The organism is Azospirillum melinis, assembly GCF_013340935.1.
Classification (GTDB): domain Bacteria; phylum Pseudomonadota; class Alphaproteobacteria; order Azospirillales; family Azospirillaceae; genus Azospirillum; species Azospirillum melinis.
Map to the genome: position 1 here is coordinate 54,664 of NZ_WHOS01000014.1, position 57,671 is coordinate 112,334.

Consider the following 57,671-nt stretch of genomic DNA (forward strand, 5'->3'; position numbering starts at 1 on the left):
CCGGCAAGGCGGTGGTCAGCCGCGCCAACCACCATGTGACCTACCCGGCACGCGTCCAGCTGGTGGCGGCGATGAACCCCTGCCGCTGCGGCCATCTCGACGACGCCTCGCTCGCCTGCGCCCGCGCGCCGAAATGCGCCGCCGACTATCAGTCGAAGATCAGCGGCCCGCTGTTCGACCGCATCGACCTGCACATTATGAATTGCAGCTAAATTTCAGACTATTCAGGTAACTATCAGACTGGTTCAGCTAAGCTTCAGACTCGACGTTCCGCGCTCTCTACCCCCACTGGCTGGTGGCGCGATCATCTGCAGTGGTGGGATGGAGGATAATCGTAGCGTATTGGTGCGCACGCTGAGGCGGCGCGCTACTTTGCCGCTCGGGCGGCTCGCGCGACCCCTGGACGGCCAAGGACATCCTGGGCCGGTCCGGCGTCGGAAACCCACCGCGTGATCACGATCGCATGGAATGACCGTCCAGAAAGGGAGCTGACTATGAGCGTCTGCGATCTGCAACCGTTGAACTTCTTCCGAGGTTCATTAACCGCCGCCCGTAGGTCTCTGCTTCAGAGCTTGGCCGACGCCGGCGGCTCGCTGGCTGGGGCAGCTCTGTCTACCCGTGAACGGTCCACAGCGTTCGGTATGACTGACGCGGCGGCAAAGCTGATCGAATGGAATTTACCGCCAAACGGGGGGCGCGACCGAATTGTGGCCGAGTGGACCCTGTCCATCACGGACGCTGGCCGCACCGCCATGCGAGACATACCCCAGGATCTCGACAGCAGGCACGTCGCTGCCTTGCGCCATCTTGATCTGCGCACTTGGCGTAACTGGCAGGATGCTCCTGCTCCAGCCGATGCGCAGGCGTACGAGGATTTGGTGGTCCTCAAGCTGGTCAAGGTCGATGCAGCAGGAGTGCTCTGCCGCCTGACCACGCATGGGGCCGCGGCGGTAGAGGGGTTTAAGATGCTCCGCGACATGTCGATCGAGGAATGGCGCGGTAGTCTCGATTGAAGAAGCGGATCAGCAATCCATCTGCAGATACGGCGGCTCTACGGACGTATAGTCAACGTATCTACCGAGGAGAAAGCCATGCGCACTGAGATCGCCCGCTGGGGCGACAGCCTCGCCCTCCGTCTCCCGAGGCCGATCGCCGATCAGGCCGGGATTGCCGAGGGGACCCCCGTTGAGATCGACATCGAGGGCGACCAACTCGTCATCCGGCCGGCGTTGCCGCGCTACTCGCTGGACGAACTGCTCGCCGGCATCACGCCGGACAACTTGCCCTATGAAGCTTTCGACGATGCGCCGCGTGGGCGGGAGCTGCTGTGATGCTGCCTGACCGCGACGATCTGGTCTGGATCGACTACCCCGCAGGCGGGGCACGAACAGGCCGGCCACCAGCCGGCGCTTGTGCTTTCCCCGCGCCCCTATCACCAGCGGGCGCCGTTCACCGTGGTCTATCCGCTCATTAACAAGGCCAAGGGCTATCCGTTCGAGGTGCCGCTGCCCGAAGAGATGCTGATCGGTGGTGTCGCGCTTGCCGATCAGGTGAAGAGCCTCGACCGGCGGGTCCACCAACTCGATCCTGCCGGTGCCGTGCCAGCACCGGTGCTTCAGCAGGTCCTCGCCAAGTTGGCGCCCCTGCTAGCGCTGCGCCTTTGACCATCTAGAAAGGGAGCGTCGTCGGTGCCAATTGCCAGCAGGATTGCTCGCGACCCGGCCGGTCGGCCCAGCTGCGCGAATGCCCGGCCCGCCGACTACCGCCTGCAGATTTTGGGTGTCGACTTGGGCGATCAGCAGCGGGATTATCAATGGCCTGGCTGGTCGAGCACTGTGCAAATTCTCCAAGCGGTCACTCCGGCCGATCTTGTCGCAGTATATGGCATCATGGTCAAAGTCTGGGTTTCGGTACCTGCCGCAGCTCCCAGTCGCCTCCTGCTACCGCCGACACTTTCAACCCGATATCTCCTCGCCCGGATGGGAACCGAGCCGGCGGCGGCCGTCCGGCTGCACTCAGGCGACGACGTTCTTCATCTGGAGAAGCTGTCCGTCCTGCCGCGATTCCGTGGCTCCGGCTTGACCCGTAGGTTGTTCGAGGCGGCCGTCGCGATTGCCCGTGTTCACGGAGTTTCAGCTGTTACAGCTGAGGTCTATGCTCGACATCACTGGGCGTGGCAACGGTGGGGCGCTCGGATTTCTGGCGCACCCGGCTGGATCGATGGAGTTCCGGCAGTGCCCTTGCGGTTCGATATTCGAAACTGACATCTTGGCCCGACCGAAGCCGAGACCACTTTGAGGCCCCGATGCATCAGTCTCCTGTCTGGACTGTTCGTCACGTAGTGACCCGACTCCACGGGTGCGATCTCGCTGTGACGTGGCGGTCGGACGGTTGGGGATGGGTGGTGACCGTCGCCGGTGAGCAAGTCGCCAGCGGGAGAGCACGCAGCCAAGCGAGCGCCCAGGATGCTGCCGTGCAGGCAGCACGACGACACGCGGATGATGGTGGCAAGGTGCAGCTCCCGCTGTTTTGAGATGGACGCCGATCGGCAGCAGGATCAGCACCGGCCCGGCCGCCGCGGTGGTGGTGCTGGGCGAGCGCCCGGCGCTGCCCTCCGCCAGCAGGCCCTGCGCGGCGGCAGCGCCGATCAGCAGCAGGACCGGCACCGGTTCAGCCCGTCAGTCGCCGCGGTGGTGGAAATGGCCGCGCACCCGGCGCCCGGCGCTCTATCTGCAGTCTCGGCACGCCTACGGCACTCATCACCAATCGGGCTTGACGCAGTCCATATCTGGACTACATAATCCTCATATGGACTAGAGGAGGCTTCGCCATGCCAGGCCGCGCCCACCGCATCACCGCTCCTATCGCAGCAGGACCGTCTCTCCTCCTACCGGACCGTTTTGCCCCGGCCAAGCGTCGGCAACTCAGTGCGCCGGCCCTGCGGACCTTTCTGGCCATCGCTGATCGTTGGGGATGGGCGGAGGCCGAGCGCCTGCTGGTGCTGGGGTCGCCTGGGCGCTCGACCTACTTCGGCTGGGTCGCCAAAGCGCGCGACGGCCATGAGCTGACCCTGCCGGTCGATGTGCTGCTGCGCATCTCCGCTATCCTCGGCATCCACAAGGCGCTGATGATCCTGTTCGGCTCAGAGATGGCTGGCCTGGACTGGCTGACCGGGCCGCACGATGGTCCGTCGTTCGGCGGTCAGCCGCCGATGGCGCTGGTCACCAACGGCACGATGGACGGTCCCATGCTGGTGCGCCGCTACCTCGATGCCGCGCGGGGAGGCGTGTTCGGACCACCCGGTTCGATGGACGAGACGAGCACTCCCTACAGCGACGACGACATCGTGATCGTGTGACACCGTGACGACCACCATTTCCATACCGCATCCGACGCACCGCCTGATCCCGTCGCAGTTCCCGCCGATCCCAGCTTTTGACAGCGTGACGCGCCCGGACGATCTGGAGGCTGTCATGGAGTTGGAAGGTTGGACCAACGACCGCCTCGTCCAGGAGCGCGTCGCGCGGCTGCCCCGAGAGCAGTGGGTCTACGGCGTCCCGAACGCCTCCGTGGTGATGGCCGCCTTCCTGCACGCTGCACCCGCCGGCGGGCGTTTCAACAGCGGCGAACTCGGCGCGTGGTACGGGGCATGGGCGCTCAAGACGGCCATCGCCGAAGTGGCCCATCACCTCAAGCGAGAAGCCGTCCACCGCCGGCTTCCGGAGATGCGGCTGACCTACCGCCTCTATACCGCCCGTCTCGCCGGCGATTTCGTCGACATCCGCAACCAGAGCGCTGCGCGACCCGAGCTGTATGCAGCGGGTGATTACCACGCGTCCCAGGTGTTCGGCGAGGAGGTGCGCAGGGCAGGGCAGGTGAACGGCATCGCCTACGACAGCCTGCGCCACAGCGGGGGTGTCAACACCGTGGCCTATCAGCCGCGCCAGATCCTGGAGGTGACCCAAGCCGATCACTTCGACGTCACGGCCCCCGCCGACGGTGCTGTGGTAGCGCGCCGAAAGGCTTTTTGAGGTAGGTCCTTCTTGGTTTATGGAGCGCAACAATCCCTGATTGGCAAATCTATCAAAGGAGGAATTCGAACGTGGCTATGTTCTTCATCAGGACGTCGGGGTGGCTGAAGATCTTCGCTAGGATCATCGGCTTTGCTGGTGCTGCAGCGAGGATCGTCTCCGCTTATGCGGAGGGCCAGGATCTGGTGAACCTCTGGAACGGCCGTGCTGCCATTGTCACTGCGGTTGCGGTCTTCCTGCAGGCTGCTTCGTCGTTGATCGATGCCAAGTATCCGCCTCTTGCCAGCTGGGGCTGAACGAGACTTGCCGCTAACTGTCTGGAAAGGGAGCCTCCGATGCTCAGCCCCATCGAACGAACGGTTGACGTTTCCGGGATGCGATGCACGCAGTGCGAGGCGCCCGCCGGCATGCTGACGGCAATGAGAGAACTGTGGCAGCTAAGCCCGCCTGGACCCGCAACATCCTCGTGCACCCCGCGTTCTCGCGTCTACGCGATATCTGTCAGGCCGCTGATCCGACGGCTATCACCCGTCCAAGGTCCCGAAGTGACCGACAGCCAACGCCCGGCAGATGCCGAGCCTCTGGAGGCTCTTGATCCGGCCGTGGCAGCTGCGCTGGGGCAGTAGGGCAAGGCGAAGTGAGTGGCCCAGACTGGTCGACCGCCGCACCGGCGCTGAGATGTCCAGGCAGGCATTGACCTGCCGCTGTCTATCAATGGAGAACCTGCAGGAAGCGCTTGAGAGGTCAGCGGAGCCAGAGCATTCAGCGCGCCGCGCTTGAAGCAGTTCTGCGGATTATCGATGAACGGATGGCCGTGTGCCGGAAGACCGAAATCGACTGGGAAGCCCGCTACCCGGATGACCAGATCGGAGCGGCGACAGAACGGGCGGCGCGCCGCGAATTTGACTTGGTCTCTGATCAGTTGCGTGCCTTTTGTCCGGCATAGGAGAGGCTACGGAACATTCGGCCGCGGATATACCATTGACATATACGGCGTCGGGATATACGGTCTGGATATCCTGAAGAATGCGAGGGCACCGTGGCGGTTCGCACGACCTTGTTCCAGTCCAACCGGACCCAGGCGGTTCGCCTTCCGAAGGATGTCGCCTTTCCCGGAGATGTGCGTGAAGTGCTGATCATCCGCGAAGGCGACCGGCGCGTCATCGTCCCCGCCGACCGTGCCTGGGACGACTTCTTCGACTCTCCCGGAATCACCTTTCCGGATCGCGACCAGCCGGCTATGCAGGAGCGCGAGGCGCTGTGATGCTGCGCTACATGCTGGATACCAATCTCTGCATCCGCGTGCTGCGTGACCGTCCCCCCGGTCTGCGTGGGCGCTTCAGCGCGGAAGCTGGCGCTCTCTGCATCTCCACCGTCACTCTGGCCGAGTTGCTGCATGGTACCGCCAGGTCGGCGCGGCCGGCGGAGCAGCGCCATGAGGTCGAGCGCTTGGTTGGTCGACTGGAGGTGCTTCCGTTCGACGAGGACGCGACCGGGCACTACGGCGAGATCCGTGCGGATCTTGAGCGACGTGGAACCATCATTGGGCCTTACGATTTGATGATCGCCGCGCATGCCCGCAGCCGAGGCTTGATCGTCGTAACCGAAAATCTGGGCGAATTCCGGCGTGTTGATGGGCTTCGGTCGGAAGATTGGCTCACCGACGCCTAATCCAGAAATAGAGGGAAGGTGCATCGTATACGGCGACCCGCCGGATCTCCGGCAGAGCGGCGTCGTACGCAGCGCGAGCAAGTACCAGACGTTTCGTGGATTACACGAAACCATCGATTTTTGTGCGATTTTGGGGCGTAATGGACAGTCGGCAGAGCAACGCCTTGCCTGCCTTCAGCCGCAACACCGATCCACAGGTCGACCAATGCCGAGAACCGTACACGACGTTCTTCTGTCCATGTGGCAAGTGCAAATGCACAAGCACCCGGCCGAAACGCTGCGAGTTCCGCTTTTGCAGGTCGAGGATATTTTGAGCCACGGCGAACGCATCTTCTATGATGAATTGCTGTATACCGCAAAAGTTGAAAGAACTACGATAAAAAAAGTGCGTGTCCCACCAGTTTTCTTCGAGATGGTTGGAAAAACAAGGGAAACAATCACGTATCGGGACCTTGTCGTTGAGCTGGACACCGCACTTACTGACAAGATTGCTATCGAATTCAATCCGTACATGGCAAGGTATTGACAAGGGCGACGATGTAGCGCCGACGTTCCACCATGACCGAGGCCGATGTCCCCAGCGGCTGGAGGCCGAAAGTCGCCGGCGAACCGAAGGTATGCGTGCGATGCTGCAGGAATCAGGGCGCTCCGGCTTGGTGCAGGAGCTGGACCGGCAGCGACGTGAAAGCCGGTTGGGGGTCACTGGGGCGCAGGTACTCCAAAGGGCGGCACTGTCGATGAGCGTTGATCCTAGAGAGGCAGAGGCGCTGTCTTAGGCGCTTGGATGGGCTGTCCTTTGTCCAGCTGCGACGTACCGTCCGTTGACAGCACGAACCTCTCCCTTCTTGCAAAGCTTGGAAAGACAGGAGCTTACCGCTCCCAAAGTGGTCTCTGGGCGGAGTGTTACAATTCGCTCGAACAGCTCTCGGGTGGCGGCGCCTTGCTCTCCCACTGATTGCAGCCTCTGTCTGATGGTGTCACTCAAGCTCGGTTGCGGGATCTTGTTTGGCGAGAGCTGCACAGTGTGCAGCAGGGACACAAGGTCGCCAGGTGCATGTTCGACGGCCCACCAGATTCCGTTCTGCCCGACAACCTTTCCCTGCTGCTTCTTCTGTGACAGAGAACTGCTGACCCAGCCATTCTTCAGCTCGAGCCCGGCTGCGGCGCACGCGTCAGCCAGAGTCTTGGCGCTTGCGCCCGTATGACCGAAGCCTCTCAGGACGTCGAGCATCGCCTCTACCTTCGGACTTGGCGGAGCGGACGGAGGAGAAGCCGGTGCTGAAAACGCGCTCTTTGCCGATGGTGATACACTCTGCGACCGCAAGATTGACGTGATTTCTTCCCCATCGGGACGCATGCCGGCTGCCGCCCGTTCTACGATCTCTTCAAGCACGGATGCTTGGTTTTCGACCGAGGAGCGGTCCGCCGCGAGTGATACGAGGCGTTGCCGGCATGTCTCGATCTGACGTTCCAAGTCGGCGATTTCCCGGCCGATTTCCTCCAGCCGATTGCGTCGTTCGGCTAGGGCGGCTCGTACACCCTGTTCCCATGGATTCATACAGCGCCCCCGATGCGCTCACTGGTCTTTGCGACAGAGAAAAAAACCCTCTTGCGCCGGCAGGTTAAATAATTCTGACTGGAGCAGAGAGAGCAGAGCGTCACGGAATATATGCTAGGCGACGGACGGAGGGAAAGATGGAATAGGCTAGGCAACGCAAAAAGGGCGACCGCTGGAACGGTCGCCCTTTTCAGAAATTGAGTATGCTCTTGCGCAGTCCTCAACACGAGAGACATGAGGATTGCGCAAGGGTGTGGGCTTGTCAAGCGCTGATTACTTCAGTGCTCGAGAGAGCTATTGCCATGCACTCATCTGGTCGTCCCCCCGACATTTCGCTTGAACACGCCGGGCGTATTCTGTGCGCCGTCCTTTCCGGAGAATGGCCCGTGAAGGATGTTGCCGTAAGTTTGATGTTAGTCGCACCACGGTGTGGAAAATTAAGAAACCGCGCCCAGGGAGCCGGTTTTGGGGCCTAAGTCCCAAAGAGTTCGACCGCAAAAATCCCATGGCAGGCCTCTCCAGAAGGAGGCGATCGTAGCGGCATGTGTTCCCACCAGTCGAGAAAGGCTACCTTTATGAAAGCGTGCTACGTGTTGTGGTTGGTGAACGTAGAGAAGACCAGCCAGACAGAAGCGAGTATTCAGGTTGGTTTGAATTCCGGAACGGTCAATCACATCGTGCGCGGACGGCGTTTCCGGCATGCTTACCCGATCTGTCCACCGCATCGCCGGGATTGACTTCGGTACGGCTGCGGATCGGCTTCGCCTTGCCGAAGGCGATCCGCAGCGTTCACGCTACGTCTTCACGTCGATCGACGTGTCGATGAGAACGACATCGGCGCCCTGGGGCATCTCCAGGGCGCTGGTATTCAGTCGTCGTCCGCAGTCGGACGTAGCGGCGTTGTGGCGTGATCGTTCCGGCGAGGACCCGGTCATCCATGGGCGTGCCGGGTCCCCTGGAAACGCTGCTTATAAACCGATGGCGAACGGCTGTCGCACCCGGTTGGACCACTCATCGCCGGTCGTACAAGGACGTGCGATCCAAACTCCGAATGTCGAGATGCATACCCTCATCCAGGGTTTGGAACAAGCGGTTCCAAGCGGAACTGGCATCGCCACTGGCGGCGGGCGTCCCATATGGCTCCAGCCGTGCTACGGGCTGCCCGCGCTCGGTGATGATCACCGTCCGGCCGCTGGCGGCCTGCTTGAGGATCGTAGAGAATTGCCTCCTGGCGTCGGCTGCGGATATGAGACGCGGCATGTCACTGCTCAGTATCGGACGGCGATGGATCGGCGACTTGAACGATTGGAGCGATGCCCCGCAGTCGCCTGACGGCTTCCAGAGCTGCTGGAAGGTGGCTGATTGTTCGATCGTAAAGTGCGAGCATATCGATTTGCTCATCCGCTGATATGCTGTCAATGCTTTCCATGGCGAGTGCCTTCTGGCGCTTGCCCAAAGGCAGGAGGTCGATGACTGCCCGGAGGCGTTTCTGGCGATCTGTGCCCTGGCGATCTGTGTCCTGCATGACCCACCCCGCTGTACCGGTCGTTCCGCACCCTGCATACCGCACCTGACGGTGGGGATGGTACGCCGGCCGACCGGGTCATGGAAGGCCCCCTTGACCGTCGCCCGGGTCAGGCCGCTGACTGCCGTGGCGGCTCGCTCCGGCGGGCCGGGAAGGGGCAGGAGGGGGGAGCGGTGCCAAAGCGTGCATCATGACAGGTCAAGGGGTTGCGGCGGTTTGACAGTGAATCGTTCGTAACCCGTCTACTGCTCCAGCAGTCGATCAATAGACGAAGTCAGCGAGATGTTCGGGGCCGCCACCCCTCTCCCGCTGTCATTTGGCAAATCGCAGGCGTGAAATGAGAGCGACTCCTGTGAAAAGCCTGAGGTATAAGCCGCGGGCGAAGGGCATCCCCTCGAGAGCACCGGGAGAACTCTTCTTAGTGCTGACTTGCCCCCACGGTCCGTTTCCTCGGCGGCATCGGCCATGGTCCCCAGGGTGACCGATCGGTTTGGTGTCTTTTCGCGCGGCCTCAGCCAAGTGCCGGCGCAAGCGGCAGGAGCAGGGCCTTCCGACCAGACCGGTTCCCGTCCGGAGCGGCGTTGTAAACAAAGTGGCGTGCCCTGAAACGCTCGTTTTCTTGCATCTCCAAAAACTTTACAATAGGGCACCGTCTTCATCTTGGCTTGTAATTCCCCATGACGCTTATCGGCTACGCCCGCGTCTCGACAGACGATCAGACCACCGCCGCTCAGCTGGATGCGCTGCATGCTGCCGGTTGTGCTGCCATCTTCGAGGAGAAGGCCTCCGGCGCTTCGCGCGCCCGGCCGGAGCTGGCGCGGACCCTCGCCCGTCTGGCTCGGGGTGACACACTGGTCATCTGGAAGCTCGACCGGCTCGGCCGCTCGCTGTCGCACCTGCTGGAGGTGATTGAGGATCTGCGCAGCCGCGGCTGCCATTTCCGCTGTCTCACCAGCCCGATCGACACCGCAAGCCCACACGGCACGCTGGTGCTGCAGATGCTGGGCGCCGTTGCGGAGTACGAGCGCTCGCTGATCAGCGAGCGCACGCGGGCCGGGCTGAAGGCGGCCAAGGCACGGGGCCGCGTCGGCGGCAATCCCAAGCTGAAGCAGGGCGACACGGCGACGGCGCGGCGCTTGGCCGAGCGGCAACGTCAGCTCTATCTGATGGAGCTGACACGCACAGCGGAGGAATGGCTGCCCACCGTGCGGCGGCTGCGGCCGGTTCGCTCCTGGGCGGCGGTAACACGCGCGGTAAATGCAAAGCTTCCACTTGGCCGGCATTGGACCGCCGAGCGGCTGCGCCGTGCCGTCCGTGCCTTCGTCGAGGAAGGGCTGGCCGAGCGGGCACTGCTCGACAAAACGACTTCAGTGCGCGGTGACGACCGGCTGATGGTACTGGTCGCCGGCATCGCCCGGGCGAACCCGACGCTGTCGCTGCGGGCGATCGGGGCCCAGCTTGAGGCGATGCGGGAGACTACGCCAAGGGGCGGACGCAGCTGGGCAGCGGCATCGGTCAAGAACCTGCTGGATCGTGCTCGCGCCCAGGGGCTGCTCTCCAATGCGCCGGTCATCGCTTCAAAATCGGCATCGTAGACCTGGGGCGGTGTGGGAAAGTCGCGAAACGAGTATCTATTGCGTGGGTCGATACACCCACACCGCGGCTGGCTCCCGGCCGCTCGCCCTCACACCAAGCAAGAGGCTCTTCAGCTCGCGAATCCACAGTGATGTCCGCGCAGCTGACACCGTCGGAGTGCGGCTGATTTCCCGGTAACCGTCGCCCTTCCGCTGGAGGACATCGAGCACGCCTTTGCCACAACTGATGTAAAGGCGTTCGTGCGCGATCTGACGACGGCAATCGCTCTGCTGCTGGTGCGCAGCTTGATACCGCAAGCATGCGGCCGAGGTGGAGCGCTATACCGTACGCGAGGCCGCTCCGACGATAATGGCCGGAGGCTGGAGGACCCATGCTGGCAGAGGCTCCTTGCCCGCCGTGTCGACCTCATCGGGGAGGAGGAGGAACCGATGACGATCCAGTGGGCCGGTCCGCTCCAGGCGCCGAAGGCAACTCTGAAGGATGACGGATGGTATGAGCGAGAGGGATGGACAGTGCCCAGCACACTGGCGTGGCTCATAAGGGCGGGTCGATGATCAGGATATTGGGCTCAACCCTCAAGCAGGAACCCACGTCTACCCGACCATCGGCGATAGCGTCGTTGAGCAACACCTGGGCGTCGGCGAGCGTCAGTGCCTCGCCCTGATAGAAGGCTTGGCCGTCGGCATGCTGAATAACAGAGTATGTCTGCATCATTATTTCCGGACTTCGGGCACCAAGTGGTGGCCATGGAACTCGTTCTCGCCACAAATCAGTGAATCGTTACCAGCGACAACCGGCAAGGCCTTCACTCATCTATGAGAGCAGAGCGCATCGAACGGACTACGGATGCCGAAGCCCAACAGTCCGGCGGGGCCATAGCGGCCGCAAGGATGCTGTTGGCAGCTTGTCTGGCTTGACCATCCCACTGGACGGGTCGCTTGGTTTGGTCGACGACGAGGCGGTCAGTTCGTCGATCACGAAGCGGTGTAGAGCAGGCCGGTGCTCGCCCGACCACCAGAACTCCGGACCGGCTTGTCGATGTTGGTTCATGTCACTCCTCCTGCTTTCAGGCTATATGCGCCGGCTTTCACCCACTCAATCTCGATGGCGAACACGGCCTGTTAAGGGGTAAGAAGCGGGACGGGCCTCTCGATGTGCCCGCCCCGCCGATCCATCATCGCCTACTTATTTGACAGCGCCCTTGATGTCCTCGTACTGGCCCTTCTGCCATTTCTCCAAGCCTTGCATCTGGTCCTTGGACATGTCGACAGCCAGCTTGTCGCCCTTCATGTGCAGCTTGTTCATCGGCAGCACGACGTCCTTGTCGCTGACGTCCACGACGTGATCGACGTCGAGCACCGCGAAGGTGTCGTTGCCCTTACGGACGACGCCTTCGACCTTGGCAAGCTCCTTACCGTCGCTGCCATACACCTCTTTATTCTTCAACTGGTCGGCGCTCATCTTCGCGATTGCCGGATCCACCGCACCGGCCGATGAGGTGGCCGACGGGGCGGTGGTGGTGGTGGTTGCCGTTGTGCTCTGGGCAAAGGCTGGGGCACTGGACAGAAGAGCAATAAGTCCGCACGCGGTCATGAGGGTTTTCATCTTGGGACCTCCCGAAAAAACGTGTTTCTCGAGTAATGAACACGGTCTAGGGAAAAGCCTTCCATGCATTATCCTTTTTCGCCATTTCAAATCGATCGCAATCTGCAATTGTTTTGCAGTCTCGCTATGGCGCTCGCCTCAAAAGCAAGACTTAAGCTTGGGCGCTAAATGAGGTGTTCCCTTGCGCGGCATGGTTTGGTGAACTGGAGTCTTCGAAAAGGAAGGTCATGGGCTCAACATCCCGCGCTAGCCGAAAATAACATGCTGAAATCGTATTCATCACTCCAATTATACTGCTTTTCTTATTCTCCTCTCCTCATCAACAAAGCACAGATCTCCTGCTACCCACGATCACGCCATTGCCGACACGGAGGCTGCGGTGGGGACCTCCAGCAAGAAGAGCGTGCCGTTGTCGGTGGTGAAATGGCAGCGGGATCCGATCTGCTGGCACAGCGCCCTGATCAGCGTCATTCTCAGAGATCCCTTGCACACGGTGTGCGGCAATCCCGAACCACTGTCGCGCACCCGGATGCGCACGCCGGTTGGATCGCAGTGCAGCGAGATGACCAACCCGCCGCCGGTTCCGGGGGGAAGTCGTGCTTCAGGGCGTTGATCACCACCTTTGCCAAGGTCAGCGCTCGGGATTGCCTGGTCCAGATCACGGTGCAGTCGGCAAGCTCCAGGCGGGTCGTGATGGCGCGCTCGGCGGTTCCATGGCTGAGCGCCAATCGGTCGACCAGTCGGCGCAGGTGATCGCTCAGCCGAACCTCGGCGACCTCTCTGGTCGTATAATCAACACATCATTGGCACGGCAACATGCGGGGACCATGAATGTATCATGGTGCCCTCTTACGCCATCAGAGCACAAGAGTTGCACAAATATCTCTCGGCACAAAGCGTTTCTATTCACAATTATCAACGGATAACTATATGTTTATTTTAGTTTTCAGTTTATCTATTTTATAGAAGCAATGTGATAATTGCTTAAATATCCAAGAATTTTATAGAGAAAAAATTATTATGCATATTGTTTTTTTGCAATATCTTGATCATATTTTTCCGATTTGACATCGATGACTGGTTGAATACCATTGCGCTTGGCCCAGATAGCGGCTTGTGTGCGGTTGGCTGCATTGATTTTTCTCAGAACACGCTTGAGGATCACTTTGATGTGAGCTTCAGTCGTTTTCAGGCTAAGAGCGATTTCCTTGTTGGAACGCCCATTCATCAGATGGGTCAAGATCCCCATGTCCTGATTGGTCAATCCTTCGGGAGAAGCCGAATCATCCGCAGCCAACCCTGCTCGAGGTCGCCTTAGCAGCAGCTGGGCCAAATCCGTCGGGAAGACCCGCTCACCGGTCAGGACAAGTTCCAGCGATTGCACCAGTGCCGCAGGAGAGATGTCCTTCACCAAATACCCACGCGCCCCGGCGTTGAGCACCTTCCCAAGGCGACGCGGGCACAGGCGGGCATCGAGCGTGACGACATGAGTGGCCGGTGCAGCTTGGGGAGCTGCCAACAGTCTGCTGAGATCGTCCTCAGCGGTGGCCGATATGTCCATGAGCACAATGTCCGGAGGGGAACCAAAACTGACGATCCAGTCTCGCGCTTCTGCAGGATCAGTGCACTCACCGACGACGACGAATGAGGTATCCTGGAAGAGAAGACGCAGAATATGGCGGTGCAATTGGCTGGAATCGACAAGGAGGATGGTGGCGCCGACACTCGTCATTTTGGATAATCCTTATGTCAGTGGCAAGGACGGGCGCAAAAACAGCAAGCACAATGCGAACAATGCTGCGCTGGGAAAAAAACAAAATCGCCTTCCATTTTATTCCGTCGGAACGAGTTTGGGCATTAGCGCCATAACATTGGAGGGTGCTCCGATTTACCCAGAACAACCATAAGGCAATATGTTTGATTTTGATTTTCTACTTTCCATGTCCTGTGATGTGTCTTCACCACGGCACAACGCATTCGCACATGCTTCAGCTTGCGTTTTGCCCGTGATATTTTTGTGGCTGGGCTTGTCACCCGCGCCGTGAGCATGACTGCAGGTGAGCGCGGTGTTTGGGGGCATCTGAGATGCCGCCCTGCGAAGAAATGTGTCGGTAACGATCAGTGGGATTGTCTCGGCGGGTGCCGCAGCCAACCGCGTCGGTCACGGGCGTTGCGATTGCGCTCTGGGCTTCACCCGTGACGGCCGCTCGGTTTCCTGCAGGATACGCAGCATCTCAGCCAACTGATCAGGGCTGAACGGCTTGTGGAGGATCCTGCAGCCGTTCCTGGCCACCTCATCGGCCCGCTCCTCTGAGGTGTCGCCGGTCAGAATGAGGGCGGGGATGCCGACGTTGCAGAACGCCCTGATGTCACGGACCGCATCCAGGCCAGTCTGCTCGTCCTTCAGCCGGTAATCGGACAGGATCAGGTCGGGGCAACGTCGCTTGGCCGAGATGCATGCCAGGGCCTCGTTCGCGCTGGACGCCGTGCCGACCTGATAGCCCCAGGTCTCCAACAGCGCGCGCATGCCGTCCAGGATCACGGCATCATCCTCGATCACAATCGCAAATCCACGTCCCGCATGCTCAGAGGCCAGCATGAGCGGGCGATGCGGCTTGTATGCTCTCCGATCCCCGACGATTGGCACCTCAATGGCGAACAGGGAGCCATGTCCCGACCGCGATCGAACATCCACGCGGTGTTTGAGCAAATGTGCCAGCCGCTGGACGATTGCCAAACCAAGGCCGAGCCCTCGGGAGCCTCCGTGGTCGCCATCGCTGATCTGGACGAACTCTTGGAACACATCGTCCAGCCGATCCGGCGGGATGCCTAAGCCGGTATCCCACACCTCGATACGGAGACACTCGCCGCGCCTGCGGCATCCGAGCAACACCGCCCGAAGGGGTGTACTTGAGCGCATTTTCCAGCAGGTTGCCAAGGATTCGCCCGAGCAGCAGGGCGTCGCTGCACACCCAGACTTGGGACCCGACGGTGTGGAAGCGAAGCCCCTTCGCCGCCATGCGAGGCTCGTACTCAGCCTCCAGGCGCTGCAACAGGGTCGTCACCGGAAACTCGGTGAGTTGCACGTTGACGACGTTGGCGTCGAGCTTGGAGATATCCAGCAGGCCATCGAGCAGGCTTCTCAGAGTGTCGAGCGCCTGTCCCATCACATCGACCATCGGGCGCGCCGGATGCCCGTCCAGACGGGCGGTCAGGGTATGCAGTAGCAGGACAAGCCTAAGCCGACCAGAAGCAGCGCATGGCGCTGTTCATCCGCACCACCGGCCTTGGGCGCGCGACGGTGAAGATCGGGATCGTCAACCTCGCTTACAATTTCCGGCGCCTCAAAAAAGAAATAATGCAATCCATACGGAGAAATGAAAATACCGTTCCGCATAACCACAGGTTGAATTAATAGAGAATTAAATAATCCGCTACAAGCTGCCAACAGGATATCGCATTTCATCACAATTTCTGTCTGTTTGCATCATGCGGAATTTTGCAATAGCTCGAGCTCCGCAGTAAACTGCCGCACTTCTGTTAAATCATCTTGGCTGCCAATGACGTCTTGGAAATAGAAATTTAACCAATCAATAGCATTTTAGGAAAATCCGTATATTTTGGAGTCCAACCGATGCACCTCCAATCTCTGCTCGGTGGTGTAACACGTACAAAACATCCATATCGGCGACCAGAAGAAAACTAAGCAGCTCTCCGTCGGTATTCAAGCGAGGCATCAAGATCATGTTTGCTGTGTTGTCTCAGTCGATGACGTTCAACGAGGGCAAGGCAGCGAATGCCGCCAAATCTGTTGGCGCTGCAATATTGCTCTCTACGCTCATTACTGGATGTGCCATCGCTCCGAAGCCGTTGACATCTTCGGAAATGAGCGCTGTCGTATCAACGGATCGGGCTGCTATCGAGAAAAGTACTGTTGCGATATCCGGTTCGATCACGCTTGAAGAAGCGGTTGCGCGTGCCCTCAAGCAGAACCTCGATTACCGCACGAGATTGATGGAACAGAGCTTGGCCGCCGGGCAACTGGATGCCAGCAAGTATGACATGCTGCCGCGCCTCCTGACGTCCGCCGGCTACACCTGGCGCGACAAAGAGAATATCCGGGATTCGATCGACTCCGTGACCGGCGCGCCATCGCTGGCAAATCCGTCGATCTCAACGGATAGAACGCGAGCGACTGCCGATATCGGCTTGTCCTGGAGCATCCTCGATTTCGGCGTCAGCTACTACAACGCCAATCAGAACGCCGACCGTCTGCTGGTCGCCAACGAGCGCCGCCGCAAGGCCATGCACCTGCTGATCCAGAATGTGCGCACCACCTATTGGCGCGCACTGGCGGCTCAGCGCCTTCGCAACGAAGTGCAATCGACGATCCAAGAGGCCGAACGGGCACTGACCGACTCACGGAAGATGTCGGCCGACCGTATTCGCAGCCCGGCCGAGCCTCTGCGCTATCAACGCAATCTGCTGGAGAATCTGCGTCTTCTTGAGAACGTCGATCGTGAGTTGGCGGTGGCGGAGATCGAGCTTGCCACTCTGATCGGGGCCAAGCCAGGGTCGCGGATCCGTTTGGTCGAACCGGACTCTTTCGCTTTCAAGGCGCTGTCCTCCAACGTCGAGAAGATGGAGGAGGTTGCGCTTCTCAACAACGCCGACTTGCGTGAGCAGGTCTACAGTACCCGCATCGCCGCAGTGGAAACCCGTAAAGCTCTGCTAAAGCTCTTGCCGAACCTGTCATTCGACTATGGCTACAAGTATGACGGTGACAAATACCTGATCAATCAGGTTTGGCAAGAGGCGGGCAGCCGCGTCGCCTTTAACTTGTTCAATCTTCTGTCAGGTCCGGCACAAATCCGTGCTGCCGAGATGAATGTCACTGCCAATGAGGCCAAACGCATGGCGCTCCAGATGGCCGTGCTGTCTCAGCTGCATCTCGCCCGGTATTATTATGACGATGCACTGAAGCAATACAACCGTGCCATTGCGATCTCCGACGTCGACAACAAGCTGGCTGAACTGGCCCGAAGCCAGGAACAGAGTGAGATGGGCGGATCGCTGGAGCGTGTGTCGGCGAATGTGACGGCGATCTTGAGCTCGCTGCGCCTCTATCATTCGGTCGCCAAAGTCAATGAGGCGATCAGCCGGATCCAGGCATCTCTCGGCCAGGAACCGGATATTGGTGCTTTGGACGATATCACCTTGGACGATCTGAAGCAGAAGCTTCATGTCCTCCTTCAGGACCAGGTGTGACTATGGCAAGGCATCAGAGGGCTGGCCGCGCCGGCTGGAATGGCACGGTGGTGACGAGGGCGGCAGTCGCTGCGGCCATAATCGGCGCCGTGACGCTGGCTGTGCCGGCTGCAGCACAATCGCTGCCCGGCGCTGGGTTCAACCCACTTGAAATGCGCGCCCAGTTGACGCCACAGCGCTATGCCACGCTGTCGGCGGAGATCGCGGCCAAGATCAATCGTGTCGCGCTGCGTGACGGCCAATCGTTCCGTGTCGGTGACGTCCTTCTGGAGTTCGACTGCGCCCTGCAGGCAGCACAGCTCGACAAGGCTCGGGCGCAGCAGGCAGGTGCGGAGAATATGCTCAATGGACAGAGACGGCTGGCCAAGCTGAACGCGGTTGGAATGGTCGAGCTCCACAACAGCGAGGCTGAGGTCACCAAAGCCAAGGCCGACGTCACCTACCTTCGTACGACGATGGAGAAGTGCAAGCTCACGGCCCCGTACAATGGCCGCATCGTCGAACACAAAGCCCGCGAACAGCAGTTCGTGCAGCCAGCTCAGCCTCTCATCGAAATCATCGACGACAGCATCCTCGAGCTTGAATTCATCGTGCCCTCGCAGTGGTTGAGTTGGTTCAAGCCTGGGCACAGCTTCAAGGTACGGATCGACGACACCAGGAATGAGTATCCGGTGAAGCTGGTGCGAACCGCCGCAAGGGTCGATCCCGTCAGCCAATCGGTGAAAGCTGTTGCGGTGGTCGACGGCAAGTACCCGGAGCTGCTCGCCGGCATGAGTGGCCAAATTCTCATTACGCCACCTGCACAACAATAATCAACTGGGACTTCAGGTTCGGGAAAGAGGAAGAAAAGCCATCATGAAGACGCCGCCCTTCGTGCATCGCCGCGCCCTTCGTCGCAACGGCCCGAGCGCGCGGCGCCTTGAGCCCCGCATGATGTTTGACGGAGCTGCCGTCGTAGATGCGACGGCGGCCGTCAATGACAGCCCGACAGCCGAACACACCGAAGCCGCAGCCGCGCCGGTGCCGGTGGTCGACACTCAAACCGCGACCAGTCAGGCGACGCAGCCGGCGCAGACGCCCACTGAGACAGCGCCGAGCGAAGCCAGCACGCAGACGTCGACTGCCAGCGGGGCGGCGCCGACAAGCGATACCGGCAACACCCAACCCAGTGGGATCCAACCCGGTGAGGCAGAGGGGAACAGCTCGACAACCGTGGCTCCCGCCACAGGCCAGCAGTCGGCGACCTCGTCGGACACCACTATTCACCAGACCGCCGAGCCGGATGCGAGCAGCCAGTCCGAAACGACGCGTCAGGAGGCCGTTCTTGCGAACGCCACCGACGTGGCGTCGGCTGATGCAGCGCATCTGTCAGCGGTTGAAGAGCAGGCCAAGCAGGCGATCGCGTCATTTCTTGGCTCGGCTGACGGGCTCGACAAGTTGGCCGCGCTCTTCCCCGGCGCGCAAACCACACCAAGTGCGGACTGGATGGCTCGTGCGGAAGCCCTACGCGGCCAAGTGCTCAATGGCAGCTTCAACTTGACGGTTCAGTTCGTCGATGGTGCTGCCATGGGCAATTATTTTGCGGCGTTCACAGCCAGCGGTCCGAACGGGACCCCAACCATTCTCGTCAACCATGACTGGTGGAATGCTCAGGCCGATGACAGTACCCGGGTGCGGGCTCTGGTCGAAGAGTATGGTCACGCCATCGACAACCGGCTGAACCCCGGCTCCGATACGGCCGGTGACGAAGGCGAGGCGTTCTCCGACAAGGTCCTGAACATCTCCGTCAACTATGTGGACGAGGCTCGGATCGCGGTGGAGAACGACCACAAATCCGTTGTGATCGATGGGATCTCCTATGAGGTTGAGACCGCCACGCTGTCCTTTCTGACCGCTTACAAGGTCTATACCGGGGCCGGCTTCCTTGCTGAAAAGGAGCAGAATCGCCATCACTTCATCGACACGTCCCTGGGTGTCACAGTCATTACCGATGGGCAGCTTTCCAGCTATTTCTCCGGTAATGACGTCGTTGCCAAAGTAAGCATCAACGGAAGCGATTATTACGGTTGGGTAAGCCGCCCGATCAAGGATCAGGGCATCGTCCGCGGCTTCTACTTCTGGTATGATGCGAACTTTGGTAATCTGTCCACCGCCACCCAAGACGGCAATATGGATGGCGACCGGAATGCCGCAGACAACAACGCTTTCATTCTTGTCGTCGATCAGAGTTATTTCAATAATCTGTCTGTCGCAGGCAGCTTCACGGATAATGGCGTCACGAAGACGTACAAGTTCGTTGGAAGCTCCTCCGATCGCGTGGACTCCGCACTCAACTCGCTTGTCGTGCCGAACCGTGCGCCCACACCGACCAATGACAGCCTGACCATTCTTGAGGACAGCGGGGCCGGTACCGGCAATGTGCTGACGAACGACAGCGATGCCGACGGCAACGCCCTGGCCGTCACGGGCTTCAGCATCAACGGCAGCGCCGGGACACTTGGCCAAGCCTTCACCATCGCCAATGTCGGGCAGTTTACGCTGTCGGCCGACGGAAGCTACAGCTTCACGCCTGCCGCCAATTATGCCGGCCCGGTGCCCACCATCACCTATACGGTGAGTGACGGTCAGGTGTCGGCGACCGCGACGTTGTCGATCGCCATCACGCCGGTCAATGACGCGCCGGGCGGGACCGACAAAACCATTACGATGGACGAGGACACCAGCCACACCTTCTCGGCCGGCGAATTCGGCTTTACCGATTCATCGGACAATCCGGCCAATTCGTTGCAGTCGGTCGTCATCACCACGTTGCCGTCCGCCGGCACGCTGACGCTGAACGGAACTGCCGTTACGGCGGGCCAGGAGATTCTGGCCACCGACCTGACGAAGCTGAAATTCGCGCCAGCGACCGATGCATTCGGCGCCACCTATGCCACCTTCACCTTCCAGGTGCGGGACAGCGGCGGTACGGCCAATGGAGGCATCGATCTCGATCCGACGCCGAACACCATCACCTTCAAGGTGAACAACGTCAACGATGCGCCTGTCGCTGTTGCCGACACCAACGCCATCAACGAGGACACGGCAACCGTCACCGGAAATGTTTCGACCAACGACAGCGATCCCGACGGAGACACCCGGACGGTGGTGGCTGCGTCCGGTGTCGGTGCAACGACCGGGACGGGGCCTTTTGTGGTGGTTGGCCGGTATGGCACGCTGACCCTTCAGACGAACGGCACCTACAGCTATGCGCTGGACAACACCAACGCTGCGGTCCAGGCTCTGCGCCAATCGACCGACGTGCTCTCAGAGAGCTTTTCCTACACCATCGCCGATCCTGGCAACCTCACTGCCAGCAGCACACTGACCATCACCATCAGAGGCGTGAACGACACGCCGGTGGCAGTCAACGATTACAACATCGCAAAAGAGTCGATCGCAGGGTCCGGCAACTACACCAACACCGACACGACGGGCTACAAGGCGACGGGCAACGTTCTGTCGAACGACACCGACAAGGACGCCTATTCGGAAACGAAAACCGTCACGGGAATTTTTTCCACCGCTCTTGGAAGTACGCCTGCAGCCGCGTCAACCAACACTTACATTACACTGACTTCCGCTCCGTCGAGCAACTCCATTACAGGCAGTATCGTTTATTACCTGGACAATTCGTCCAACAAGGTATTCCTTAAGGATGTGTCCAATAACAACCTGTCCGTGTCGATCTACGACTCTTCAACATTGCAAGTAAAGCTGAGCGGCATTGTTTCCACCAGCATCCCGTCCGGCGCTACGTTGCATTTTACCAATAATACAAACTCCAACAACGATATTGCGACGTCTGTCTATGGATCTTCCACAACTCAACAACCCAGCGCTTCGGTGGTGCTGGACAATGCCGGCACCGTTTACGTCGGGATGTCCGTGCAGGGTACGGGAATTCCAGCAGGGACACTCGTCGGTTCGGTAAACACCTCGACGAACACGATCACTCTCAAGGACAGCAGCAACAACGCCGTTGCGGTGTTGCTGGGGTCGAACACCTCTCTGTCCTTTACCGCCGCAGCCGGCACGACCATCACGGGTAGGTACGGCACGCTCACGATCGCAGCCAACGGCGGATACACCTATACGCCGACGGCCAACAACGCGAACCTGAACGAGGGACAGCAAGCGACGGAGACCTTCAGCTACCGGATGCAGGACAGTGCTGGCTCTACCGCCGATGCGACCCTGACGATCACGGTTCTCGGCTCCGGCACCAATGATCCTCACGCCGTTGCCGACGTGAACACCATTGCTGAGAACAGCACCAACGTGACCGGTAACGTGGTCACCGGTACCGGTTCGCCGCTGACCGGCATCGATACCACGCCCTCCAACACCGGCACATTGTCGGTCACGGCGGCACGTAGCAGCTCCAACAGCAGTGAAACGGCAGTCGGTAGTGGAACGCAAATTACCGGACTTTACGGTACCCTGACCATCAGCAGCACTGGGGCCTACACATACGCATTGAACAACAGCAATGCTGCAGTCGATGCGTTGCGCTTGTCGTCGGACACGCTGACGGATGTCTTCTTTTATCGTGTCACGAACTCCACCGCGTTGCGTGAAGACGTTACTACCCTTACCATTACAATCACTGGAGCGAACGATGCTCCGGTTGCCGTTGCCGACACCGCGATTGCCCGTGAATCCGGAGGTTATGCAAACGGTACGGTCGGTGTGAACCCGTCCGGAAGCGTGCTGATCAACGACACCGATGTGGATAATGGCGATACGAGGGCGGTCAATGCGGTCCAGGCCGGCGGCAGCTTGACCGGTTCGGCAAGCGCGGTCAGCGCGGGTACCAGTTCTTCCACTGGGACCGCGGTCGCGGGCAGCTACGGCAGCTTGAAACTGGGGGCCGACGGCGGTTACGTATATACGGTCGACAACAGCAATGCCACGGTCCAGGCTCTGGCGTTCGGACAGACGCTGACCGACAGCTTCACCTATCGCATGGTCGATTCAAACGGCGCGTCCAGCACGGCGACGCTGACCGTCACCATCCAGGGCGCAAACGACGCGCCGGCCAATGCGGTACCGTCGAGCGGGATCACGGTTGCGGAAAGCTCCAGTGTCGCTCTGTCCGGCATCAGCGTTGCGGATGTGGACGATGCGAGCCTGACGGTTCAGCTGACCGTGCAGAATGGTACTCTCACGGTCGGCAACCTGAACGGCGCCCTCGTTTCGTCCGGAACCAATGGCGGGGCCACGCTCACATTGACGGGCACCAAGGCGCAGCTGAACAGCGCGCTGGGCACACTTTCCTATCAGGGAGCGACGGATTACAGCGGCATCGATCTGCTGACGGTCCAGACCACGGACTCCGCCGGTCTGGTGGCGCTCTCCACCGTCGACGTGACGGTAACCGCCGACAGCCGGACTTTGACGGTCACGGGAAGCACCGTCAACGAAACGTCGCCCTACCTTCTCTTCAAGGTGGACGGCACAACCGGCCAGAAGGTGACGCTCGCTCTTCAGAGCACCGGGACTGGAAGCGGCGACGCCACCATCGGTGCCGATCTGTCGCCGAACCTGGAGTACTTCAACGGCACCGCCTGGACCGCCTATACCGGTGGCGCAGTCACCATTCCCACCGGCGACGTGCTGCTGGTCCGCACGGCCGTTTACGGCGACTCCCTCTATGAGGGTGGTGAAACCGTCAAGCTGGTCGCCAGCAACAAGGCCGGTGCAAACTATAATGGCACCGGCACCATCATCGACGATGGGACCGGTGCCATCTACCTGTCGACGAACACCAGCTTCACGGCCGATACCACGGGCATTGCGCAGTATCCTGACGATGACCGGCCGTTGACGGTGAACAGCATTTCCGTCAACGAAGCCTCGCCCTACGCCGTGTTCACGGTCAGCGGTAATGCCAATCAGGTGGTGCGTCTGTCGCTGACCGACGGCACCGCAACCAGCCCAGCCGACTATGGAACCGGCCTGCAGTATTACAACGGTACCGCTTGGGTAACTTACACCCCGGGCAGTGATCTCACCATGACCGGCAGCACGCTGCTGGTCCGCACCAGCATCGCCAACGACAGCAGTTACGAGGGGCAGGAGGCCTTCCTCCTGGGTGTTACGAAGCTGAGTTCGGGAACCACCGTCTACGGCACTGCCTCCATCTATGATGACGGCACCGGCTCGGTCTATCTCGCCACCAACACCACTGGCACCGCCAATGTCGGCACCGACACCGGCTACCCGTCCGCTCTCGATGACGACCGGTCGGTGTCGGTGAGCAGCCCGACCGTGAACGAAGGGTCGGACTATGCGATCTTCACCCTGACGGGCAACTCCGGGCAGACGGTCACCCTGACGCTCGAGAATGTCAGCGCCTCGATCAACACGAGCCAGACCTTGAAGGTCTGGGATGGGCTCGATTGGGTCGATTACACCACGACCGGAGCCCTTCCGACCTTTGATGCCAACGGCAAAATCCTTGTCCGCGTGGATATTCGTGCAGAGCAGGACGCCGTCTATGAAGGTGCCGAGACGTTCAAGCTGAAAGCCACTCTGACCGGTCAAACTGCGGCGGCCGAAGGCATCGCGACGATCAAGGATGACGGCACCGGCTCGGTCTATCTCAGCACCAACACCACCGGGACAGCGAACACCAGCACCGACACCGGCTACCCGTCCTATCTGGACGACGACCGCGCCGTAACGGTGAACAGCATCACCGTCAACGAGGCCTCGCCCTACGCGGTCTTCACCGTCAGCGGTAGCACCAACCAGGTGGTCCGCCTGTCGCTGACCGACGGCACCGCCACCAGCACGGCCGACTTCGGCACCGGGCTGGAGTACTACACCGGCACCACTTGGGCGACTTACACCGCGGGCAGCGACGTCACCATGGCCGGCAGCACGCTGCTGGTCCGCACCAGCATCGTCAACGACAGCACCTCCGAGGGCTCCGAGACCTTCAAGCTGGTGGTGACCCGCGCCAGCTCCGGCACCACCGCCGAGGGCACAGCAACCATCCGCGATGATGCTGCCGGTGATGTCTATCTGGCGACCAACACCACCGGCACGGCAAATGTCAGCACCGACACCGGCTACCCGTCCTATCTGGACGATGACCGGGCTGTGACGGTGAACAGCATCAGCGTCAACGAGGCTTCGCCTTACGCGGTCTTCACCGTCAGCGGCGGCGCCAATCAGGTGGTCCGCCTGTCGCTGACCGACGGCACCGCAACCAACACGGCCGACTTCGGCACCGGGCTGGAGTACTACACCGGCACCACTTGGGCGACTTACACCGCGGGCAGCGACGTCACCATGACCGGCAGCACGTTGCTGGTCCGCACCAGCATCGTCAATGACAGCACCTCCGAGGGCTCCGAGACCTTCAAGCTGGTGGTGACCCGCGCCAGCTCTGGCACGACGGCTGAAGGCACCGCCACGATCAAGGATGACGGCACTGGCTCGGTCTACCTGTCGACCAACACTACCGGGACAGCGAACACCAGCACCGACACCGGCTATCCATCCTATCTGGACGACGACCGGGCTGTGACGGTGAGCAGCATCAGCGTCAACGAGGCCTCGCCCTATGCGGTCTTCACCGTCAGCGGTAGCACCAACCAAGTGGTCCGCCTGTCGCTGACCGACGGCACCGCCACCAGCACGGCCGACTTCGGCACTGGGCTGGAGTACTACAACGGCACGGCCTGGGTGAGCTACACGGCAGGCAGCGACGTGACCATGACCGGCAGCACCCTGCTGGTCCGCACCAGTATCGTCAACGACAGCACTTATGAGGGCTCCGAGACCTTCAAGTTGGTGGTGACCCGCGCCAGTTCCGGTACGACGGCCGAGGGCACAGCCACGATCAAGGATGACGGCACCGGCTCGGTCTATCTGTCGACCAACACCACCGGCACGGCAAACGCCAGCACCGATACTGGTTACCCGGCTCAGTTGGACGACGACCGGGCTGTGACGGTGAACAGCATCAGCGTCAACGAGGCCTCGCCCTATGCGGTCTTCACCGTCAGCGGCAGCGCCAACCAAGTGGTCCGCCTATCGCTGACCGACGGCACCGCCACCAGCACGGCCGACTTCGGCGCCGGGCTGGAGTACTACAACGGCACGGCCTGGACGAGCTACACGGCGGGCAGCGACGTGACCATGACTAGCGGCACGCTGCTGGTCCGCACCAGCATCGTCAACGACAGCACCTATGAGGGCTCCGAAACCTTCAAGCTGGTGGTCACCCGTGCCAGCTCCGGCACAACGGCCGAGGGCACCGCGACCATCCGCGACGATGCTGCCGGCGACGTCTACCTGTCGACCAACACCACCGGAACAGCCAACACCGGCACCGACACTGGCTATCCGTCCTATCTGGACGATGACCGCGCCGTAACGGTGAACAGCATCTCGGTCAACGAGGCCTCGCCCTATGCGGTGTTCACCGTCAGCGGTGGCGCCAATCAGGTGGTGCGCTTGTCGCTGACCGACGGCACCGCCACCAGCACGGCCGACTTCGGCACCGGGCTGGAGTATTACAACGGCACGGCCTGGACGAGCTACACGGCGGGCAGCGACGTCACCATGACCGGCAGCACGCTGCTGGTCCGCACCAGCATCGTCAACGACAGCACCTATGAGGGTTCCGAGACCTTCAAGCTGGTGGTGACCAGGGCCAGCTCCGGCACCACCGCCGAGGGTACGGCGACGATCAAGGACGACGGCACCGGCTCGGTCTATCTGTCGACCAACACCACCGGTATCGCCAACACCGGCACCGACACCGGCTATCCGGCTCAGTTGGACGACGACAGGCCGACCATCGCTCATGTCGGAGATGGAACGGCAAACAGCATCACCGTTCCTGAGGGTCAAAGCGCGGTCTTCACCGTTACATTGTCAAATGCGAGTGCCGCTGCAGAGACCTTTGTGCTTGGCTTGGCCGGGGTGACGGCGACGTCCGGAACGGACTTCGGCATCGCTCCGACCTTCAGCAACGGCGTAACCTACGATGCCACAGCCGGCACCATCAGCGTTCCTGCCGGCGTGACCAGCTTCACCGTCACGATCCCGACAGTTGACGATGGAGACGTAGAAGCCAATGAAACCTTCACCTTGACCATCGGCGCGAGCACTGGCACCGCCACAATCACCGACAATGATGTGGCACCGACGCCCTCCACGGTGGTCGTTACGCCGCCTGTCACTCCTACCGTGCCAGAGCCTCCAACCATCCCGGTTACTCCGGTAGTCACGGTTACTCCGGTCACCCCGACGGTCCCCGAGGTCGTCACCACGCCGGTGACGCCGACCCTCCCGGAAGTCGCTCCCACGCCGGTGACGCCGACCGTTCCGCAGGTGGTCGCCACGCCGGTAACGCCTGCTGTTCCGCAGACCACGCCGGCCCCGATTGTCGTAACCGAAGTGCCGGCCGCGGCGACGCCGGTCGTTCAATCCGCCCCGGCTCCCACGCCTGTCGCTCTCTCGCCGGTGGTAACGCCGCAGCCTTCCGCCGGCTTCGCTCCGCTGGTCGACCCGGCGATCGTACCGGCAGAGATCGGCTCGGCCAACGCGCTTCCAAGCCGGCCGGACGATGCGGTGCGCCAGAACCCCCAATACGAACTGCGGGTCGACAAGCCAATCCCGGATGTTCTGATCCCAACCGGGACCGGGTCGATCGCTTACATCTTGCCGGTGGATGCGTTCAAGCACACCGATCCCAATGCGCGGGTCGAGATGAGCGCCGCGCTGATCGACGGAAAGCCGCTGCCATCCTGGTTGAAGTTCGACCCGGTAAAGGGAGCCTTCACCGGAACTCCTCCTGAAGGTTACAGGGGTGACCTCCAGGTTAAGGTCGTCGCCCGTGACGGGGTTGGGCGCCAAGCGGAGACCATGGTTCACCTGAAGGTCGGCGATGTGCCTCAACGTCAGACGCAACTCCTTGGCAAGCCGAGCTTGGCCCAGCAGCTTAAAGGTCACGGCCTTCATGCTTGGAAAGCGGATCGCGAACGACTTATCCATCAGGCGCGCGAAACCTCACTCGCCAGCCGGATGAGCAAGTCGGGCGGGCGCTTGGCATAATGGATGGTTTCAGATGATGTTGGACGACGTTCGGCCGGTGAGCGCCGAGACGGAGGCGCTCGCTGCCTTGCTCCATCTCGGCAAGCGAGCCCGGCAGGCGCGTGACCGGGCGGAACTCGCCTTTGTCCTGGTGAACGAGACCCACGGCTTGGCGCCTTACCGCCAAGCTGCCTTGTGGCTGGACGGCAGGGTCCACACCTTGTCCGGTGTGGTCTCCGTCGAGGCGAACATCCCCTATGTACAGTGGCTGGAAGCCATCTTTCGCCATCTGGATCGCACGCAGTCGAGGGAGAGCCCACGCTCGATAGAGGCCGGAGATCTGCCGATCGATGGTGCTGCCCAGTGGGGCGAGTGGTTGCCGCCGGAAGCGCTTTGGCTCCCGCTGCAGGGTTCGGGGAAAGGCGCTCCTGGTGGCGCTCCCGGTGGAGCGCTGCTCCTGGCTCGAAGCCACCCCTGGACGCAAGCGGAGGCGGATTTGGCGGCGGAGTGGGCCGCAACCTGGGCGCATGCCTGGGCGCTTCATCAGCGCGGCGGTCTCTGGCGTCGGCATTCCGGGTCCGGGGACAAGGCGCGAAGCTCGAGCGGTCGAGGACGGTTCCTGCGCTGGGTCGGAAGTTTGAAGCTCTGGGCGGCCGCGGCAGCCATTTGCACCCTCTTCATACCGGTCAAATTGACGGTGTTGGCTCCGGCGGAGTTGGTGCCGCTCGCTCCTTCGATCGTCCGGTCACCTCTGGACGGTGTGATCGACAGCATCGCGGTCATACCGGGACAGAGGGTCAAAGCGAATGACCCTCTTTTCACGTTCGATCGCACCAGCGTCGCCAGCAAGCTGCTGATCGCCGAGAAGGCGTTGGAAACCGTCCGCACCGAGTACCGGCAGCGCGCCCAGCAAGCCCTGTTCGATGAACAGAGCAAATCCCACTTGGCGGTTCTGCAGGGGCAGGTCGCTGAAAAGAGTGTGGAAGTCGACTATTTGCGCAGCTTGGAGAGCCGGAGCATCGTCACTGCTCCCCGCGACGGTATCGCGCTCTTCGACGACCCGACGGAGTGGATTGGCCGTCCTCTGGTGACGGGAGAGCGGGTGATGATGGTCGCCGACGAAAAGCAGGTGGAGGTGGAGGCGTGGCTGGCGCCGGCCAATGCCGTTCCACTTCCTTCCGGCGCTCCGGTGACACTCTACCTGAACGCCGATCCCCTCCAGCCGTTGAGCGCGTCGCTGCGTTACATTGCCCACGAAGCGGTGCGCCGCCCCGATGGCCACTATGCCTACCGCGTCCGCGCGACGCTGACGGGTGAGCCGCAGACGGCGCGCACCGGCCTGAAAGGGACGGCGAAACTGGAGGGTGAGCAGGTCCCGCTGGTTTACTGGGCCTTGCGCCGGCCGTTCGCCGATGCGCGGGCGTGGTTGGGTCTGTAGGCCATGCTGCCGCCGTTGCGGGAGGAACTGACACTGCATCCCGGCCTTCCGACCAGGGAGGGTGCACCGACCTGGGCGCTGCACGATCCGGTCCGCAACGCCTTTTTCAGCCTAGACTGGTTGAGCTTCGAGGTGCTGTGCCGATGGGACCTCGGTGACCCCGATGCCATCGTAGCGGCGATCGATGCCGAAACGACCATTGTCGCGGAGCGCGATGATGTGAAGGATGTCCTGCGTTTCCTGGTCGACAACGAACTGATCTGCAATCCGACGGAACAGGGAACCCGCTGGTATCGGGAGCAGGCAACCAAACGCGAAACCTCCCTCGCCACTTGGATTCTGCACCATTACCTGTTCTTCCGCTTGCCCCTCTGCCGTCCGGATCGCTGGTTGAGAAGTATGCTGCCGCTGGTCGAGCCGCTGTTCTCCCGCGGCTTTCTGTGGCTGACCCTGGCCGCGCTCATCGGCGGAATCATGGAAATCTCCCGCCAGTGGGAAACCTTCGTGACCACACTGGTGGATACATTTTCGCCTCAGGGGCTTGCCGGCTTCCTGATCGCACTGGTGTTCGCCAAGCTTCTTCACGAACTGGGACATGCCTTCACCGCCAAGCGGTATGGCTGCCGGGTGCCGACGATGGGCGTGGCCTTTCTGGTGCTGTTCCCGGTCGCGTACACCGATGTGACGGAGGTCTGGCGGCTCAACAACCGCGGGCAACGCCTTGCCGTCGGCGCGGCCGGCATCAGAACGGAACTCTTGCTGGCGGCTTGGGCGACAGCCCTATGGACTGTGGTGCCGGACGGGCTGATCCGAAGCGGGCTGTTCATGCTTGCGACCACCACCTGGATCACCACGGTGCTGGTGAACGCATCGCCATTCATGCGGTTCGACGGATATTTCCTGCTGATGGATTGGCTGGGCGTGTCGAACCTACACCAGCGTTCTTTTGCGCTCGCGCGTTGGAGGCTGCGTGAAGTGCTGTTCGGTTTGGGCGACGAGCCACCGGAGGCGTTGCCAAGGCGTCTGCGTCACGGCTTGATCCTGTTCGCCGCCGTGACAGGGATCTACCGGCTTGTGGTGTTCTCCGGCATTGCCGTTCTCGTCTACTCCATGGCTCCCAAACCAATCGGCCCGCTCCTAGGTGCCATTGAGCTTTGGTGGTTTATTCTGCAGCCAGTCTGGAAGGAGTTTGCCGTGTGGGGACGGAATGCAGCACGCATCCTGGCGGCGCGGCGCGTGGTGGTCTTGATTGCCGCATTTGCAGTGCTGATCACCGCTGGGGTAGTGCCATGGGACCGGCGCATCCACAGCCAGGGGCTGCTTCGGCCAACCAACTACTACTCGGTGTATGCGCCCGATGGTGCGCGCATCGTCAAGATGCCGATTGTCGGAGGCAACGTTGTCGGCAAGGACGATGTGCTCTTCGAATTGGAGGCGCCCGACCTCGCCTATCGCCAGAGGCTGAAGACGGTCCAGGCAATGACCGCGTCGTGGCAGACGAACGCCGCCGGCGTGAACGCCGATTTGCGCGGGCAGTTGCCTTTGATCCAGGCAACACGTGCCCGCCTTGAGGCCGAGCTGGCTGGCATGATTTCCGAGAAGAGCCGCTATCAGATAAAGGCGCCTTCCGCTGGGGTTTTCCTCCTCTCCGATCCAGGTATTCAGCCTGATGTTTGGATAAAGAAGAAAGAAGCAATTGCATCCATCGCCGATCTGTCGTCTTGGCAGGTGATCACTTACCTTCCGGAGGGCGAAATTACCCGACTCTCTGTTGGCGATCTTGCGGTTTTCTATCCGGAGCAATCGGGTATAGATAGGGTTTCTCTCAAAGTCGATTTCATCGACCAAGATGCGGCGAGAGTTCTACCGGAGGGAATTCTGGCATCCACATCTGGTGGAAAGACCTTGGTCAGGGAGACAGCCGGCGGACTGGTCCCGGAAACCGCCCTCTATCGAGTTGTCTTGTCATTGGCAGAGCCGAAACAATCCCCTCAGCCGATGCTGCAGCGAGGTGACGTTGTCGTATTCGGCGATTCCAAACCTCTTGCTGATGATTTTCTGAAATCCGCCATCGGTCTGTTTGTGCGTGAAGCAGGGTTTTGACTGCATAGATCAATGCAATGGTTAACCGCAACATGTCGGGGCGGTTCACTACGACGAACTGGTCGCCACCGCGTGCGGATTGCTTTGCCTTGGTTTGACGATGAGACAATTCGCTGGGGCGGCCGCGTGTGGAGACAGTGCAGCCCACCGTTGCCACCGGTGGTCGGTATGGAGTCACCGCGACCACACAGAGGGGAAGAAGCTGCCTACCGCGCCGGTGCCGCCTCTGCCCGTTGAGGACGCCTATGCCCCGACCGGACGATCGGGCGCACCCAACGATGACGAGGTCTGATTCCGGTTCAGGTTATCCTTGGCGTTGTTCAGCGAACACACATCGCGCTGTCCTCGTTGCGCTCAACGGCGAAAGCCTGGATCATCTCATCACTGAATTGCGCTCACTCATCCCAGCGCTCATAATGTTGGACCCCATCGGTGGTTTCGAAGTCACTGTAGCAAGTAACCCGGTCGCTTGATGGCTGTGTTCGGGAGATGAATATTAGCCTGACTGACTGACGCATGCTGTAATATACGTCTGCCTCCAGACAATCCAAGAATTTACTGGTCAATCCCTCGGCAGTGAGTAGACTTGGTGCGGCGGGCGGGGGGACGACAAAGAGATGTGGCGAGGAGCGACTTAAAGTGGAACGAAAGCGTCGCAAGCTATGCGCAACCTGGCCTGACCGGGCCGATGGGTTTCGGGCGACGTGGCTTGAACCAGCCTCGAACTGGTTGAGGTCTGGCCTATGATGCGTCTCGGAACAACAGCCGGCTCGGCCTTTGACACACTGACGGACAATGCGCCGATCGGCTTTGCTTTCTTCGATCGGGATCATCGCTACACGAAGGTCAATGCTGCCCTCGCAACGATCAACGGCATTCCGGCTGATGCGCATGTTGGCCGCACACTGGAAGAATTGCTGCCCGAGACTGCCCGAACCGTAGGGCCGATCATTGATCGGGTGTTCACGACCGGCGACGCGGTAGGGGGCTTCGAGATGGACGGGGAGACGCCTGCCAGCCCGGGCGCGCGGCGAACATGGCTCCTCGGCTTCTTTCCTGTTCCCGGTGAGGACGGCGCCGTCGCGCATGTCGGAGCGACCGTCGTGGAAATCACCGATCGGAAGCGAGCAGAGGCAGAGCTGCGCCAAAGCGAGGAACGGCTACGGCTTGCAACGGAACATGCCGAAATCGGTCTGTGGGACGTGGACGAGGTGAACCAGAAGTTGCACTGGCCGCCGATCGTCAAGGCAATGTTCGGGATCTCGGCGGACGTTCCCGTATCGATGCGGGACTATTACGAGGGCCTGCATCCCGACGACCACGAAGCAACCGCGGCGGCCTATGCAGCTGCCGCAGACCCCAACCGGCGTTCCCTCTACGATGTGGAATACCGCACGATTGGTAAAGAAGACGGCGTTGTGCGCTGGGTCGCGGCCAAGGGCCGTGGTGTCTTCGACGAGACGGGCCGCTGCCTGCGTGTGATCGGAACCGCGATGGACGTCACCGAGCGCAAGCGGGTGGAAGCGGAGCTTCGGGAATTGAACGAAGCGTTGGAACATCGCGTTGCTGAAGCCCTGGCAGGGCGCAAGGTGCTTGCCGATGTGGTCGACGGAACCGATATTTTTGTTCAGGTCGCGGACCTCGATTATAACTGGCTGGCGATCAACCGAGCAGCTTCGGCCGAATTCGCGCGCATTTTCGGGGTTCGGAAGCCGAAAGTCGGCGATAACATGCTCGCCTTGCTGGAAAGGCAGCCAGAGCATCAGGCCGCCGTTCGAGAGGTCTGGTCCCGCGCCCTTGCCGGAAAGGAGTTTGTCCAGACGGACGAGTTCGGCGATCCTTCGCTCGATCGGCGCTATTATGAGATGCGGTTCCGCAGCTTGCGCGACGCTGAAGGACGGCTGATCGGGGCCTATCAATTCGTTTCCGACGTGACGGAACGGCTGCGCGAACAGCATCGCTTGCGGGAAGCAGAGACTGCGCTTGCCCAGGCACAGAAAATGGAAGCGGTGGGTCAGCTGACAGGCGGCATAGCCCATGACTTCAACAACCTGCTTCAAGGCGTGGTAGGAAGCTTCGATCTCATCCGGCGCAAGTCCACCGATCATGAGCATGTGCAACGGTGGGCCGAAGCCGGGCTCAAGGCGGCCCAGCGCGGCTCCAGATTGTCGGGGCAGCTCCTGGCGTTCAGCCGCGCACAAAAAATCGAGCTGAAGCCGGTCCCTCTCTCCGATCTGGTAAGCGCCTTCCGTGAGATGATCGCCAGCACGATCGGGCCGCACATCAAGGTCAGCCTCGATCTTAAGACCGATGGCATCCGCGTGCTGGGTGATGAGGTCCAAATCGAGATGGCGGTCCTGAATTTGGCGTTGAACGCGCGCGACGCCATGCCGGAGGGTGGGGAGCTTACGATCAGTACGCGGCCGGTCAGTCTGGCAGGCGACCGGGAGCTGGCCGATGGCGACTATGTCGAACTCGCGGTGCGTGACACGGGAACGGGGATGCCGCCCGAAGTGGTCGCACGCGCCTTCGATCCGTTCTTCACGACCAAGGGCGTCGGCAAGGGGACGGGGCTGGGGCTGAGCCAGGTCTATGGCGCGATGCGTCAGGCCGGGGGCACCGTCCGCATCGACACCCGACCCGGCGAGGGCACGACGATGCGCCTGCTGCTGCGGAGAACAGACGATCTTGCTGAAAGGACTGCCGATGAGGGGCGAGTCACCGCAAAGGGCCTTTCGGCGCGAATCCTCGTGGTCGATGACGATCCCGATGTTCGGCATTTCCTCGTGGAGTCTCTCGGCGGACTCGGCTTTGCCGTGACGCAGGCCGAAGATGGCTCTGCCGGCCTAAAGGAGCTCGAACGATCGGCACCGGATCTGATGATCCTGGACTTTGCCATGCCAGGCCTGAACGGCGCAGAAGTGGCGAAACAGGCGCAGGCATGCCGGCCTGACATGCCGATCATTTTCGTGACGGGCTTCGCCGATAGCGCGGCACTCGAAGAGGTCGTGGGCAGCAACATTCCCGTGCTTAGAAAGCCATTCCAGATCGACGAGTTCGAACGTATGTTGCTGGCCGCATTGCAGGGCAGCGCACCAACGTCTTAGCGATGGCTGCGATCCCGGCTCAATTGGGCTTTCTGTTCCGCTGCTGACACTGTTGGCGAATTCAGGGGGGTGCGCGACGGATTGTTGGAGAGCCGCGAACCGGGAGATGCGGGGTTTTGCCAGGGGCCGGACGGTCCGAGATACCGGCATCGCCGCAGGTCGAAGAGTTGCAGGGCTTGGGCCAGCGTTCCCTCGACCCCAATCCGGGCCGGCGTCGGCGTCATTCCTCTGTCTTCTGCCGGCGGCGCGCATCCTGAAGCGCTTCATGCCCGGCGCGCGGCCGATAGCGGCCGACGCGCCGGATGGTCGACTTGAGATCGTCTGCCGGCAGAGTGTCCTTCATGCCCCGGCAGAGATGCTCTGCCCTCCCAAGCGCACACCGATGCAGCACTGAACACTGTGTTTCTCGCTTCCGGTGGAACGTCTCACCAACGCCCTGAGGATGCTGTCATGGAGATGTCCTCATTGGGGCTGCGCGCTTAACATAGTGTAATGCCTCCTCCCCTTTGTGATTATAGAGTCCGGTGGCCGACACTTCTGCCGGCAAGGCGTCCAATCAATGATAGAAAAAGATGTCTGATCTTGCTTGTGCAGGCGGTTCCAACTCTGGAGACATTCCCAGCGGACGGGCTGAGGCCCTTGCCGAGGAAAATGCCCGCTATGCCGCAATCATAAGCTCTTCTCCCGATGCCATCGTTGTCTTCGCGGCGGAGGATGGCCGGATCACCGCATGGAATGCGGCGGCCACCCGGATGTTCGGCTATAGCGCGCAGGAAGCGATTGGCGGGCCGGTCACTCTGCTGCTGCCCGCGCGGTGTCCGGAAGGCCCGGCCGGCGTGTTCGACCGCGCCTTGTCCGGCGAGGTGGTTCAGGTCGAAACAGTAAGGCGGCACAAGGATGGCACCCTTGTCGATGTGGCCATCACGGCCAACCGCATGACCGCTGCCGACGGCCGCGTTCTGGGCGTTGCCGCCTTCATGCGTGACATCAGCGATCGGAAGGCAGCCCGGGCGCAACTGCAGGCGAGCGAGGCCAAGTTCCAGGCCATCGTCGAGTCCATCGATCAGATGATCTGGTCGACGCGGCCGGATGGATACCACGACTATTTCAATCACCGCTGGTATGAGTTCACCGGCGTGCCGCCTGGGGCGACCGAAGGCGAGGCTTGGAGCGGCATGTTCCACCCCGACGACCGGGAGCGGGCTTGGAGTGTGTGGCGTCAATCACTCGCCACCGGTGAGCCCTACCACATCGAATACCGCCTGCGTCATTGGAGCGGCCGGTACCGGTGGGTCATCGGCCGGGCCCAGCCTGTCCGCGATGCGGCGGGGCGGATTGTCCGCTGGTACGGCACCTGCACCGACGTGCACGATCTCAAGACAACGCAGGAGGCGCTCCGCGCCAGCGAAGAACGGTTCCGCTTTGCTCTCGATGCGGCGGGAGGCATCGGTACCTGGAACTGGGATGTCCGGACGGACGGCGTCACCGTCGATGCCACCTTCGCCTCCCTGTTCGGCGTCGAACCGGCACGGGCGGCGGAGGGGCTGCCGATCACGGCCTATGTGTCAGCCATCCATCCGGACGATCGCGCCATGGTCGCCACGAAGATCGCGCGTGCCGTCGACGATGCAACCGACTATCTGGCGGAGTATCGGGTGACCGGTCTGGACGGGAAGACACGCTGGGTACTGGCGCGGGGACATTGCGCCCATGACGACCGTGGCATCCCGACGAGCTTTCCAGGGGTCGTGATCGACATCACCGACCGCAAGGCGACCGAAGAAGCCCTGCGCATCGCGGTCGAGCGCATCGATCTCGCTCTGACCAGTGGAGCCATCCTCGGCACCTGGGTCTGGGACATCCCGGTCGATCGCTTCACCGTCGATGAGCGCTTTGCCCGTACCTTCGCCCTTTCGCCGCAGTATAGTCAGAACGGTTTGTCCCTGGATGTTCTGATGGCGTCGATCCACCCCGAGGATTGGCCTCATGTCAGGCAGGCGGTCGCATCCGTCATGGAGGCAGGGGGAGCCTACAGCGCCGAGTACCGTGTGCGTCAGTTCGATGGCACCTACCGCTGGGTCGAGGCCAATGGGCATTGCAGTCTCGATGCGACGGGAAAGCCGCTCCGTTTCCCAGGCGTGCTGATCGACATCCACAAGCGCAAGACGGTTGAGGAGGACTTGCGCCGGAAGGAGGCGGAAGCCATCGAAGCGACCCGCATCCTCAGGACCGTCATCGAAGCGGTGCCGGCGCTCATCTATGTAAAAGACGTCGATGGCCGTATCCGCATCGCCAACGGCCCGGTGATGGAGCTGATCGGCAAGCCCTGGAGCGAGGTTGAGGGACACACCGATCTGGAGCTCCTCGACGATAAGGAACAAGGCCGACGGATCATGGAGACCGATCGGCGGATCATGGACGGCGGTGCGACCGAAGAACTGGAAGAGATCGTCGGGCACGACGAGCGCGGGCCGCGGATTTGGCTGTCCCACAAGTCGGCGTTCCGCAACGAGGCCGGGCAGGTCGTCGGTCTGGTCGGCACGTCCATCGATCTCACCAGCCGCAAACGGGCGGAGGAAGACCGCCAACTGCTGGTGCGTGAACTCAACCATCGGGTCAAGAACCTGTTCGCCGTCGCCGTGGGTATGGTCGCCATGACGGCGCGCACCTCCGCCGGAGTGCGGGATATGGCAGATGCCCTCACTGGCCGCCTTTTGGCATTGGCGCGAGCCCATGACCTGATTCGCCCAGCCGTGACCGGAGAAACCGCCACCACGGACGGCACCACCTTGTTGGAGCTGATGCAGGCGGTGATCGCTCCCCATCTCGCCGAGGGGGCTAAAAGTCTCCATCTCGACGGCCCACAGGTTCATGCCGGCCCGGCTGCAGCGACCAGTCTGGCTCTGACGCTCCATGAACTGGCGACGAATGCCGCAAAGTACGGCGCTTTGTCGTCGGCGCAAGGAACGCTGACGGTCTCCTGGCAGACAGAAGGCGGCGCGCTCATTGTGCTGTGGCAGGAAAGCGGAGGACCCGCCGTCCAAGGACCTCCCTTGCGACGTGGCTTCGGCTCGCAGCTCATGCACATGAGCATCGCCAGTCAGCTCGGTGGCCGCATCAGCCACGAGTGGTGCAGTGCCGGCCTGCGCGTCGCTCTTCTGATTCCGATCGAAAGGCTGAGCCACTGAACGCTCCGCCGGCTGTTGTGCGAACTGCATCCTCCCCTGGGAAACAGGACATCATGGTCCATACGCTCTCTTCCAGAACTCAGCCCGATCTTGGGAACGCCCATGTTCTCGTTGTCGAGGACGAGCCCTTCATCGCCTATGATCTCGTCCTGGCCGTCGAAGACGCCCATGGCTCGCCGGTCGGTCCGGCGGCAACGGTGCGGGAGGCGCTCGACCTGATCGCTTCCGGTGAGGTGGACGCTGCCATTTTGGACATGACCCTGTCCGATGGGCTTGCCGGAGCGGTTCTGGAGGTGCTGGACGGGAAAGGAGTGCCGATTGTTCTCCACACCGCAACCCCGCTGCCGTCCACCTTGGCGGAACGGTTCCCACGGGTCGCGGTTTACCCCAAGCCGACCGCGGTCTCGGTGCTCACACGGCATCTGGCCAAGCAGCTCCGACGCTGAAGGCCGCCGGCGCTTTCGAAACCTGCCGCGCGGATGGCGGAGCTGCCCTCCTTGTATGACAAGGAGGGCCGGGGCTCGACTCCGCCCCTCGCAATTTGCGTCATATTTTAAGAAAATCCTCTCATATTGCGTTCTGGAAATATAACAAAATTGCCGGCTGCTTAAGAAGTGCATAGTTTTCTTGTAGGCTTCCGGGAAGGCCATCTGAATTCGATGTTCATGCCCGGCGCAAGACTTGCATCCGTCCGAGATGGGATCGAGCCACTCGTTTAAGTTGGGAGCAGGGAATGCGCGACAACGGACCGGTGACCGGGACAGAAATTCTTCTGAGCGACAACCAGCTTCTGGTCTCAAGAACGGACATCAATGGCCGGATTGTTTTTGTCAACAAGGCGTTCACGGACATCAGCGGCTTTACCGAAGCGGAGCTGATCGGCGCTCCACACAACATCGCGCGTCACCCGCACATGCCGAAAGACGCGTTCGCAAATTTGTGGGCGACGATCAAAGAGGGGCGCCCCTGGGAAGGTCTGGTCAAGAACAGGGCCAAGAGCGGCGACCATTACTGGGTCAAGGCCAACGTCACCCCGGTCACCGAAGACGGCCGGATCACCGGCTTCATTTCCATCCGCTCCAAACCCGCGTGGGCCTCCGTTGAGGAGGCGGAGCGGGTTTACGCCCTGCTCAGGTCCGGCACTCCGCACGCGTATGCCCTGCTGGATGGCGACATCGTCAGGCACGGGATCGGGCCGACGATGACCCGATGGGCCAGGAGCATCACCGGCCGCCTGACCGCCACCTTCGTCCTGTTCATGCTCGTGATGGCTGGCCTGGGCCTGCCGCCCCTTTTCCATGCCGAACTCACCGAGGCGGTGACCCTTGGCTTGCTCGCATCCGGGACCCTGTTCGCGGTCGCTGCCGGCGGCCTCATCCTGAAGACGGTTCGCCGGCCTCTGTCCCTTGTCGAAGCCCATCTTGACGCCATCGCGCGCGGCGACCTGCGTGCCCATATCCCCAGTTCGGGCATTGCCGAATTCGGCCGCATCCGGTCGACGCTCAATGCGGTAAAGGCCAGGCTGGACTATGCCGGTCAGGAGCGGGGCGAACGGCAGCGGCAAGCGGATGAAGACCGTGCCTCCGCGATGCTCGCCATGGCAGCGACGGTTGAACGCGAAGCAGGGCAGGCGGTGGAGGAGGTTGCCAGGCATACCGGTGGCATGGCCGACGATGCCGACCGCATGGCCGCGGCGGCAGACCGGGTCAGCGACAACGCCCGCACGGTTTCCGCCGCCGCCGAACAGGCACTGACCAACGCGCAGACCGTGGCGTCGGCGACCGAAGAACTGGCGGCCTCGATCCGGGAGATTTCGGCCCAGATCGCCCACTCGAGCACCGTCACCCGCCGTGCCGTGACAGGGGGAACCCATACGCAGGAGACGATCACCTCACTCTCCAGCGCCGTCAATCGGATCGGCGACGTCGTGAAGCTCATCGACGACATCGCCAGCCAAACCAACCTCCTGGCGCTAAATGCCACCATCGAGGCGGCGAGAGCGGGGGAGGCGGGAAAGGGCTTTGCCGTCGTTGCCCAGGAGGTCAAGACCCTCGCCAACCAGACCGCCCGCTCGACCGAGGAGATCACGCGCCTCATTGCCGAGGTTCAGGCCGTGACCGGCGCGGCGGTGACTGCGGTGGAGCAGATCGGCAGCACGATCGGCGAGATCGATCAGGTCACCGGAGCGATCGCCGCGGCCATGGAGGAACAAGCCGCCGCCACCCAGGAGATCAGCCGCAACGTCGTCGAAACCTCCCGCGCCGCCCAGGCGGTGTCCGCCAGCATCGCCACCGTATCGCAGGAGGCTGCCCAGACCGGTTCCCAGGCCGCCCAGGTCCGCCTCGGCTCGGACGAGGTCGCGCATAGCATCGAGGCCCTGCGCAGAACGTTGGTGCGCGTCGTCCGGACATCGACAACCGAAGCGGATCGCCGGCGTAGCCCCCGTTATGCCATCGATCACCCGGCCCAACTCGCGACGGCCCGAGGACCGCTGACGGTCCGCATTGCCGACCTGTCGATGGACGGAGCCAGACTGCTGACGCCCCGGCAGCACGCATTGACACCCGGAGATACCGCTCGATTGGCACCGGACCGCATGTCCGCGACGGTCACCGTTACGGTGCAAGCGGTGAGCGACGGAGCGGTGCATGTCCGATTCGACAGACAAGAGGAAACCGTGCCCGGGCTCCTTGAGCAAATGGCTCACCGTGCCGGCCTCACTCCGCTTGTCCGGGCGGCGGAGTGAGGAAATCTGCCGGGGATGAGGCTTGTCTTCATCCCCAGCATGATCCTTATACGGCCGGAAAGGGCATCTGACAGGCGAGAACGAGCTTGTTGGGTGGACTGACCTCCATCACCATTGCCCCGGCGGCGACGGCAGCCTCGATGTCGTTCGCCGTCATCCCAGCGGTATCCCCGAGCCAGATCGGACCGTCGGGGAGCAGGACGACCAGACATCCCACTTTGCGATGGGTGTCAAAATCCGCCTCAACCGGGTATTTCTGCCCCACCTGATACAGAGAAAATCCATCCTTGCTGCAGGTGCAGTGAACGAACGAATGCATGGATCACGATTTCCCTGACGTGAGAATAATAAAACCTCGGGTTTGTCCTGACGAAATTACAAATGAAATTCCAATTTATCTCACTCCTTTTTAGAGGGGAAAGCAAAAAGAAAGCGTTATAGTATGAGAAATTTTCATGGTATCCATGAGACGCTATTGGCGCATAGACCAGAAATCTTAAGCATTGGACGTCTGCATCGTTTGGGCTCGACAGTCATCGTTGCACATGAACACCTGTGGTCCGCTCAGGTCTCCCAGGATGGATGCGGCAGCAACACTCTGTTCAAACATTTTACCAAAACAAAGGCAAGCCGTTGAGGTCATCGTAGCTCTTCACCCGCAGCCGGCGCGAAGACACGCTCGCAGACCAAGCCGACCCGGTTCTCGACCTCCCCCTGTTCCCAGCCCCAAGCCGGGCTGCAGGCGACCGGATCGACCGGTTGGTGGTTGCACATCTGCGGGAAGTGCCGGTTGTGGACGCGCTCCTTGCCGGTGATCCTCGTATCGACGGCCGTTTTCATGGTGTCACAGATGCACCGCCTACTCGAACACCACCCCCTGACTTTCGCGCGGGTGGGCCCATAGGGGTCACTACACGAAAGTGCGCAGATTGTCCGGGATGTGGGAATGGAGCATGACCGGAGGGCGATTATGGAACATGGGGAAATGCAACCGCGCTCAGCGTCGGTCGCCGTCCGCCCCCTGTCGCGACGCCCACCACGCCCGCACCACCCGCAGCCGCTGCGCCGCCGCCTCGCTGTCATGGCGCGCTAGGCGCGCGTAGGCGTCCGCCACCGCCTCGGCAGCCCGCCGCACCCGCTCCTGCGCCGCCCGGAGCTGCTCGTCGTCAGGGAAATCGTCCATGCCTCGTTAACAGGACAGGCCATGCCCTGTTAACGAGGCACCTCCTTGTCCGTCGGCATCCTGCGGGGCGTGCCCGGTCGCAGATGCCGATTTTCCCCCTTTGCTCAGGAGGCTAGCCCTCTCCGGTCGGACAGCAGGGCGGTGATCACCGGGACCAGCGCGGACAAAGAATAAGGCTTGCGCAGAACCACCAAGCGTCCTGGCTCTTCGTCCGGAATATGTTCGCTGAACCCGGTGGTGACGACGATCGGCAGCTCGGGACGCCGCTGCCGGAGGATCCGGATCAGCGCCTCGCCGTTCATCACTGGCATGCGCATGTCGGTGAGCAGGAGGTCGGCCGGATCGGCAGCGTCAGCCTCGACGGCTTGCAGTCCGTTGTGTGTGGTGGTGACCCGAAACCCTTCGGACTCCAGAACTTCGGACACCACCATCGCGACCAAATCCTCGTCCTCGGCGAGTAGAACGTGAGGGGAATAGAGCATGAATCACGCAAAAGTGAAATTCCATTAACGTAACAATATCTAAGTAAGTGCGCGGCCAGCAACAGAAAACGCTTTCCACATTCAGTAACAAAACGATGGCATCGCCTAATATATACATACCTGAGGCGTAACAGTTGTACCCGATCCCTCAAGAAGGGAATTGCCCCATACGCCTTTGGCCGTCCGATGGGGGCGCTCGAACACGTCGGCTGAGATAGCGGGGTCCAGCGATTGTAGACCATGCAGGAGTGCCGCCACGCACTGCAGCGCGACGTGACCGCTAAAAGCCCCACCCACCGGAAAACCGCCCGGCCTTATCCTACGTATATGACACACATTGCGAACGCGGCGAACCTCCGACCACATTGCCTGTCCGAGCGACACGCCATCATGGATCCCGACAAATCGACCCCCGACCCTGGATCCGATACCCTCCAGACCCGCACCCGCAACCCTCCCGGCGGCGAGCTTCAGGCAACGCCTCTGCTCAACCGCCTCCTTGCTGACGCCCTCGACGCCGAGCGCCACATCATGGCGTTGCTCAAAATCATCCTCGCCGACACCACGGTCCAGGGCGTGTTTCCGAGCGCGGACGCCAGAGCGATCCACCGTACACTTGCTAGCCATGCCGCGGAGGTGAACGGCCCCACCTTGTCAATCGGCTTGAGATTGGGACCCTGGATCGGCGCGGAAAAGGGACCCCGTTGAGCTGGTGAGGACTTGTCGCCCAGGTCGTCCATGGAGGGGACCCGCGCGTGCCGCGCAGTGCCCTCATCTGCGACGGAGCGGCACGCGCGGGGAGGCGCTGTGGGCGACCTGGGCGACCCAGGTCAGGCGCGGTTTTTGAAGCGCCAGCTTTCGTTGCCGGTCTCGAGGATCTCGCAGTGGTGGGTAAGCCGGTCGAGCAAGGCGGTGGTCATCTTGGCGTCACCGAAGACGGACGGCCATTCCCCGAACGCCAAGTTGGTGGTGACGATCACGGAGCTGCGCTCGTAAAGCCGGCTGATCAGATGGAACAGCAGCTGACCGCCGGACTGGGCGAAGGGCAGGTAACCGAGTTCGTCGAGGACGATGAAATCCATCCGCGCGAGATAATCGGCCAGGCGCCCCTGCCGGCCGGCCCTGGTTTCAGCCTCCAACCGGTTGACGAGATCGACGACGTTGAAGAAGCGTCCCCGGGAACCGGCCCGGATGCAAGCCCGGGCGATCGCGATGGCGAGATGGGTCTTGCCGGTCCCGGTGCCGCCGACCAGCACGACGTTGCGCTGCTGGGCCAGGAAGGCGCCGCCGGCGAGATCGCGCACCAGGGTTTCGTTGACCGGCGTGTCGTCGAAGGCGAAATCGTCGATGTCCCTGGCGAGCGGCAGCTTGGCGATGGTGATCTGGTACTTTATCGAGCGCGCCTGCTTCTCGGAGATCTCGGCGGTGAGCAGGTCGCCGACGACCCGCTGCGGCTCGTGCTGGCGCTTAACGGCGGTGGCAATGAGTTCATCGTAGGCGGCCTTCATGCCGTAGAGCTTGAGTTCGCTCATGGTGGCCAGGATCTCGGCACGCTCCATCACAGGGGTCTCCTCAGGCTGTCGTAGCGGGCGCAATCGGCGGCCGGCTCGTGCCGGAGCCGCAGGGCATCGGAGGTCATGATCGTGATCGGCGCCGCCGGTTCCCGGCGCCGCGCGAGGATATTGAGGATGACGGCGGCGGAATGAACGCCCTCGCGCAAGGCCTCGGCGCAGGCCGCCTCGACGGCTGGCAGTCCGTCGCTCAGCACGGCGCCGAGAATGTCCACCATCTGCCGGTCGCCGTCCTCGACGGCGGCGAGTTTGCGCCGGACGCGTTCCAGACCGGCCGGCAGGACCCAATCCTTGAACGGTGCCCCATTGCGCAAGGCCCCCGGTTTGCGCGCCAGGACCGGGACATAGTGCCAGGGATCGAACACCGTTCTGTCGCGCCCGAAGCACCGGGCGTGTTCACCGACGATCCGTCCATCCTGGCGCAGTTCGATCCGCTCGGCATAGGCGCGGATTTCCACCAGACGGCCCACCGCGCCGGCCACGACCGAATACTTGTTGTTGTCGAAGCGCACCAGACAGGTCTTGGACACCGAAGCCGGTACGGCATGGAAGCCGTCGAAGCGCCCGGCATAAGGAACCAAGCTCGGCCGCTCTGTCTCGAACATCTCCCAGACCGTCCGCTCCCGCATTTCAGGATGGCGATATGCCTTGGCGTGGGCGACGCAGCGGTCCAGGAGCAAGCCGTTGAGTTCGTCGTAGCTCTTCACCCGCAGCCGGGGGGTGAAGAAGCGCTCGCGGACCAAGCCGACCTGGTTCTCGACCTGTCCCTTTTCCCAGCCCGATGCCGGGGTGCAGGCGACCGGATCGACCAGATAGTGGCTGCACATCTGCAGGAAGCGCCGGTTGTAGACACGCTCTTTGCCGGCGAAGATCGTGTCGACCGCCGTCTTCATGTTGTCGTAAATGCCCCGCGTACAGGCTCCCTTGAAGAAGGCAAAGGCCCGGTCGTGGGCGTCGAACACCATCTCCTGGCTTTCGCGCGGATAGGCCCGTACGAACAGCATCCGGCTGTGGCACAGGCGGACATGGGCCACCTTCACCGTGACCGTCGTTCCGTTGATCAGGACAACCTCATGGCTCCAGTCGAACTGGTAGGCCTCGCCTGGCGCAAAGCTCAACGGCACGTAGGCTTGGGCGACGGAGGGGCCCTGCTCCTGCCGCCAAACCCGGGCATAACGACGGACAGCGTCGTAGCCGCCTTCATAGCCGCGGGACCGTAACGTTTCGAACAGCCGGACCAGCGTCAGGCGCTCGCGTGATGCTTTCCCCTCGTTGGCCAGCAACAGAGCATCCAGCTCTTCACGCCAGGGGCCGATCTTCGGCAAAGGCTGGTTCGTGCGCGTGTAGCAGAACTCCGTGGCCTCCGACCGGATCACCTTCCGCACGACCTTCCGGGAAAGCCCGAACTCCCGGCAGATCACCTTGATCGGCTTCTGCTGCACGAAGTAGGCACGACGGATCTTCGCGATCGTTTCCACAATCAGCATCCCTCGACAGGCCTCCATGTCCTCCATGGCGGCCAGTGTGGACCCAAAGCATCGGGGGTCCCGTTTGGATGCCGATCACCCCCTATACGGGGTCCTTATTCCGGTTCATCCGCGCATTCGGTGCTGAGGTGGCATAGGCCGCAGTAATGGCTGGCGTGGCAGTCGTCAGGCGGTGCACAAGACGCGCTGGCGGAGCAGATCGAACTTGGCGCGGCCGAACATCTGCCGCTTGATGAGCTTCAGGCGGTTGATCTGCCCTTCGACCGGGCCATTGCTCCAGGGCTCCTGGAGAGCCGCTTGCAACGCGTCGAGATCGGCGGCCAGACCTTGAGCGAAGTTGCGCAGCGCTGTCGCGGAGGCCGCCTCCAGCCACGCGGCGAGGGACCTCGCGCTCTGCCGGCGGAGGAGTTTGCCAAAGTCGTTGATGAGGTCTGCCACCTCACGGATGCTTGGCGCGATCGCCCGCACGGTGTCGACGAACCGGCGGTCGGCAGGGCTCAGCGTGGTCGGGTCACTCGTCAGCAGGCGGGCCGCGCGACGGCTGGATGGCACCCGCCACAACGGCAGGGGAGCATCAGGTCGCTCAGACTCGGCCATTCGCCGCCGTTTGGCCCAGCGGCGCACGATGTCATAGCCGCCCTCGAACCCCTGCTTGACGAGGGCGCGCCAGATGGCGGCGGCGTTGCGCCGTTCACTGCGCCATGCGGCCTTGGCGAAGGACGTGTAGCGATCCAGCAGGCTCGGCCCCGGAGACCGTCGATATGGAGCGGCTTCGCCGGCACGAAGCCACCGGCGCACCGCGTTGCGGGCTACCCCGGTCCGGCGGACGATCTCCTTGATCGGGAGCCCCTGCGCGTGCAACTGCGCGACCATGCGGTAGCGCACCTGCCGCCGGGCGCCGGCATTGCTGGGCGACGGTTTCATGGCGTCCAGTGGGAAGGCGCATGCGGACGGGCGAACACCGGAGCCGCACAGCCGTGCAGCTTCGCGCAGTTCAGCGTGGTGGCGGTCCAGGAAGGAGCGCAGGGCGTCCGACGCGTTGACGAGCAGGTGCCACCGATCCGCCACCTGCACGGCGCACGGCGCGCCGGTGCGGATGGCTTCGGCGTAGGGGCCGGATCGATCACGGCTGACCAGCGCGACGGTCGGGTGTCGCTTCAGCCACCCGCGCAGAGGAGCGGCGGAGCGATCCGGCAGCAGGTCGATCACCCGGCCGCGTTCCAGATCGCACACGATGGTTCCGTAGCGCCGGCTGCGGCGCCATGCCCAGTCGTCGACACCAATCACCCGCGGAGGCGGACACGGTGGTGGCGGCAGTTTGCGGATGAGGCGCAGGATGGTATCGCCGCTCACCGGCATGGCCAGCTTCGACGCCAACCGCGCCCCCGGCTCGCCGCCCAGCACCAGGCCGATCTGAGCTTGAGCCAACGCCAGCCGCCCCGTCCGCCGCTCCTTGCGGGCAATCTCGGGCAGGCGCTCGGCAAAGATGCGCGATCCGCAGTGCCGGCAACGGAAGCGACGAACCTGAACCCGCAGAACGATCTGGCGTCCCTGCCACGGCAAGTCAGCGATGGTGCGCCAATAGTGGCTGTGAACGTGGTCCGATCCCGTTCCGCAGGTCGGACAGGTTGCCACCGTTCCAATCGTTCGGGCGGTGATGACGATGCGATCCTGCTCGATCATAACCGCCGTCGCCTGAAGGCCGGCCGGCACCAGCGGCAGGGCGCAATCCGAGATCTGCATCATGTGAATCTCCCCGCTTCACATGTGCATCAACAGCTACGAGCCGTCCGTCTCAGCACCGAAAGCACGGAAGAACCCTTATTCCATGCCGATTCACACCCACCTGCCGCTTTCCGAACTGTGACTGTTCCCCCATGACCTGCCGGGCCGCCCAGCATCCAGCATGACCGATCATCTTGCCGACGACATCGACGAGTTCATGGCCGATCTCCGCGCCTGGACGTCAAGCACCCAGCGCTTCGCCCAAAAAATCCATGCCCTGTCCCAGCTGCAGCGCTCACGCCCCGCGGAACTGCGAATCGAAGCGGAGGAAGCTGTCCAGCGGATCCAAAGCAGACGCTACACGGAGCAGGACGTGCGGGATCTGGTTGAGGCCCTCCGCCGGCAGAGGGCGGGATCCTCATCCCATCACGGTGACGGCTAACGCTGGTCCCTATACGCTTCCCGTCGGGCCTCCAGCCATGGCTGTATCTCCCTGCATCGCTCCCGCGCCGCCACCGTCACGTTCTCACACCGCTCCGATACTGGACTTGTGAACCGCCTCCTAACCGAGACGGCGATCCCAAAATGCGCAAAGTCGAGAATCACTCTCGTGTAGTGACCCCCCCATACGAACAGCATCCGGCTTTGGCACAGACGGACCGGGACCACCTTCACCGTGACCGTCGTTCCGTTGATCGGGACGACCTCATGGCTCCGGTCGAACTGGCAGACCTCGCCCGGGGCAAAGCTCAACGGCATATAGGCTTGGGCGATGGAGGCGCCTCCTCCTGCCGGCAAACCCGGGCGTAGCGGCGGACTGGGTCGTAGCCGCCCCTCAGGCACCCCATCACAGTATGGTGTCCTGGCGCGTGGAGCCGAGCAGCCGTTCCAGGGCCGCCCACAATTGGCCCGGCATGACCGGCTTGTGGATGATCCCCAGCCCATACCGGGCAATGTCGCGCGCACATTCCGCTCCGGTCTCGCCGGTCAGGATGACACCGGGAATCTCCAATCCCAGTTGGTTGCGAACATCCCTGATCGCCTCGCATCCGTTCCGTCCAGCCCGGAGGCGATAGTCGGCAACGATCACGTCCGGCCGGCGTCCCGCCTCGGCGACAATGGCCATGGCCTGCTCGGGGGAGCCGGAAATCAACGTGTCATACCCCCATTGCTCCAGCAATGTCCGCAGCGACATCAGAACGATGGTGTCGTCATCGATCAGAAGCGCAAGCCGCCCGCGCCCGATCGGATGGGCGGTCTCGCTGTCCGCGGTTTCGGTCTCCCGCACATCGGTGCTGAGGGCGATCGGGGCCTCGACGGAGAAAACGGATCCTTCTCCGAGTTTCGAGTGCACGCGGACCTCATGGCCAAGGATCCGGGACAGACGCTGCACGATCGACAATCCCAGGCCGAGGCCGCGGCTACGGTCCCGCTCGGGATTGCCGACTTGGTGGAACTCGTCGAAGATCATGGCGATCTGGTCGTGAGGGATGCCGATGCCGGTGTCTGCGACGTCGATCCACGCGCTTTCCTTCTCGATCCGGCAGGACACCGTGATCCCTCCATGCTCGGTATAACGGACCGCATTCTCGACGAGGTTGCGGATGATTCTCCCAAGCATGGTGCGGTCGCTGCGGACGGCCACGCTGCAGCAGGAACCGTCGGAAGAAACGGACAGTCCCTTGGTGGCCGCGAGCGGCCGGTAGGAGTCGGTGATTTCCTGGATGAGCGTGTCGAGATCGAAGCTCGACACCTGCGGCTTGACCGCCTCGGCGTCGAGGCGGGAGACGTCGAGCAGGCTGTCCAGAAGAGACTTCATCGTCTCCGTTCCGCGCTCCAACATGAGCAGCATCTCCGTTCCGCGGCCATCCTTCACATGGGAGTGCAGCGCGCCGCCGAACAAAGCCATCGATTGGAGCGGTTGGCGCAGGTCGTGGCTGGCTGCCGCCAGGAAGCGGGCTTTCGCCCTGTTCGCCCGATCGGACTCCTCCTTCGCTGCCCGCAACGCGACTTCCAGCGTCTTGCGGTCGGTGATATCCACCGTGAGGCCCGACATTCGGAGCGGTCGGCCGGTTTCGTCATACTCGGCCTTGCCGATGCCGGCGACCCACCGTATGCCGCCATCCGGCAGCAGGACCCGGTATTCGACGTCGTAAGCGGTCTGCCGGGATGCCAAAGTCGTCCTGACCACCTGCCTTGCCTCGCTCCGGTCCTCCGGATGGAGCGCAGCCAGCCACTCCGAAAAGCATGCATGGCCGTCGCGGGGCTGTAGGCCATGGATCAGGTAATTGCCCGGCGACCAGTTGATTTCCCCGGACCGGATATCCCATGTCCAGGTTCCTGCCCTGGCGGACGCCAAGGCGGCGCTCAAGGTCCGTTCGCTTTCCCGTAACGCCTCTTCCATGGCTTTTCGCCGCGAGATGTCATGGAAGGCGACCACGACGAGTTCCACCCTGCCATCGGCTCGATGAACGGGCACCGCCTCGACAAGAAAAGTGGTGATCGAGCCGTCACCCCGGCGGTAGTGCATCTCTTCCTGTGACACCACCTCTCCCCGCAGCGCCCGGGCGGGAGGGTACTCATCGGCAGGCAACGGTGTACCGTCGGCCCGGACGCCGCCATAGGCGCTGTAATCCGCAACGCCGGACGTCGCCATGATACTGTGTCCGATCAGCTGCTCGGCTGCAGGGTTGTGCATGAGGAGGCGCCCCGACGGAGCCTCGACGATCAGCAATCCGATGGGCAGGCTGTCGGTGATCGCCCGCAGCAGAAATCGTTCGCGCTCCAGATCACCAGCCAAAGCACGGCGTTCACCCTCCGCCGCCCTTTGCTCGGTGATGTCACGGAAATAGATGGCGACGCCCTTGCGCGATGGGAAAACCCGCAGCGCGAACCATCGTCCAGTCCGTTGGTAGAAGAACTCGAACTCAACCTCTACACGGCGATCCATCACGTCCTTGAGGCAGGCTTCGAGGTCCGACCCGGCGAGACAGTCGAAGGCAGCCTGTGCATGGTCTCCGGTGACGTCACGGTCTAGGCTCAGGAGTTCCCATGCTTGGGGATTCAGGTAGGAGACCGTCCAATCGCTCTCGATTTCCATCACTGCGTCCGATGTGCTCTCCAGAACGGACGACATCCGGGCGGCGGCCTCGGCTTCCTGGCGCTTGGCGATGGCGAGCCGCGACGTCCCGTACGCGCCGCCGGCGAACACCAATCCAAGCAGCAGCACGAATGCCGCAAGGGAACCGGCGGCTGACCGGTCGATGGGAGACAGCGCTTCGACGGGATCGATGGCAACAGCCAGCATCAGCCCGGAATCCGTTGCCTGCGGCGGCAGGAAGGCGAAGCGCCTCTCCACCCCGTCCAGGCCAGGAGACTGCCCCGATCCAGGAGCGGAGGCGGCCAAGGTGTAACGCAGCCGGTTCGGGATCGTGGAGCCAAGGACAAGGCCTTTGTCTATCGGTGCTCGGGCGAGGATCTGTCCGTCCGGATGCACGATCGTAACGACGGCATAAGGCGGCCAGGACAGCTTGGCGACATAGTCTTTCAGCCAGTCCAGGTCGATCAAAGCGGTCATCGTGCCGTCCGGCTGACCGTTCGCCCCCATGTAGCTTTGCCGGTACGGCAGGATAGCCCGTCCTTGGGCGTTCGGTGCCGCCCGGATCGGACCGGGTTCGCCGACGACAACGCGGTCGTTCTGCAGCGCCTCCCGGAAACTCGGCAGATCGCCGATGTCGATGCCAACCGATCCAGGCTGCGTTGCGCACCACACCCGGCCAGTTTTATCGGCAAGCTGGATTTCGAGGTGATTCGGGTATAATGGCCTGAGCTCTGCCATGATGCCCAGGCACTCGGCAGGCGGCAGGCGGGGGACCCCGGTCGCCTGCAGGGTCGCGAAAATGTGGCGGATGTCCTCCACGGATTTTCGCTGTTCGGTGTCCACCAGCAAAAGGAGGCGTCCGGCTTCCGCCTCCAGTTCCTGTTCCCGCTCCTGACGCAGTGTGGTGAGAGAAAGAACCTCGTAGGCGAGCAGCGGAGCGGCCATCACAGCCGCACCGAGTGCGATTTTGACGTGGCTTCTGGGAATTCTCCAGCCCACGCTGACTGCCTCCCGTCAGCAATGCCCGCCTCGGCGAGGCGATGCACACCGCAAGACAGCTAAACGGAGCCGAGGCCGCATTGTTTCGTGAGCCCGGAACACCCGCTGGCCGGACTTCGGCCAGGGGGGGTGGGATAATATCTTCGATGCCTTGGCCGCGGTGGCTGGCCCACCGGCCCAGGTGACGATCGGCTCCAGAGTGGCGCGCGCCGATAGTTCGGCAACCGATGGCAAAGAGGGCAAGCGCCCAAGCCATCGGATGGCCGCATGGCGGGCGACCCAGCAAAATCCGCGCGGTCGGCCGCTCGCCTTCCGCCGACTGGCGGTCGGAGTGCCGACGGCACCGCCGCCGACTGCCTGCTCGACCGGATGCGCGCCACGGGTCTCCTGCACGCCAGCAAGGGGTAGGATCGTGCTGCTGTGCGCGGGAAGGTCGAAGAGACGGGAGCCGCTCCCAACATCCCGCCACGCCTCAAATCATCTTTATGGCCGCCATTTGATCGCAGCTATCGTGGCCTGCTGGCTGCGAGCCCAGGCTCTGCGGATCCCGAGGCCGACGGTTCAGGGACCGATCGATGTGATCGAAGTCATAGGGGGTGAGGCAGATGCTTCTGATGGATTGACGGCTTCTTTCGCTTCTGATAGCCAAACCGGGCCGTACATCATGCACACATACGCGACGTGTCGCGCTTTCCGCTCCGTGGGATCACTGCTTCCCCGCGGTGGTTTTGCACGTCTGCATCCGTTGCCTCCTGGTCCGCGGGGGGACGGATCATGCTTGAGGCTCTCTCTCAGGCCGTTGCGGCGCAACTGAACAACCAGGTCTTCACCGGCGGCTTGGCCTTGGGGGCGTTCGGTGTCGTCGGCGCGGCGATCCTGCGGCTGTTGCCCTCCTTGCTGCGCTTCATCGTCGAGGCTTGGTTCATCACCACCGTCACCGTCGACAGCCGGTCGCCGCTGTTCGAGGCGCTGGTCGCCTGGTTCGCTGCTCACCCCTACAATGCCCGCTGTCGCCGACTGACCGCGGCCCGCGTGCCGCAAGGAGACGCCGAGGTCCTGCGCCTGTCTCCCGGACAGGGCAGCCATTTCCTGCGCGAGGGCGGAGTTCTGCTGTGGATCGAGCGTTCGGTAGGGGTCGGCAAGGAGGGGATGGTTTCAGCTGGACGCCAGCCTGTCGAGACGATCACCATGCGCGCCCTCTCCCGCGACCGGGCTGTGCTGACGAACCTGCTGCTGACTGTCGACCGCCAGTTCGGTGGCCGGGACTCTGACTGCATCGCCGTGCATATGGTGGAGTCTTACGGCGAGTGGAGCGGCCGCACGACCATCCGCCGGCGGCCGCTGAGTTCCGTCTTCCTCGCCGATGGCGTGGGCGAGGCCCTCCTGGAGGACGCCCGAACCTTCCTGGCCAGCGAGGCCTGGTACCGCACACGTGGCATTCCCTGGCGCCGCGGCTATCTGCTGTACGGTCCGCCCGGGACCGGCAAGACGAGCCTGATCCGGGCGCTCGCCAGTGAACTCGATCTCGACCTGAGCATCGTGAACCTTGCCTCCGACCGGCTCGACGACCAGCAACTGTGCGCGCTTCTCGGCACGGCGCCGGCGCGCAGCGTGCTTCTGTTCGAGGACATCGATGCCGTGTTCCGGGACCGGGACGCCGAGACGGCGGGCCGGGGCATCACCTTCTCAGGATTGCTGAACGCCATCGACGGGGTGATGTCGCAGGAGGGGCACCTGCTCGTGATGACGACCAACCACTTGGACCGGCTCGATCCGGCGCTGATTCGACCCGGGCGCATCGACCGGCGGCAGGAGATCGGCTTGGCCGAGGGCGGGCAGATCGCCCGCATGTTCCGGGCCTTCTACCCGGACCGGAGAGATCTGGCGGAGGCCTTCGTCGCCGCACTGGATGGCCGCGCCCTTGCCCCGGCTGCCTTGCAAGGGCATTTCCTTCAGTATCGCAGTGATCCGGAAGGCGCGGTACGGACGGCGGGTACGCTTGGTGCTCAACCACCGCAACCTTGATGTCGAACGGGAGGCTCCCATGACGACGGAACCACGCGCCACCTTCCACCTGAACATCGGCACGACGCTGCAGGAGGCCACCCGGACGTTCGCCGAGGTTTGGCATCGGGCCGAAGCCGGCGATGCTGTCATGCCAGCAGAACACCTGGATTTTCCGTCCTGGGAGGTCCTGGCGCATGCCTTGCGCGATCCGATGATGCAGTCATTGTTCCCACCGGCCTTCCTCGCAGCTGTTGCTGGCCTGCGGCTGGCCAATGACGCCGAGGATCAGACGGTCAAGGCCGCGGTTGACTCTCCTGGAGCCGGAGACGCAGTCCCAGACCGGTCCCTCGACGAACCCGTCAACCTCGCCGATGCGGCTGGTGAAAAGGCGATGGACCTGATCACGAGGAGCGGCAATCCGTGTCGAGATGCCGGGTCGCCGAATCCGGAACTCATGGCGGTGAAACGGGAGGCGATCGAACTCTTGCGGGCGAAGCTGCACGAAACCGGCATGTCTGAGGCCGAGTTGGCCCGGCAAGCCTGTCTTGAGCTTTCCCAGGTATCGGAAATGATGGTCAGCAATCTGAACCGATTGGGAATCGGACGGATCAATCAGGGTCTGGCTGTGTTCGGGACTGAGATCAAGACCGAATACCGGCTCCACTGCCTTAGCTGACGACCTAAGGGGGCAGGGGACAGCGACGAACACCTGATGGCCAAGCCCTTTGCCTGATCGTGGCGGTGCCGCTCATGGTCGGTACAGCGACGGCGCGCCAGTCGGACGACAAAGTGCATCAGCAGATCATCGTCGAGCCGATCCGGACCTATCCAGAGTCCTGTGCGTACCCGTACGGCCCCATGCGGAACGGGCACCGATGCAGCGGACGGAGGCTTGGCCCCCTGGTCAGACCTCTCCCTCGACCTCGATGTCCGGCTCGATCACCGCGTGCTCGACATTCCCGCCCATTGCCTGAGTGAACTCAGCATGGACGGGGGCCTGAGCGTCGGCACTCTGCAAGGTGACGATGAAGGTCACATCGCATTCGACCTCGTCGGTCTCCAACTCAGGATACAGATAGCGGTCGCGCCAGAACAGCCGCGCCGACAGGCGGAGCTCCGGGCCGCCCAGGGTGACGCCGCGCCGGGTCTGCCGGTTGTAGAAGCGCAGGGGCTGCCACTTGGCATCCTTGGCGCGAGCGATCCCCTCCGCCGTATCGGACGGCAAGCTACCGGCCAACCGGGTCCATTCGCCTTTTCCGTCCCGGTACTGTAGCGCCGCCTCCAGCCGAGTCGACGCGTAGTTCGTGCCGCGCATGTGCGTCACGGGAGCGAGGATGCAAACCAGCCGGACGCGACCGTGGAACAGACCTCCCGGACGCAGGCTGAGCGGAATCTCGATGCCCTCCCAGTAGTAGCGCAGCTTCGCGCTCATCCGGCCTTGCCAGCACAGGGTGACGGTGCCGTCGTCAGTCTCCCAGGGAAGCTGGGGCCGCACCGGGCTGCCATACCCGCGCCGGTAGTGGTGGCGTCCACCGTCCGCGGCGTTGATCAGCAACGCCTTGACCAAATCCGGCGAGGGCTGGCGCAGATTGGCCCAGGTGTGGGCGGCCAGCCGGCTGACCAGGGCAGCGGCATAGCTCGAGGCCCGGCCATAGCGGCCACCGATGACCTGGACGACCGAGAACCAGCTCAGCTCCGGCTTCAGCATCTCGTCAGGACCCAACCCGACCCGGGACACCGGACAGGAGTCGCCGATCTTGCCCTCCCTGTCGGGAAGGCGGCCGGCCACCGTGAGGGCCGCCTCGGCATCGGCGGGGGGAGCGATCCGCTCCTCGCCGTCGCCGGTGCGGTTGCCGGTTGAAACGACGAACAGCACTTGGTGCCGGCGGGCGAGCTGGGACAACTGGTGACCGAACTCGCTGACCCGATTCCGCTCGCAGGCATGGCGGAGGTTGGCGGAGATGTTCCACACGGTGGTTTCGGGATGCGCCTCCAGGACACCGTCGAGGAACAGGATCAGGGCGCCGAGGTCCCAGGGGCCGCTGTAGGTCGAGCGCGGCACCGCCGGCACGATGCCCAGGCGGCAGTGCAGGGGAGGGAGATCGAGATCGGTGTTCCAGCCATGGGCTTCGACGATCAGCGCCGCGGTGCAGTTGCCGTGGTTGGTGTCCAGATCGGCCGGTGCCAGGAAGGGTTCGGCTTCCCAGACGACGGCCGGGCGGTAGCGCCGCGAGGTAAAGCCCCCGTCGATGTGGCCGACGATCGGTTCATCGAGCGAGACCTCACGGTCAAGATCGGGCTCCCGTCCACCTCCGGGGCGCGCCGGCGCGAGGGGAGTGACCGGATCCCAGCGGACGATGAGACCGCGCTCGCTTCCCTGAAACAGGGCTTCGCGCAAGCGCGCTGTCACCGGGAGGCGCGGGTGATGACCGGCGCGATAGGAGATCTGGACCCGTCGACGCTGCTCCGCTGCGGCACCGGGGACCAGCGGGGCACCGCCCGGCTGGCCGTTCGGCAGCACCAGGTCCGAACCGCTTTCCAAGGGCAGGGACTGGCCGAGCAGGATCATCGGCTGCTCGGCCATCCAGCGCCAGAGACGCTCAAGGACGGCGTCGCGTGCGGCGACGGACTGGAAGGGCGGCAGGGAGACGACGAAACTGGCAGGTGCCGCCGGTCCGTCCAAGGCCGCCGTCGCCCAGGCCTGCTTCAGGCTGTCAGGAGTGATTTCCTTGTGAAGCGGGCGGAAGCTGATGATCCGTGAGATGTCCACCCGCTGCGGGATGGTGCTGGGCTGCCGCAGGCGCTGCAACAGAGCATCGCGGCTGGTTGCGGGCACCTCGATCACGTAACCCGTGTTCCAGGGAGCGACGAGCCGTATGCCGATGTCGGACTGGAAGAGATCGTTCGGCGTGTAGGTTGGAGCCAGCGAAGCGAGGTCGACGCCAACCCAGAACAGCGCGTGTCCGGCAAACCAAAGCGTGTGAGGCGATGCCGGGTCGACCAGGCTCGACACCCGTTCGATCAGAGCCCGGCGCCGGTCGGCATAATGGGGGGTGATTTTGCTGTCGTCTTTACCGCCGCCGGTCACGCGCTCCCGCCGTGGGCGTACCGTCAGCCGCAGCACCGGATTGTTGGGCAAGGCCGCTCCTTTGCTTCCCCCCGGCGCGCTTCACCCGCGCGTCCTTTGCCACGGCCTCGTAGGTCACGGAGAAGAGGGCGCTGAGCTGGCCGTTGGTCAAACCGAACCGTTCGCCGACCGCCCGACGCAGACTCAGGGTCGCGTCACGGTCGAGCTCGCCTATGGTTGGTAACGAAAATTTCCCATTCGCGCAATCGAGAAGCGCACCTGCGATTGCGGAGAAGGAAACTTTTGTCCGTTTCAGATGAGCGGTGCGCCGGGCGGCAAGCGCGATCTCTGCGACATCGGAGCCCGACAACCCTTCCGACATGCCGGCCAAGGCGTTGGCGATGGAGGCCTCCGCAGGGTCGAGGCTTAGGTAATGGGACCACAGGCTGGCGCGCAGTCCCTCCGCCGGCCGGTCGACGGTGAGGCGGTACGGGAAGCGGCGCCACACCGCCGGATCGAGCAGGTGGCCGTGGTTGCTGGCGGCAATGACGACACAGCGATGGTCGAGGCGGTCGAGCCCTTGCAGCAGAGTGTTGACGACGCGCTTCAACTCACCGATGTCGCGGGCATCGTCCCGCTGCTTGGCGACGGCGTCGATCTCGTCCAGGAACAGCAGACCCTGTTCGCGCTGGACGAAGTCGAAGATGCCGCGGATGTTCTTGGCCGTGTCTCCGAGCAGCGAAGACACGATGGTGTCGAGCCGGGCGACATGGAAGGGCAACCCCAGGCGCGCCGCGATGTGGCCAGCCGTCAGGGTCTTGCCGGTCCCTGGCGGCCCGACCAGCAGCAGATTGGAGCGTGGCGCCAGTCCGGCCCCGGCGAGCTCATCGGCTGCCTGCGCTTCGGCGATGAACCGCTCCAGCAGCTGGGAGTCCTCGTCGTCCAGGAACAGCGGGCCTGTCGGCCAGGGCAGTTCCTCGACCAGGGGGGATTTGGTCTTGACGTCGAGGGGCGCCATAGCGTGCGGTGGACGGGTTCCGCCCGCGCCTCGGAACAGCCGCGTGAGCCGCTCCTGCGTCCCGACCCGCTCCCGTTCGGGGAGGCTGCCGACCAGGGTGGTGCCGAGGCGGCGGACCGCGACGAAGTCGGAATTGAGTGCGGCTTCGATCAACGCCAGGACCGTGTCGGATGGCCGCGGCTCCTGCATCGGACCAAGTGGCATGAAAGACATCGACCCCTCCCAACCCTTTTGATTTCCAGACACAACTTTTTTACTTATGCATGCAATCTATCTATTGATAAGTATGCGCTCCAAATCACTCTGTCGCAACCGCGTATCAGATACAAAAGTTGCCTTTTTGACCCTGTGAGGATTCCATTCGGAATCCGGATGGCGCTGAGGCTGGCCCCTCGAAATCTCTTTCATTGCCAGCAGAGGAAACAGAATTGCTCCTCGTGAGTTCCCCTCCTTCAGGCCCGCTGGGATGAGAGTGGGACTGACAGTAAAAATAGAAGGCAAGAAGGAGAGGTGTAAGCAGAATTTAGAAAATACTGGATGCCTCAAGACCATGGCGTTCAGATTGGAAATGATTCTGACGAGGAGCGCGGTGCCGCCGGTGAACTGACTGGCGGGGATTGTGGCCACGGACGTTCGGTCGTATCGAGAGGAGCGAGGGCGCCGCAGCCACGGCGGTTGGAAGGGGCAGAGTGCTAGGATCGATCAGACCGACGCCAAACTCTCCACAGAAAGAGTGGTTGATGGGCCGGGACCGGTCATGAGCCGATCTACCGTCACGGGAAGGCCCAGGCCATGCCCGGCGGCACTGTGTCCTGCCTCGGTGGCTGCCGCCCAGTAGTAGCCGGCGATGAACGCCCGGACTTCGCTTGTCAGAGTGTGCGGAGACCGCTCTGCGAGCTGGGAGACAAGGGCATTGACCGTCATACCCTCTCGCCGGGCAGCCTCGCGGAGCGCGTCCCACATGACGGGTTCCAGGCGCATCGAGGTCCGGTGACCATTGACCGTTACATTTTTTGAAACCAGACCCACAATCCCCTCCGAAAAATTGATCTCATAAGTATGTTTTTCTACTACCGGTGACAGGGGGTGACAGTGAAGTCC

43 protein-coding genes and 5 pseudogenes (2 of these 48 only partly in view) are annotated in these 57,671 nt (G+C 62.4%); 27 read left to right on the forward strand and 21 right to left on the reverse strand.

Annotated features, from left to right (window positions below):
* The 12 genes and pseudogenes from GBZ48_RS13020 to GBZ48_RS13075 all read left to right on the forward strand — a co-directional run.
* Positions 1-197: pseudogene (locus tag GBZ48_RS13020) on the forward strand (YifB family Mg chelatase-like AAA ATPase) (its annotated part extends 958 nt beyond the left edge of the window); the annotation flags it as partial.
* Positions 198-449: 252 nt separating this feature from the next.
* The gene (locus tag GBZ48_RS13025; protein WP_174471450.1) at positions 450-1,013 is read left to right on the forward strand and encodes a hypothetical protein; all 564 of its coding nucleotides are present in this window, start codon (positions 450-452) and stop codon (positions 1,011-1,013) included.
* Positions 1,014-1,091: 78 nt separating this feature from the next.
* Positions 1,092-1,331 carry an AbrB/MazE/SpoVT family DNA-binding domain-containing protein gene (locus GBZ48_RS13030; protein ID WP_174471451.1) on the forward strand — a complete coding sequence of 80 codons (240 nt, stop codon included), beginning with the start codon at positions 1,092-1,094 and terminating at the stop codon, positions 1,329-1,331.
* Positions 1,332-1,349: 18 nt separating this feature from the next.
* Positions 1,350-1,664, forward strand: a complete 315-nt coding sequence (locus GBZ48_RS13035) for a type II toxin-antitoxin system PemK/MazF family toxin (RefSeq protein ID WP_343049537.1) — start codon at positions 1,350-1,352, stop codon at positions 1,662-1,664.
* Between the two features lie 24 nt (positions 1,665-1,688).
* Complete coding sequence (locus GBZ48_RS36215) at positions 1,689-2,264, forward strand: GNAT family N-acetyltransferase (RefSeq protein ID WP_174471452.1); 576 nt, start codon at positions 1,689-1,691, stop codon at positions 2,262-2,264.
* 41 nt (positions 2,265-2,305) lie between these two features.
* Entirely contained in the window at positions 2,306-2,533 is a 228-nt protein-coding gene (locus tag GBZ48_RS13045; RefSeq protein WP_174471453.1) for a DUF2188 domain-containing protein, read from the forward strand.
* 297 nt (positions 2,534-2,830) lie between these two features.
* The gene (locus GBZ48_RS13050) at positions 2,831-3,358 is read left to right on the forward strand and encodes an MbcA/ParS/Xre antitoxin family protein (protein WP_174471454.1); all 528 of its coding nucleotides are present in this window, start codon (positions 2,831-2,833) and stop codon (positions 3,356-3,358) included.
* Positions 3,359-3,362: 4 nt separating this feature from the next.
* Positions 3,363-4,031, forward strand: a complete 669-nt coding sequence (locus GBZ48_RS13055) for an RES family NAD+ phosphorylase (protein ID WP_209798236.1) — start codon at positions 3,363-3,365, stop codon at positions 4,029-4,031.
* 71 nt (positions 4,032-4,102) lie between these two features.
* Positions 4,103-4,327 (forward strand): hypothetical protein, encoded by a 225-nt coding sequence (locus GBZ48_RS13060; protein ID WP_174471455.1) that lies wholly within the window; start codon positions 4,103-4,105, stop codon positions 4,325-4,327.
* Between the two features lie 743 nt (positions 4,328-5,070).
* Positions 5,071-5,295, forward strand: coding sequence for a type II toxin-antitoxin system VapB family antitoxin (gene vapB / locus GBZ48_RS13065; RefSeq protein ID WP_174471456.1), 225 nt, complete (start codon positions 5,071-5,073; stop codon positions 5,293-5,295).
* A complete protein-coding gene (gene vapC, locus GBZ48_RS13070; protein WP_174471457.1) occupies positions 5,295-5,702 on the forward strand; it encodes a type II toxin-antitoxin system tRNA(fMet)-specific endonuclease VapC in 408 nt (135 codons plus the stop codon). Before vapB ends, vapC begins: the two co-directional genes overlap by 1 nt.
* Positions 5,659-6,228 carry a hypothetical protein gene (locus tag GBZ48_RS13075; RefSeq protein ID WP_174471458.1) on the forward strand — a complete coding sequence of 190 codons (570 nt, stop codon included), beginning with the start codon at positions 5,659-5,661 and terminating at the stop codon, positions 6,226-6,228. The genes vapC and GBZ48_RS13075 overlap by 44 nt, the downstream gene beginning before the upstream one ends.
* A gap of 2,043 nt (positions 6,229-8,271) precedes the next feature.
* Here GBZ48_RS13075 and GBZ48_RS13080 read toward each other — a convergent pair.
* Positions 8,272-8,520 (reverse strand): type II toxin-antitoxin system Phd/YefM family antitoxin, encoded by a 249-nt coding sequence (locus tag GBZ48_RS13080; protein WP_174471459.1) that lies wholly within the window; start codon positions 8,518-8,520, stop codon positions 8,272-8,274.
* A 1-nt stretch (position 8,521) separates the two neighbouring features.
* On the reverse strand, positions 8,522-8,785 hold the full coding sequence (locus GBZ48_RS13085; protein ID WP_174471460.1) for a hypothetical protein: 264 nt from the start codon (positions 8,783-8,785) through the stop codon (positions 8,522-8,524).
* A 677-nt stretch (positions 8,786-9,462) separates the two neighbouring features.
* Between GBZ48_RS13085 and GBZ48_RS13090 the strand changes: the two genes are divergently transcribed.
* The gene (locus GBZ48_RS13090; RefSeq protein ID WP_174471461.1) at positions 9,463-10,380 is read left to right on the forward strand and encodes a recombinase family protein; all 918 of its coding nucleotides are present in this window, start codon (positions 9,463-9,465) and stop codon (positions 10,378-10,380) included.
* A 535-nt stretch (positions 10,381-10,915) separates the two neighbouring features.
* Here GBZ48_RS13090 and GBZ48_RS13095 read toward each other — a convergent pair.
* The 6 genes from GBZ48_RS13095 to GBZ48_RS13120 all read right to left on the reverse strand — a co-directional run bounded on the left by GBZ48_RS13095 (position 10,916) and on the right by GBZ48_RS13120 (position 15,452).
* Positions 10,916-11,092 carry a hypothetical protein gene (locus GBZ48_RS13095; protein ID WP_174471462.1) on the reverse strand — a complete coding sequence of 59 codons (177 nt, stop codon included), beginning with the start codon at positions 11,090-11,092 and terminating at the stop codon, positions 10,916-10,918.
* A gap of 474 nt (positions 11,093-11,566) precedes the next feature.
* On the reverse strand, positions 11,567-11,986 hold the full coding sequence (locus GBZ48_RS13100) for a PRC-barrel domain-containing protein (protein ID WP_174471463.1): 420 nt from the start codon (positions 11,984-11,986) through the stop codon (positions 11,567-11,569).
* 351 nt (positions 11,987-12,337) lie between these two features.
* Positions 12,338-12,556: a hypothetical protein gene (locus GBZ48_RS13105; protein ID WP_174471464.1), complete on the reverse strand. Its 219-nt coding sequence runs from the start codon at positions 12,554-12,556 to the stop codon at positions 12,338-12,340.
* A 448-nt stretch (positions 12,557-13,004) separates the two neighbouring features.
* On the reverse strand, positions 13,005-13,718 hold the full coding sequence (locus tag GBZ48_RS13110; RefSeq protein WP_174471465.1) for a LuxR C-terminal-related transcriptional regulator: 714 nt from the start codon (positions 13,716-13,718) through the stop codon (positions 13,005-13,007).
* 429 nt (positions 13,719-14,147) lie between these two features.
* Positions 14,148-14,906: a response regulator gene (locus tag GBZ48_RS13115; protein WP_246307178.1), complete on the reverse strand. Its 759-nt coding sequence runs from the start codon at positions 14,904-14,906 to the stop codon at positions 14,148-14,150.
* Between the two features lie 291 nt (positions 14,907-15,197).
* Positions 15,198-15,452 (reverse strand): hypothetical protein, encoded by a 255-nt coding sequence (locus tag GBZ48_RS13120; RefSeq protein WP_174471467.1) that lies wholly within the window; start codon positions 15,450-15,452, stop codon positions 15,198-15,200.
* Positions 15,453-15,730: 278 nt separating this feature from the next.
* Here GBZ48_RS13120 and GBZ48_RS13125 point away from each other — a divergent pair, with 278 nt between their 5' ends.
* From GBZ48_RS13125 to GBZ48_RS13150, 6 genes are all read left to right on the forward strand, one after another.
* A complete protein-coding gene (locus tag GBZ48_RS13125; RefSeq protein ID WP_174471468.1) occupies positions 15,731-17,254 on the forward strand; it encodes a TolC family protein in 1,524 nt (507 codons plus the stop codon).
* Positions 17,255-17,256: 2 nt separating this feature from the next.
* Positions 17,257-18,066: an efflux RND transporter periplasmic adaptor subunit gene (locus GBZ48_RS13130; protein WP_174471469.1), complete on the forward strand. Its 810-nt coding sequence runs from the start codon at positions 17,257-17,259 to the stop codon at positions 18,064-18,066.
* Between the two features lie 43 nt (positions 18,067-18,109).
* Positions 18,110-27,370 carry a VCBS domain-containing protein gene (locus GBZ48_RS13135; RefSeq protein ID WP_174471470.1) on the forward strand — a complete coding sequence of 3,087 codons (9,261 nt, stop codon included), beginning with the start codon at positions 18,110-18,112 and terminating at the stop codon, positions 27,368-27,370.
* 13 nt (positions 27,371-27,383) lie between these two features.
* A complete protein-coding gene (locus GBZ48_RS13140) occupies positions 27,384-28,787 on the forward strand; it encodes an efflux RND transporter periplasmic adaptor subunit (RefSeq protein WP_209798237.1) in 1,404 nt (467 codons plus the stop codon).
* A gap of 3 nt (positions 28,788-28,790) precedes the next feature.
* Positions 28,791-30,890 carry a site-2 protease family protein gene (locus GBZ48_RS13145; protein ID WP_174471471.1) on the forward strand — a complete coding sequence of 700 codons (2,100 nt, stop codon included), beginning with the start codon at positions 28,791-28,793 and terminating at the stop codon, positions 30,888-30,890.
* Positions 30,891-31,633: 743 nt separating this feature from the next.
* Complete coding sequence (locus GBZ48_RS13150; protein WP_174471472.1) at positions 31,634-33,997, forward strand: PAS domain-containing sensor histidine kinase; 2,364 nt, start codon at positions 31,634-31,636, stop codon at positions 33,995-33,997.
* A 220-nt stretch (positions 33,998-34,217) separates the two neighbouring features.
* Here the strand turns inward: GBZ48_RS13150 and GBZ48_RS36720 are convergent, their stop codons facing one another.
* Complete coding sequence (locus GBZ48_RS36720) at positions 34,218-34,340, reverse strand: hypothetical protein (RefSeq protein WP_281362409.1); 123 nt, start codon at positions 34,338-34,340, stop codon at positions 34,218-34,220.
* A 229-nt stretch (positions 34,341-34,569) separates the two neighbouring features.
* Between GBZ48_RS36720 and GBZ48_RS13155 the strand changes: the two genes are divergently transcribed.
* From GBZ48_RS13155 to GBZ48_RS13165, 3 genes are all read left to right on the forward strand, one after another.
* The gene (locus GBZ48_RS13155) at positions 34,570-37,185 is read left to right on the forward strand and encodes a PAS domain S-box protein (RefSeq protein ID WP_174471473.1); all 2,616 of its coding nucleotides are present in this window, start codon (positions 34,570-34,572) and stop codon (positions 37,183-37,185) included.
* 53 nt (positions 37,186-37,238) lie between these two features.
* Positions 37,239-37,631: a response regulator gene (locus tag GBZ48_RS13160; protein ID WP_174471474.1), complete on the forward strand. Its 393-nt coding sequence runs from the start codon at positions 37,239-37,241 to the stop codon at positions 37,629-37,631.
* Positions 37,632-37,918: 287 nt separating this feature from the next.
* Positions 37,919-39,931: a methyl-accepting chemotaxis protein gene (locus GBZ48_RS13165; protein WP_174471475.1), complete on the forward strand. Its 2,013-nt coding sequence runs from the start codon at positions 37,919-37,921 to the stop codon at positions 39,929-39,931.
* Between the two features lie 46 nt (positions 39,932-39,977).
* Here GBZ48_RS13165 and GBZ48_RS13170 read toward each other — a convergent pair whose 3' ends face one another.
* The 4 genes and pseudogenes from GBZ48_RS13170 to GBZ48_RS13185 all read right to left on the reverse strand — a co-directional run bounded on the left by GBZ48_RS13170 (position 39,978) and on the right by GBZ48_RS13185 (position 41,596).
* Positions 39,978-40,250: a hypothetical protein gene (locus GBZ48_RS13170; protein ID WP_174471476.1), complete on the reverse strand. Its 273-nt coding sequence runs from the start codon at positions 40,248-40,250 to the stop codon at positions 39,978-39,980.
* Positions 40,251-40,551: 301 nt separating this feature from the next.
* A pseudogene (locus GBZ48_RS13175) lies at positions 40,552-40,819 on the reverse strand (IS21 family transposase); the annotation flags it as partial.
* 109 nt (positions 40,820-40,928) lie between these two features.
* On the reverse strand, positions 40,929-41,114 hold the full coding sequence (locus tag GBZ48_RS13180; protein ID WP_174471478.1) for a hypothetical protein: 186 nt from the start codon (positions 41,112-41,114) through the stop codon (positions 40,929-40,931).
* A gap of 104 nt (positions 41,115-41,218) precedes the next feature.
* Entirely contained in the window at positions 41,219-41,596 is a 378-nt protein-coding gene (locus GBZ48_RS13185) for a response regulator (RefSeq protein ID WP_281362410.1), read from the reverse strand.
* Between the two features lie 390 nt (positions 41,597-41,986).
* On the opposite strand from GBZ48_RS13185, the gene GBZ48_RS13190 reads away from it, so the two are divergent.
* Positions 41,987-42,304: a hypothetical protein gene (locus GBZ48_RS13190; protein WP_174471480.1), complete on the forward strand. Its 318-nt coding sequence runs from the start codon at positions 41,987-41,989 to the stop codon at positions 42,302-42,304.
* A 122-nt stretch (positions 42,305-42,426) separates the two neighbouring features.
* Here the strand turns inward: GBZ48_RS13190 and istB are convergent, their stop codons facing one another.
* The 3 genes and pseudogenes from istB to GBZ48_RS13205 all read right to left on the reverse strand — a co-directional run bounded on the left by istB (position 42,427) and on the right by GBZ48_RS13205 (position 46,376).
* On the reverse strand, positions 42,427-43,155 hold the full coding sequence (gene istB, locus GBZ48_RS13195) for an IS21-like element helper ATPase IstB (RefSeq protein WP_174471481.1): 729 nt from the start codon (positions 43,153-43,155) through the stop codon (positions 42,427-42,429).
* Positions 43,085-44,654: pseudogene (istA, locus tag GBZ48_RS13200) on the reverse strand (IS21 family transposase). The gene istB and the pseudogene istA overlap by 71 nt, the downstream one beginning before the upstream one ends.
* A gap of 165 nt (positions 44,655-44,819) precedes the next feature.
* On the reverse strand, positions 44,820-46,376 hold the full coding sequence (locus GBZ48_RS13205) for an ISL3 family transposase (RefSeq protein WP_174471519.1): 1,557 nt from the start codon (positions 46,374-46,376) through the stop codon (positions 44,820-44,822).
* A 184-nt stretch (positions 46,377-46,560) separates the two neighbouring features.
* Here GBZ48_RS13205 and GBZ48_RS13210 point away from each other — a divergent pair, with 184 nt between their 5' ends.
* Positions 46,561-46,821 (forward strand): hypothetical protein, encoded by a 261-nt coding sequence (locus tag GBZ48_RS13210; RefSeq protein ID WP_174471483.1) that lies wholly within the window; start codon positions 46,561-46,563, stop codon positions 46,819-46,821.
* Positions 46,822-47,006: 185 nt separating this feature from the next.
* Here GBZ48_RS13210 and GBZ48_RS36220 read toward each other — a convergent pair.
* Positions 47,007-47,212 (reverse strand): annotated as a pseudogene (locus GBZ48_RS36220) (IS21 family transposase); the annotation flags it as partial.
* A 14-nt stretch (positions 47,213-47,226) separates the two neighbouring features.
* A complete protein-coding gene (locus tag GBZ48_RS13215) occupies positions 47,227-50,424 on the reverse strand; it encodes an ATP-binding protein (protein WP_174471484.1) in 3,198 nt (1,065 codons plus the stop codon).
* Positions 50,425-50,572: 148 nt separating this feature from the next.
* Between GBZ48_RS13215 and GBZ48_RS36225 the strand changes: the two are divergent.
* The 3 genes and pseudogenes from GBZ48_RS36225 to GBZ48_RS13225 form a co-directional block, all read left to right on the forward strand.
* A pseudogene (locus GBZ48_RS36225) lies at positions 50,573-50,949 on the forward strand (IS5/IS1182 family transposase); the annotation flags it as partial.
* Between the two features lie 303 nt (positions 50,950-51,252).
* Positions 51,253-52,503 (forward strand): AAA family ATPase, encoded by a 1,251-nt coding sequence (locus tag GBZ48_RS13220; protein ID WP_174471485.1) that lies wholly within the window; start codon positions 51,253-51,255, stop codon positions 52,501-52,503.
* 19 nt (positions 52,504-52,522) lie between these two features.
* Entirely contained in the window at positions 52,523-53,161 is a 639-nt protein-coding gene (locus GBZ48_RS13225) for a hypothetical protein (RefSeq protein WP_174471486.1), read from the forward strand.
* Between the two features lie 228 nt (positions 53,162-53,389).
* Here the strand turns inward: GBZ48_RS13225 and GBZ48_RS13230 are convergent, their stop codons facing one another.
* The 3 genes from GBZ48_RS13230 to GBZ48_RS36725 all read right to left on the reverse strand — a co-directional run.
* Complete coding sequence (locus tag GBZ48_RS13230; RefSeq protein ID WP_174471487.1) at positions 53,390-55,624, reverse strand: S8 family serine peptidase; 2,235 nt, start codon at positions 55,622-55,624, stop codon at positions 53,390-53,392.
* On the reverse strand, positions 55,557-56,783 hold the full coding sequence (locus tag GBZ48_RS13235) for an AAA family ATPase (RefSeq protein WP_174471488.1): 1,227 nt from the start codon (positions 56,781-56,783) through the stop codon (positions 55,557-55,559). The genes GBZ48_RS13230 and GBZ48_RS13235 overlap by 68 nt, the downstream gene beginning before the upstream one ends.
* Before the next feature lie 489 nt (positions 56,784-57,272).
* Positions 57,273-57,671 carry the 3' portion of a ribbon-helix-helix domain-containing protein gene (locus GBZ48_RS36725; RefSeq protein WP_174471489.1) on the reverse strand. It continues 117 nt past the right edge of the window, so 399 of the gene's 516 nt are visible here — the last part of the coding sequence; the start codon falls outside the window, past its right edge; it ends in the stop codon at positions 57,273-57,275.

Bases quoted from the DNA above. Each gene is read 5' to 3' on its own strand.
- GBZ48_RS13170 (WP_174471476.1), bottom strand. From the start codon at position 40,250: ATGCATTCGTTCGTTCACTGCACCTGCAGCAAGGATGGATTTTCTCTG.
- GBZ48_RS13155 (WP_174471473.1), top strand. From the start codon at position 34,570: ATGTCTGATCTTGCTTGTGCAGGCGGTTCCAACTCTGGAGACATTCCC.
- GBZ48_RS13110 (WP_174471465.1), bottom strand. From the start codon at position 13,718: ATGACGAGTGTCGGCGCCACCATCCTCCTTGTCGATTCCAGCCAATTG.
- vapC (WP_174471457.1), top strand. From the start codon at position 5,295: ATGCTGCGCTACATGCTGGATACCAATCTCTGCATCCGCGTGCTGCGT.
- GBZ48_RS13215 (WP_174471484.1), bottom strand. From the start codon at position 50,424: ATGGCCGCTCCGCTGCTCGCCTACGAGGTTCTTTCTCTCACCACACTG.
- GBZ48_RS13145 (WP_174471471.1), top strand. From the start codon at position 28,791: ATGCTGCCGCCGTTGCGGGAGGAACTGACACTGCATCCCGGCCTTCCG.
- istB (WP_174471481.1), bottom strand. From the start codon at position 43,155: ATGGAGCGTGCCGAGATCCTGGCCACCATGAGCGAACTCAAGCTCTAC.
- GBZ48_RS13185 (WP_281362410.1), bottom strand. From the start codon at position 41,596: ATGCTCTATTCCCCTCACGTTCTACTCGCCGAGGACGAGGATTTGGTC.
- GBZ48_RS13220 (WP_174471485.1), top strand. From the start codon at position 51,253: ATGCTTGAGGCTCTCTCTCAGGCCGTTGCGGCGCAACTGAACAACCAG.
- GBZ48_RS13045 (WP_174471453.1), top strand. From the start codon at position 2,306: ATGCATCAGTCTCCTGTCTGGACTGTTCGTCACGTAGTGACCCGACTC.
- GBZ48_RS13150 (WP_174471472.1), top strand. From the start codon at position 31,634: ATGATGCGTCTCGGAACAACAGCCGGCTCGGCCTTTGACACACTGACG.
- GBZ48_RS13235 (WP_174471488.1), bottom strand. From the start codon at position 56,783: ATGTCTTTCATGCCACTTGGTCCGATGCAGGAGCCGCGGCCATCCGAC.
- GBZ48_RS13080 (WP_174471459.1), bottom strand. From the start codon at position 8,520: ATGCCGCGTCTCATATCCGCAGCCGACGCCAGGAGGCAATTCTCTACG.
- GBZ48_RS13090 (WP_174471461.1), top strand. From the start codon at position 9,463: ATGACGCTTATCGGCTACGCCCGCGTCTCGACAGACGATCAGACCACC.
- GBZ48_RS13210 (WP_174471483.1), top strand. From the start codon at position 46,561: ATGACCGATCATCTTGCCGACGACATCGACGAGTTCATGGCCGATCTC.
- GBZ48_RS13165 (WP_174471475.1), top strand. From the start codon at position 37,919: ATGCGCGACAACGGACCGGTGACCGGGACAGAAATTCTTCTGAGCGAC.
- GBZ48_RS13120 (WP_174471467.1), bottom strand. From the start codon at position 15,452: ATGAAATGCGATATCCTGTTGGCAGCTTGTAGCGGATTATTTAATTCT.
- GBZ48_RS36720 (WP_281362409.1), bottom strand. From the start codon at position 34,340: ATGAAGGACACTCTGCCGGCAGACGATCTCAAGTCGACCATCCGGCGC.
- GBZ48_RS13125 (WP_174471468.1), top strand. From the start codon at position 15,731: ATGTTTGCTGTGTTGTCTCAGTCGATGACGTTCAACGAGGGCAAGGCA.
- GBZ48_RS13180 (WP_174471478.1), bottom strand. From the start codon at position 41,114: ATGGACGATTTCCCTGACGACGAGCAGCTCCGGGCGGCGCAGGAGCGG.
- GBZ48_RS13135 (WP_174471470.1), top strand. From the start codon at position 18,110: ATGAAGACGCCGCCCTTCGTGCATCGCCGCGCCCTTCGTCGCAACGGC.
- GBZ48_RS13160 (WP_174471474.1), top strand. From the start codon at position 37,239: ATGGTCCATACGCTCTCTTCCAGAACTCAGCCCGATCTTGGGAACGCC.
- GBZ48_RS13130 (WP_174471469.1), top strand. From the start codon at position 17,257: ATGGCAAGGCATCAGAGGGCTGGCCGCGCCGGCTGGAATGGCACGGTG.
- GBZ48_RS13115 (WP_246307178.1), bottom strand. From the start codon at position 14,906: ATGCGCTCAAGTACACCCCTTCGGGCGGTGTTGCTCGGATGCCGCAGG.
- GBZ48_RS13225 (WP_174471486.1), top strand. From the start codon at position 52,523: ATGACGACGGAACCACGCGCCACCTTCCACCTGAACATCGGCACGACG.
- GBZ48_RS13140 (WP_209798237.1), top strand. From the start codon at position 27,384: ATGATGTTGGACGACGTTCGGCCGGTGAGCGCCGAGACGGAGGCGCTC.
- GBZ48_RS13050 (WP_174471454.1), top strand. From the start codon at position 2,831: ATGCCAGGCCGCGCCCACCGCATCACCGCTCCTATCGCAGCAGGACCG.
- GBZ48_RS13085 (WP_174471460.1), bottom strand. From the start codon at position 8,785: ATGCAGGACACAGATCGCCAGGGCACAGATCGCCAGAAACGCCTCCGG.
- GBZ48_RS13100 (WP_174471463.1), bottom strand. From the start codon at position 11,986: ATGAAAACCCTCATGACCGCGTGCGGACTTATTGCTCTTCTGTCCAGT.
- GBZ48_RS13030 (WP_174471451.1), top strand. From the start codon at position 1,092: ATGCGCACTGAGATCGCCCGCTGGGGCGACAGCCTCGCCCTCCGTCTC.
- GBZ48_RS13095 (WP_174471462.1), bottom strand. From the start codon at position 11,092: ATGCAGACATACTCTGTTATTCAGCATGCCGACGGCCAAGCCTTCTAT.
- GBZ48_RS13190 (WP_174471480.1), top strand. From the start codon at position 41,987: ATGGATCCCGACAAATCGACCCCCGACCCTGGATCCGATACCCTCCAG.